Source organism: Peribacillus cavernae (assembly GCF_003989135.1).
Lineage (GTDB): Bacteria > Bacillota > Bacilli > Bacillales > DSM-1321 > Peribacillus > Peribacillus cavernae.
The window spans coordinates 1-57,671 of record NZ_RYZZ01000014.1 but is presented as its reverse complement, the minus strand read 5'-3'; the positions used below and the strand labels follow the sequence as shown (position 1 = coordinate 57,671).

Sequence of the window (57,671 nt, the reverse complement as noted above, 5' to 3'; positions counted from 1 at the left end):
AAAATCAAACTCTCTGTTCTCTGCCAGTTCAGCCATGTCCAGCTGCAAACCTTCCAGGAAATATTCCGTGACCGCGACATCTAAATCGGTTAAATAATGAGCATTAAAGACAATTTTTTGCCCATCAATTTCTGAATAACGCTTTAAGACGATGTGAAAATCGATAGCCTTCAACCATTTTTATGGCTCCTCCTTCCGCATCGAGTTAATAGCCACTTATATAGAAAAACAGATGACAAAATTAAAAGTGACAACAAAATGATAAAAGTGACGACAAAACTAGAAAAAGAAACGCCAAAACAGAAAAACAGACGACGAAACGACAAAAGTGACGACAAAACTTTAACCGAAATCGAAACCTGTTATTTCCACTTATATTGATCATATCTATAAATTAATCTCATATTCAGCTTTTTTGGCGATAGCTTAGTAACAGAAAAAAAGACCTTTTTTTTACTAGACTACTGACTTATAATCCAATTGTATTCCAGCATTTATAGAGTCCTTCATCACCTGTTGTAAAGTCCTTTCATATTATTGAGAAAACCAAAGAATACTCAATATTGTCCTTAAAATGGTTGATTTATAACGTTTATAACAATTTCTCACCAAACAGGGAGCCCATCAAAGCAACTGCTGCAAGAGCGGTTTTATTTCTCTCATCCAGGATTGGATTTACTTCAACGAATTCAGCTGAAGTAATCATTTTGGTTTCCGCGAGCATTTCCATGGCCAGGTGGCTTTCCCGGTAGCTGATGCCTCCCAAAACAGGTGTTCCGACTCCAGGCGCATCAGTAGGATCAAGACCGTCCAAATCTAAGGAAAGATGGACACTATCTGTTCTTGCTTTAAGGTATTCAATGGTTTCTTCTATCACTTTAGCCATGCCCAAACGATCAATTTCGTGCATTGTGTAGACTTTAATTCCTTTTTCTTTTATTAACTTTCTTTCTCCCACGTCCAGTGAACGGGCACCAATGATCACTAGATTTTCCGGTTTGATCTTTGGAGAATAGCCACCAATTTGGGTTAAAACAGGATGTCCTATTCCCAGGCTTGCAGCTAATGGCATTCCATGGATATTTCCTGATGGAGAAGTTTCCGCAGTGTTCAAGTCCCCGTGAGCGTCGTACCAGATCACTCCAAGATTCTCATAATGCCTGGCTACTCCGGCTAAAGTTCCGATAGCAATACTATGGTCTCCTCCAAACACTAAAGGAAAAGATTCATCTTCAATTACTTTATCGACTACCTTAGCAAGAATCTCGCTTTTCTCAGCTACTAATTCCAAATTGCGCATTTTTGTATCCGGGTCAATGACCACTTCAGGCCTGCCAATTTGGATATCCCCTCGATCATGTATCTCAAGATTCAGGCCTTGCAGTCTTTCCACAATTCCTGCATAGCGGATTGCACTGGGCCCCATATCGACGCCGCGCCGCATTTGGCCTAAGTCCATAGGCATTCCAATAATTGTAATACTTTTATTCATATTATGGTCCCTCTTTTCCTAATTGTGTAAAAAAAATTATATGAAACTAGTTCGGATTACACTCTTATCGAGTAATCCTTTTCTTTAGACAATCATTTGTTTTTCAGTCTTTAATTGGCCTTCAAGGTCATTGCTGACTCTTGTTTGTTGATTTTTTACCCTGAAATGAATGCGTTTTCATAATAGCTCTTAAATTTCTATTATCGCTCTCATTTCTTGAGAGTCGCTCTTAAATCTAGTTTAGGATAAACATCTACAATATTTGCTGTTAATTGGATCCTCTTTTATTTTAACAGCAGAAGATAACGATTTAAAAATGTTATTGTTTTCAGATAATTGGCGATAGTAAGTCAAGCAGGAATATATAACAATCCCTACTAATTTCCCTAATATTTAACAGTATAAACAGCCACCGAAGTGGAGTCTCCTTCCACTTCGGATCGTTTATTTATAGAAAATTAGTTAGATAACACTGTTTTAATTTTTGAAATGGCCCAGTCAAGATCTTCTTTTGAAATCACCAATGGCGGGGCAAAGCGTATGACAGTATCATGTGTTTCCTTGCATAGCAGACCTTCTTCTTTTAATCTTTCACAAAATGGGCGTGCCGCTTCCGTCAACTCAACCCCAATGAACAATCCTCTGCCGCGAACTTCTTTTATGATTGGATTGTCGATTTCCGCTAATTTTTCTTTAAAATAGTTTCCTAACTCTAACGAACGCTCCGCTAACTTTTCTTCTTCGAGAACTTCAAGTGATGCAATCGAAACAGCGCAAGCAAGTGGATTCCCGCCAAAGGTGGAGCCGTGAGATCCTGGATTAAATACGCCCAGGACCTCTTTATTGGCAGCCACACATGAGATCGGAAATACGCCTCCTCCAAGTGCCTTTCCTAAGATGTACATATCCGGTATTACTTCTTCCCAATCGCAAGCAAATGTTTTTCCGGAACGGCCGAGGCCTGCCTGTATTTCATCAGCGATAAATACTATGTTGTTTTCCTGGCACACTTCAGCCACTTGTTTTAAGAAACCTTCTGGCGGGATGACGATACCAGCTTCCCCTTGGATAGGTTCAACTAGGAATGCAGCCGTGTTAGGCGTGATCGCAGATTTTAAAGCATCAATGTCTCCGTATGGGATTAATTTGATCCCAGGGAGCATCGGACCAAATCCTCGTTTGTATTCTGTATCGGAAGAAAGGGAGACAGCAGTCATCGTACGGCCATGGAAATTTCCCTCACAAGCGATAATTTCAGCTTGATTATCAGCCACTCCTTTGACGTCATAAGCCCAGCGGCGCGCTGCTTTAATCGCTGTTTCTACGGCTTCAGCACCGGTGTTCATTGGCAAAATCATATCCTTCCCGGTCAACTTTGCAACCTTCTCATAAAACGGCGCAAGCTGATCGTTGTGGAAAGCACGTGATGTTAAGGTAATCTTGTCTGCTTGATCTTTTAAAGCCTGAATGATTTTTGGGTGTCTGTGGCCTTGGTTTAACGCCGAATAGGCACTTAGCATGTCCATATATTTATTGCCTTCCGGGTCCTGTACCCAGACTCCTTCTGCCTGCGAGATCACGATTGGCAGCGGATGATAGTTATTAGCACCAAATTGGGAAGTTTTTTCAATGATTTTATTAGACTTTGTCGAAGTCGCCATATTTATTTCCTCCTTGAAATAAAATTTATTCTGCTTCATTTAATCATCGAGCAATCTTTTTATTTTTATAAATTAAAGCATTTCAGAGGTTGTTTTTGCCTGCATGTGAAGGATTAGGTAATCAGGTCCGCCCGCTTTGGAATCTGTGCCTGACATATTAAAGCCTCCGAAAGGCTGATATCCGACGAGGGCACCTGTACAATCGCGGTTGAAACATGCTTGTTGATTCTCTTTCGTAGAAAAATCAGTAAATGGTTCATGTTTATATGGGAATGTCATAAGTAATCCACCTGATATGTTTTTATCTATCTATAAATCTTAAATGCAAGTTCTGTGCCAACATCAAAACAGGAGGTTATTAGGTTTCTAATAATGAAAAATGCCAACCTTTTTTGCACTTACACTATTTTTTTGCACCAGCTATGCAAAATTTTTTTGCTGCACAGGAAAATCCAAGATACAATTAGAATAGTCTAAACTATCCGGGGGTTTTGCGATGCAACAAGAAAACGATTATTTATGGGGAATTTTCATAAGGATCATAGATGAAATCGATGTCGGGCTTCATGCCGTCGACGAAAAAGGAAACACGATCATTTATAATAAGAAAATGATGCAAATTGAGTCTATGGATATTCAGGATGTGCTGGATAAAAATTTATTGGATGTGTTCATGTTTTCGAATGATCAAGACAGTACTCTTGTCCAAGCATTGCAAAAAGGGAAAGAAACCAAGAATGTCAAACAGACATATTTTAATAATAAAGGAATGGAAATTACCACGATTAATAATACATTCCCCATCATAGAAGACGGCCAGATCAAAGGCGCTGTTGAGATTGCGAAGGACGTGACAAAACTCGAAAGACTGATAAGGGATAATATCAATAGAAAAGGAAATACAAAATACACATTCGATAGCATTATCGGGGAGAGTCTGTCTATACAGGAAGTGATTGATAATTCCAAAAGAGCGACACGCACTTCCTCTTCTGTGCTAATTGTTGGGGAAACAGGCACTGGAAAAGAACTGTTTGCCCAAAGCATCCACAATGGCAGTAACCGTTCTGCGGCGCCTTTTATTTCGCAAAACTGTGCCGCGATACCTGATAATTTACTGGAAAGCCTTCTGTTTGGCACGAAAAAAGGAGCATTCACAGGTGCCACGGAACATCCGGGATTATTTGAGCAAGCAGAAGGCGGAACCTTATTACTGGATGAAATCAATTCCTTGAACCCTAACCTTCAGGCAAAACTTTTACGCGCATTACAGGAAAAAACGATCAGACGTATTGGGGATACAAAAGATACCCCGATTGATGTACGGATTATGGCGACGATAAACGAAGATCCGATTGATGCCATTGCTAATCAACGTTTACGAAAAGACTTATATTACAGATTGGGTGTCGTCATAATCTTCATACCTCCTTTAAGAGACAGAACAGAGGACATCCTGCCGCTTGTTCAAAATTTTATCGAAAAATACAATCAGTTGTTTCAAATGGATGTCAAAGAAGTGGATGGAGAAGTTCTTCAATCATTTCTTACGTATGGATGGCCGGGAAACGTCCGTGAATTGGAGCACATCATTGAAGGGGCAATGAATTTAATTGTAAATGATGGGGTTATCAGTTATTCGCATTTGCCCTTCCAATACCGAAACAAATCGCAATTTAAGGAGGCCATTCCTTCCATGCCTCCGGTTGAAGAGTTATTGCAAAAAAGTTCGCAAACAACCGTACAACTAAAGGATCATATGGAAGTTGTCGAAAAATACTATATCCAAAAAACATTAAACAGTAATAATCACAACATTTCACGCACAGCGAAACTACTAGGGCTGAGCCGCCAAAGCCTTCAATACCGCTTAAGGAAATTTAATATTATCGGCAAAGAGGAGTGATGATGGGACGTGAATCCTTCCATCCATCATACGCTGCTAGTTTAATTTTTTAGATTTATTGTATATTCCCGGTCGTCAATCCCTCCCTCCCCATAGACTCGTTCCTTGTAGTGAATTTCTTCATCTGTCATTAATAAAACAGTCGAGCTCCTCGTTCCATAGCTTTCGCTTTGGATAAACACCGGCGAAAGAACTCTTTCCCATTCTAAGGATACTCCTGTACTAGGAAGGATTTCATCCGAGGAGGGATCAGTATTTTGAAGAAGGTTCAAAAGCTGCTCCACGATAGACTCATCATTTTGGCTGATTATTTTTGATAAACCTGCTTTGCCTCGTTTGACCTTTGGCCAGTCGGTATTTAATAAATGATTGCTGACGCCATAAATACCCGGCGCTAACTTATGAAGCTTATTTTCAATATTCGAATAGTGGTAAAGCTCATTGGCATCACCTGCCAATAAGTTGTAGCCTGGATACAACTGACGGTTTGTCTCCACTTTTCGCATGCAATGCTCAAGGCTCTCATTGCCATTCAAAACATCCGCCACCAACTCTCCACGCGAATGCTTTCCCTCTGTTTTCTCGTCCGGGTTTCGATAGTTAGTTAACGCGGCAAAACGGCCTTCTTTTGTCACTCCCATCCACGTGCCCATTTTTTCTAAATCCCGGCCTGCGAGAATATGGGGGTGATCCTCCCAATAATGCGCCGGGGCCGTTGGTCTTCCGTAAAACTCATCACGATTGGCAGCAACGATAAGCTTGTATGTCGGATGTACTTGATAAGCAAATAGAATTAAACACACTTTCATCACAGCTTTCCTGAAAATTTGTCCTGCCACTTCATTTTAACCAACTTGATACCCAATAGTAACCCCGCCTGGAACTGCCCCTATTCCCTGTCCCACTCTAACAATTCCATGCGATTGCCAAAAGGGTCAAATATATAGATTCTTTTTGCCCCAGGGAGTTTACCGTCTTCGCTATACTCAACCTCCTTTATGGTCAAATGCTTCTTTAACTCCGCTAAATTCACCACTTCAAATGCGGGATGCGCCTTTTTGGCCGGAAAAAAAGGGTCTTCAATTCCTATATGTATTTGGAGATTTCCACATGCAAACCAAACTCCGCCGTTTTTCTTTAATTCCTCTGGTTTTTCTATTTCATCAAAACCCAAAATATTTATATAAAATCGTCTGGCCATGTCCTCGCTGCCTTTTGGAGCAGCCAGTTGAATATGATCGATTGCTTTGAAGATAAAAGACATTCAGATTCCTCCCCTGATCTTATACCCTAAGTCTACATAAGTTTGAAAGATAAGGAAATCTTAAAGTGGTTTACACTTGTGATAAGTCTGTCTTATCGAATTAGCGTTTGGCAGTCCATACAAAAATGCAGAAAAGACCTCCGGGCAGAAGATCTTGGCAATGCTCTTATCGAAGAACGAAGGTTTATCTTTCACAAGCAATCCAGTCTTTATCGCGATCGCTCTTTTTATTGGCGTCATAGAGAGCCTTTGAAACATATGGCTTATAGCGCGTTTTTCCACCTTTGTTTTTAACAGAGGAAGAACGGGCCACCCCGCCTTTGTAATCCCTATTTAGCTCCGTACAGTTTTTATACGTCTTGACCTTGGTCTTGGCTTCAGCGAAGTCGGTGGCACTCAAAGAAAAACTAAGAACTAGTCCTGATGAAAGCAAAATAGCCAATAACTGTTTCACAAAAAATTCTTACCTTCCAATAATTTACCTTTCAATTTCAATCATAATGAATCAATTATTGTTTTCAATATGATGTTGCAAGTAAGGCAAAACAGATGCTGCCACTAACCCTAATGCTCTCAGTATATCCTCTGTTAATAAGACAAAAGGATGCCGGATCTTTTACGATCGCGCATCCTTTTGTATCTCAGTTATCCTCTTGCACAAATACCAGGCCTCTTCATTTGAACGTCATGCTATAATCCCTGGCAAATTGCTCAAACGATGTTGGTTTCACCCCGGTAACCTGTTCAATATCGGAGGAAACATTTGCAGTATGCCCTGCCTTATTGATCCTGTAAAGTTCCAGCATGCGTTCGATGGACCAATCAGTCATTCCCCCTTCTCCCATTCCTTGTCTGGCCTGGTCTTCTGAAACGTCCACATAGCTAATTTTTCTCTCTAATACCGATGACAAAATATCTGCAATCTCATAGTTAGAAAGAGGTTCAGGACCAGTTAACGTATAGGTTTTCCCTTCATGGCCTTGCTCGGTAAAGGCTTTGACTGCTACAGAGGCAATATCCCTTGTATCAACAATGCTGACCTTTCCATCACCCATAGGTAAATAAAACGCGTCTTGCGTTTTAATCGCTTGACTCATGAAATTGGAGTAATTTTGCATGAATGACATCGGACGCAGGAGCGTGTAAGCAATTCCTGTTTCTTTCACCATTTCCTCCAAGCGATAATGCAATTTTCCGAATGTAATCCCTTCCTCACCCAACCCCGCTCCAGCTACCGAAAGTTTTACAATTTGTTTGACACTAGCATTTTTTATCTCTTCAATGACCCGTTTTTCGTTTTCGAACATCTCCGGTACAGCAGCGGTCACTAAAAATACCTTATCAACACCTTGAAGAGCATTCCGAATGGTAGATACATCATTATAGTCAAACCTTACATATTCAATATTACTGTTGTTCTTATACTTGTCGATTGAACGTGTAGCGGCTTGGACGGATATGCCTTCCATGCCAGATAGTTTCTCAACAAGCTGCTGACCCGTGGCTCCTGTGGCTCCTGTCACCAAAATTTTCGTCGCCATTCTTATAAACCTCCCTATGATTACGTTTGCTCTCACATTTATTATTAGAAATTTGAAAAATGATTCTCTTGCAAACGGTTTGATCTTCTATCTATTTGGCCCTTTAAGTTTGTTCTTTATTTACGCTTCAAAATCCTTAATTTTTGCATCGGGGCTTAATACTTTTTCAGGCACAAACTCGTCCAACGGCTCATCGTTTTTCACTTTGGTTACCCAATCGCCATTCGCAAGCGCGCCACGGCCGAGTGTAATTACATCCGCTTCCCCGTTTTCAATGATTTTTCTTGCACGGTCAGGATCATGAAGGTAGCCATTGGCAATGACAGGCACATTTCCATAATTTTTTGCCAATCCGGCAAGGGTGACACTAGCTCCCTCAAAAGCGGGCTGCCAAGCTTTATATTCTGTAACATGAATAAAATCAATCCCGGCATTTCCTAATTGTCCAAAGATAACTTCCGCTTCCTTTTCTTTTCCTGCCCATTTATGGGAGTGATCATTTACCTTTCCCTGCGAAACCCGAACTCCGATTGTAAATTCTTCACCAACTGCATTCCGAACAGCTTTCACTGTTTCCACTACTAATCGAACCCGATTTTCTGTAGAACCGCCATATTCATCATTACGTTTATTTATATAGTCTGTTAGGAATTGGTCAAGGATATATCCATTGGCACCATGAATTTCAACTCCGTCAAATCCCGCTTCCTTCGCCCGTATCGCGGCATCCACAAATCCTTTGGTTACATCTGTAATATCCTCTTTCGTCGCTTCTTTTGGCGCAGGAAAAGATCCTTCTCCACCGTACATCGCCAATTTCTCACCTTTTGGTTGAACCGTGGATGGGCCAAGAGCCTGCCTTTTAAAACGATTTCCTTGGGAAAGAGCACCAGCATGCATTAACTGAATGAAAATTTTACTGCCTTCTTGATGAACGGAATCTGTTACCTTTTTCCAGGCCTGTACCTGTTCATCGTTAACTATTCCAGGCTGGTTGAAGTACCCTTGGCTATACTTGTCATCAGGATAAACACCTTCCGTAATGATAAGTCCAAATCCACCCCGGGCAAACTTTGTATAGTAAGATATCATTTGATCTGTCACTAAACCTTCAGGTGTTGCACTTACGCGTGTCATCGGTGACACACCTACACGATTGTCTAAATCGATAGTGCCTATTTTAACAGTGTTGAATAAAGTTTTAGATTCAGTCATGTAAAAAGCTCCTCTCAATAATTCAAACTTATTTTTCTTGGTTCTTTCTAAATCAGCTTATTACCCCAAGTGAGCGCCGCCATTGATGGTAACCACTGTTCCTGTAGTGAATCCATTTTCCGCTAAATAGACATATGATTGAGCGATGTCTTCCGGTTTTCCGACTCGTCCAACGGGCAAATGCTGGGCTGCTTTAGAGAAGCTTTCCTGCCGCAGCTCTTCCGGCATTCCGGAAAAGAGTGGTGTGTCCACCATACCAGGTGAAACGACATTCACTCTCACAGGAGCCAGGTCAACGGCAAGTCCGCGTACTAATCCTTCAACTGCAGAATTGACAGCCTCTAAAGTAGTCGCACCCTTCGCATATCCGCCTGAGGTCATCGTAATAGAACTTGCATTATTTAAATATGGGACAGCAGCCCGAACTGTGATGTACTGCCCCCAGAATTTATTTTCAAAAGACTCTTTTGCATCAGAGATAGGCAGGTCGCTAAATCGGCCAGTAGTGATCTCTCCGGCTGTGATTACCAGGTGATCAAACTTTCCAATTTTGTTGAAAACATCTGCAACCATCTCTTCGTTACGGAAGTCAAGTTCAAATATATCTACTTGATCACCAAGTGCCTTTTTTGCAGCAGAAAGTTTTGCAGCAGAACGGCTGGCAATGATAACCTGAGCTGATTGATCAAGAAATGCCCTTGCAGTGGAAAGTCCAATGCCGGAAGTGCCTCCGATGATAACTACGCGTTTTCCTTTTAATGACAAAGTGATTGCCTCCTTAAGATTTTGTTTATTTTAACCAAGTTGATAACTGGAATACCTTATTCCTTAAATCATAGTACAAACAATAAACAAGACTTTTTAAAGTGTACCTATGTTACGTTTGGATATGCAACATATACGCCTGCTGGCTATTAAATAAGAATTTATAAGTACGTAATTCCCTTACTCGAATAGATGGATGGTTTAGGTTATCAGGGTATATATTAATCATGAAGGTTTTATTAAAATCATGATGATTGAATTGCATCATAAAACAATGTATCTTGAATTGGATAAAGGTTTAAAGGGAGGAATTTGATGTTTGTTAGAGTGGTTAATATCGATTGCAAAGTGGGAATGGAAAATCAACTACGGGAATTGGGAAGAAATGTACTTGTGCCTGTCAATAAAGATGCAGGCTGTGTTAGTGTATATTTTTTAGAGCCTAATATTGAAAATAATAATCCTCTTTTTGGCGTCGTAAGTGTTTGGAATGAAAAAGAAACGATGGATGCAATGACAAGCAGTGAAAAGTATGGAGCCTTGCTTCGGGATTTACGTCCGTTAGTTAATTCAGTGATTGATAAGTTATATCTAACTGAATAATTCCGCATTCATGTAAGACTATGAAAAAAGATCACCGCTCGAACACAGGTTAGCTCTCCAGAAGTCATGTTAACAGTATATAATATCCAGAATTACCAAGGGAGGGATACATAAATCTATTTAACGGAAGGCGGAACTTCCTTATATATTCCAAAGTCAAAAGATGAGTATCCGGAATGCGCATCGCCCCAACTTCAAGATACTGTTCATCCCTAAAATCGGATCTTACCGTATAGACCCGTCCCCCCACTCTTTCAGAAGCTTCAAGGATTGTAACATTGTGTCCAGCTTGCTTAAGCAATAAGGCCGAGACCAGTCCTGCCATACCTGCGCCAACAATGATGATTTTCTTGGGAATTTGAGTTTTTTGAAGTCCATTTCTGATGATCGAAATCATTTGATCAGTTGATAACTCCGGAGATACATAGTTTGACATACCTTTCCTCCTCTACGATGCTTATCAGACTGAAAGTGAGCTGTAAAAAGGTGGTCTATAGTCATCTTATTCATTTGGAAAGTAAAAATATGTAAAAGAAGGAACAACACACATGCCGTCGATCACTTGTAAAATACCAAGAAAGCTGTTTAAAAGAGGGTAAATTCCTGAATTTCAAGGGTTTTTACAGCCAATTTTAAACAACTTTATTTTTGAGTTTATATTTTTGTTATACTCCAAGTGACGCGGAATCTGAAAGAAACCCTTTTGTATGATAGGAGTGAGAAACCCTTAATATGGAATCGGAAATTGAATTAAAAAACGTCTGCAAAGCATTTATGCATGACCATGAAACTGTCTCTGTATTAAAAGGGATTAGCGCAAAAGTAACAAAAGGAACGATTGTAACGATTGTTGGACCATCAGGATCAGGAAAAAGCACCATTTTATCTTTATGCAATTTACTACAAACTCCTGATGAAGGAGAGATACATATTCATGGTAAGGAAGTTCGGGAGTGGAATATACAAGAGCTTAGGCGTCTAGTTGGTATTGCCTTCCAGGACGCACCCATGCTAAAAGGAACCTCATTAGATAATTTGAGCCTTCCTGCACGATTGCAAGGTAAGTCATTGGAAAATCCCAAAAAATACATGAAGTATGTTGGTCTCACAGAGGACCTTTTATCACGTCAGGCTAAAGAGCTTTCCGGCGGGCAGAAACAAAGATTAGCTTTTGCCAGAACACTTGTTAATGAGCCATCTGTTTTGCTGCTGGATGAAGTTACATCTGCACTAGATTCCTTAGCTTCACACGAGGTGGAAGAACTCGTTTTGCGGATCAACCGGGAACAGCATACGACTATCCTCTGGGTCACCCATGATCTATCTCAAGCCGAACGAGTCGGTGATCAAACATGGCTCGTCATGGATGGAAGCATTATTGAAGCGGCACCTACCAAACAATTTTTTACAGAACCTAAAGATGTACGGACGAAACAATTTTTAGACATGAAGAGGAATTATAAATGAGCTTATTTGCCATTCTATTAAGTTTTGGCTTTGTCATTCTTGCACTTTTTCTATCACAAGCATTCAAATTAGGACTCGGCCGCGATTTAATCATTACGAGTATTCGCGCCACCATACAATTATTTATTGTTGGGTATATTTTAAAAATGGTTTTCGGTTTCGATAACCCATTCGCAGTGATTCTAATGCTGCTGATAATGATTATAGTTGCAGCTGAAAATGCAGCAAAACGCGGCAAAGGGCTGCCCTATATTTTTTGGAAAATTTTCTTGACTATTTCTTTTGTTGAGATCATTACTCAAGGATTTCTATTAGGATTACAGATTGTACCGGCAACTCCACAATACATTATCTCGATCAGTGGTATGATAATCGGAAGTTCCATGGTGATCGCAAATCTCTTCTTAAATCGTTTAAAAGGGGAGTTAGAGATGAGAAAAGAAGAAGTTCTGCTCGTATTGTCACTGGGTGGCAGCATCAAACAGTCCATTTATCCAATCTTAAAACAATCAATCCGTTCAAGCCTTATCCCAACTATTGAAGGCCAAAAAACAATCGGTTTAGTCCAGCTTCCCGGAATGATGACGGGCCAAATTATTGCTGGAGCTGATCCTATACAAGCTGTCCGGTTTCAACTCTTAATTGTATTTATGATCTTATCTGCAGCCTCGCTAACAGCCATTATCCTGGGCTTTCTCATCTATCCGGGTTTATTTAATAGACATCAACAGCTGGATATTCAGGCATGGAAATAGGATTCGAATTTAAGTGGCTGCTTACACTCAGGCGGCATTGATGCTGTCATTCTGGGCGAAAAAAACGGATTAAACAGGTAGAAGGAAGTGAAAGCAAGGCGTTCGATACTTTCGAACGCCTTCTTTTCTTTAAAACACCACTCAGTAAATTTGAAGGGAGTAGTACCGCATTCTAATGACTGCGGTACTACTCCCTTCTGTAACAATCCTATTTCTTATAACCCGTATAAATGTGGATAGCGTCTCTCAGAAATTCTGCCGAACCCGGCTGCTTTTTATCATAGTACTCCTTAAAACGCTCGTCATCCACATACATTTGGGCAAGTCCCGCATGCGCTTCTTTACTGTACTCGCTCCAGTAATGAGTTAACCACTGCTTATGCACATCGGCTGCTTTTTGAGCAATGGCACTTGAAGGGTTGCCATTTTTAAAAGCTTCAGTTAAAGTGGCAGTCACTTCATTCGCCAGACGCGTTACTTCTTCATGCTCTTCTTGTGTCATGTTCTTTAGCTTTTCATTGGACTTATTAATGGTATCATCGCCATACTTTTCACGAATTTCCTTCCCATACTTTTTTTCGTTATCATCAATCATTTTTTGCTTAAAACCTTCAAACTTTTCTTTATCAGCCATAGTCATTCTCCCCTCGTTTGAGGCAATTGTTTTTTCCACATTGGCGATCAGCAAATCCAACTGCTTTCTTTTGTCAAGGAGTTGTTCACGATGTTCGATAAGGGCTTCAGCTCGGTTAAAGGAGGGGGCAGTCACAATTTCTTTAATATTGTCTAGACTGATCTCCAGTTCCCTATAGAACAGGATTTGCTGTAACCTATCAACTTCCTGCTGACCATAGATGCGGTATCCTGAAGAGTTGGTTCTTGCCGGCTTAAGAAGGCCAATCTCATCATAATACCGAAGCGTTCTGGTGCTGACCCCGGCCAACCTGCCTAGCTTCTGCACTGTATATTCCATGTGTTTCACCTCCTGACCATTTAACTGTAAACCTTTACGCAACGTCAAGGTCAACACCCTTTTGAAAAAAATTCCTGATAGCCCATTTTCTTGGCACTATATTGTCTTTTGTCTTCTTCTAAATCAGCATAAAAGCATAAATAAAAGAAGCTTCCTGCCGATATAAAGAATATAGCGCCAATAAACAGGCCGATAAATAAAATGATGTCTATCCCTTGTTTTGCGATAAGTAAATGATTTTATGGATGCAGTCATTTACCAATGCCTGAAAATCTATTGGCAGTCCAAATTGATTATGACATAATGATTTAAGTCACTTAACAAGGAGTATTCAAACCTATGAAAATAAAATGGATCGGAACAAGTGTTGCTTGCGGACTGCTGGCTGTGGGTCTGCAATTTCCTTTGAATGGGGAACCAGTTAAAGCTGAAAACGCGAATACCATTACACGTACCGCTGACATATACTCAGGAACCCGTTATTCAGAAGGCGGAAATACACCTTCGGAAGGGTTTGGCTCAGCGGGCTTCGTTCAATATGTGTTCAAAGAAGCCAATGGATTTGATTTGCCTTTGCGGTCAAGTGATCAATGGAGTTGGGGAGATGAAGTGTCAAAGGAAAACTTGAAGCCAGGAGATGTGCTGTTTTTTAAGGACCTTACGAGCGGCCGTCTTACAACAACAGCAATCTATAAGGGCGACGGCAAAATGATTTACAGCTCTGTCTCCAAAGGTGTAACGACGATTTCCTTTCAATCTTCGGTATACTGGAATAAGAGATTTTACGGAGCAAAACGAATTGCCGAACCATTAAAGGTGGATCTGTCAAATCCGCTTATCAATAAAGCTATTTCCTATTTAGGTGTCCCTTATCAAGAAGGCGGAAAAACACCTGCAGGCTTTGATTGTTCAGGATTTACTAAATACATATATGAACAGGTGCTAGGCATTTATCTTCCCGAAACCCCTGAACAGCAGTGGGATGTTGGCGAAGCTGTACAGCTGGGGAATTTGGCTGTAGGGGATCTTGTTTTCTTTAAGGATACACACAGGCCAGGGATCTCCCATGTAGGCATCTATGCAGGTGATAATCAGATCATTAATGCGACCCGCATCGGCGGAGCGAATCAAGTCACCGTCAGTTATCTTTCCAACAGCTACTTACAGGAAAAGTTTGCTGGAGCGAAAAGATTCACACATTTGAAGCTGGATATGGAGAATCCTGTTGTCGAGACAGCAGTGAAATTGATTGGAACTCCTTACAATAAAGGAGGTACCAATCCGACTGCAGGCTTTGATACAGGCGGTTTTGTACAATATGTATTGAAGCAGTCCTCAGGTATCAGTCTTCCAAGGTACGGAAGGGAGCAAATAAAGGTTGGAAAGGATATTAACGAATCCGACCTTCTACCCGGCGACCTGGTCTTCTTCCAAACAACCAGCATCGTACCCGCCATTTATGCAGGAAAAGGCCAGGTCTTACTTGTTTCTGGCAATGAAGGAGTAAGAGTCGTTCATTATAAGGTGAACCGCTACTGGGGAGAGAAATTCATAAAAGCGAGGAGAATACTGTAAAATCAAAGCATAATACCTATGGGCCTAAATCCATAGGTTGGATGGAAACTAGTAAAAAGTAAGGCTCTTGCAAATCCCTGCAAGAGCCTGTTTATTGCTGTCGTCTATTCTATTATTCACTCGCAAATTTGCGGCGTTTGCTTGAGCTCTTGCTTCGATGTCAGCTTGATCTGCCCATTCATGGAAAAACTCTAACAGGAACTATACTGATCATCTAATGAATCATCTGATTTAGTTTAGGGCTTTTGGTTGGCCTTCAACCACTCTTTGTGCTTTCGCCTTTGCTTGAGCTGCTGCCACTTTTTGTGCTCTTGCCTCTGCTACTTTTTGTAGTTCTTTTAGTTCGATTTTTGTCATTTCAGCTGAGATGGTTTTCTTCTCTGTTGCGTCAACCACTTCAATTTGCTTGTTCATAGAAATAAATGTCATTAACCCTGCAATCGCTAATACTGGTAGCACATTTTTAATTAACTTCATTATTTATTCCTCCCATTCCTTTAGTTAATAGAATTCCAAGTACCTGTTCTCCTAGGATCAGCTGCACCGTAAACTCGACCATTTTCCTTATCTTCAATGACAGCTGTAACTCCGCCATAAAAATAAGGCGATTCTTTAATCTCGACGTTATATCCTCTTTTATCCAATCTCTTTCTGACATTCTTAGGAAACCCATGTTCCATCGAAATGTCATTGTCTTCGACGTAAAACCTTCGTTGGTTGATCGCATCCTGCCATGATGCGCCGAAGTATTCATGCTGAGTCAGAATCTCTGCCAGGACAACTGGAATTCGTTTACCTCCGGGTGTTCCAATTCCGATCGTCTCATTTTTTCCGACAAGTATCGAAGGAGAAACAAAACTGCGAGGCGCTTTCCCGGGCTCGATTTTATTGGGTGATGACTCATCACTACTAAAATGGCTTAGTGCATTATTTAAGAAAACTCCATTCGTATTCTGACCAGAACCGAAAAAATTTCCGAGCGTGGTTGTTACCGATACAACCGTTCCCTCTGCATCTTTGATGACAAAATGTGTCGTGTTATCGTAATCTTTCTCATCGGCCTCAGAGTCATTAATGTCAATATCAAATGTGACACCTTCAAAGTCAATGTCTTTCGCTAAATCTTCAATGTGTTTATCTGACAGCATTTTCTTTACATTCACGTCTTCGAACTTGGGATCGGCAACCTCTTCTACTCGATCACCATAGGCTTGTTTTGATATTTCACCCATTAAATGAATGTAGTTGGTTACTTGGCCTCGTTCGAATTCATCTTTATAAAGTTCAACCATCTTCAGCATTTGAAGCAATGTCACTCCTCCCATTGGCGCTGGAGCTGTTATTACCTCATAGGGACCAAACTTTCCTGTAACAGGCTTACGTTTTTTTGTTTCATACTTAGATAGATCTTTCATACTGATATTACCTGACTTTTTAACGATAGCTTGAGCTGTTTCACCTGAATAGAAAGCTTGACTGCCGGACTTTTGAATTGCTTTTAACGTATCAGCAAGCTCCTTCTGCTGCAAAACTTCATTTGGTTGAATGGGCTTTCCTTCTGGATAAAAACTCTTTGGAACAGGATCAAGCTTTTCTTTTTCTGCCTCAAGCCTGTCAGTCAAGAACTGATCCACTTTAAAGCCTTTATCAGCATATTCAATGGCAGGATCAAGCAGCTTATCCATGGGTTTTCGGCCGAGGTCCTTGTGGGCTGTTTCTAATCCTTTCACCTGACCAGGCACCCCTACCTTGCTTGATGCTTTCATATTTGTTGGTGCAATATCTTTATAATCATAGACCCGCTTCACATTTTTTTCAGGATTATAAACAACCATGGCTCCACCGCCGCCTAGCCCTGATGCATAAGGCTCGACGACGCTGAGTGCATAAGAGACAGCAACAGCTGCATCCACTGCATTTCCGCCATTTTTAAGCACTTCCATTCCAGCTTTTACAGCGAGGGGGTGATTAGCGCTTACCGCCCCGCCTTGATGCTCCACCGAGTCTTTTTTTGTGTTATAAACGACAATTAGAACGATTGCCGTGATTCCCAGGACAATGATCAAACCAAATTTTTTTAACATATTACTCCTTTTTCAACTTATCAGAATAATCCAATTCAAAGCTGATTCCCCCATTTTCCTCTTTCCAATCGAGGTTACTTGAGTCCCCTGTTAACTGATTGATCATTTTTTTCTTTTTAAGATTGTTGATTTCACGAACTGGCGATGGTTGACCCTCTCTAATATCAATAAGGTTCATTTCAAAACGTGCAGTTCCATCTTTGAGCAGTCTCATTTGAGCCAAGGCACTTTCTCTCGTTCTAGACCAGCCCTGATCATGGACAAAGTTTCCTAAGCTGAAGAAGATCACACTATCCTTGTATACCTCAACAGGAGCCAGGACGTGTGGGTGATGTCCAATAATGACGTCAGCGCCAGCATCGACCATTGACTTTGCAAATTCTTCTTGTCTTGGATGTACTTCTGCATCATATTCCTGCCCCCAATGGGCATTTACAAATACAAAGTCAGCTTTATCCTTCGCTTCATTGATCATTGGAATAAAGTATTTTGGATGCATGGGAAGGACACCCGCTTTATACTTTGTGACATTGGAGCCTTCAGGATAAACATCTGTAAATCCAAGAGTAGCAACCGTAATTCCATTGAAGTTTTGATATGAAATCCGCTGTTTTGCATCATCAAAGTAGTTCCCTGCACCCACCACATCGATTCCTTGTTCTTGCATATTCGTAAACGTATCATTCAGACCTTGAACCCCATAATCCATCGCATGGGTGTTTGCAAGATTCACTGCTGTGAAGTTCATGTCCTTTAACGCAGCTGCTGCTTCCTCATTTGCTTGAAAATGAAGCCGTTTTGATTCATTTTTAGGATAATTCTCATTTGATGTGATCGGGCTTGCTAGATTTGCGGTAATATAGTCAGAGTTTTGCAGATAAGGCTTCACATGTTGAAAGAGATAATCTACTCCTTTGCGATCTGTGACCTTCTTCACATCTCGGCCCATCATGATATCTCCCATAAAAGAAGCGGTAAACACTTCATCTTTATATTGAGTCACCGCTTTTGCTTGCGGACGCTCCGCTAAAGAAAATCCGTACATCACTATTAACGAAATGAAGAGTCCGATCAACGAATATTTGCTTGTTCGCTTCTTATCTTTTTTGACAAATCGGAGTAGTTTCTCCTGAAACGTTAGTTTCTTTTCCGATGATTGACTCATGCTCTCCCTCCAAAAATTAGATAATATAGTATAAGTACATACATAAGAAGGTTCCGCCGCTTAAAAGCAATGTACTGCTTACTGTTAATGCCAGCCCTTGCTTTTGCATCGTATTTGCGATCAAGCCCGGGACGACAACTCCAATTCCTCTAAATTCTGCAATTTCAAATGGCATCACAGGATAAAGATAGTCAAAGGCTACTTTTAATAGGATTCCGGTTGTTAGCATGGCAGCAAACTTTCTCCGGCCATATAAAATCGTAAATTTCGCGATGAATTTGGTGACAATAAAATACGTGATGATACTAATTAAAAAGATAACAGCTAAGAATACGGGTTGATCAAACACTAATGCAAGGTAACCTGGAACCACCAGCCCAGCAGGCAGTATCCCTGTTTTTTCGGCAAATAATAAACTAAGTAAAACTCCTAATACGAGTGCGATGTATAAATCTGATCCGAACAAAATGGCTCCTCCTAACTAACAAGTTGCTTCACTTTAAATGTTTCGAGCCTTTCGATAAGCGGCCCAGCGGCACCATGGATATTTCCGACACCGTACACCACTCTTCCATGCAGTGTACTTTCCAGTTCATCTACTATTTCATCTGTTGTATAACCTTCAAGGTTATGAAGATTTTCAGAAGGAATCTTTCCTTCGTTATAAGCTCTCACGATTGGCTGCGTTGTTTCACCAATTAGAAATACGTCTTTCACTTTGATGTGCGGCAACACATCATTCGCAAACTGGATGGTCCGATCGACCCTGTCCGGACGGCAATTCATAATGATCGCTGCATCATCAGTTGGATAGCCGAGCTCTTCTACCCTCTTCCAAATATTAATCGTTGAAGAAGCATCGTTTGCAGCGAATCCATTTACAAAGTATCCTGGCTGACTCGTCGAGATCAGCGGCAGAATCTTCATTGCACCAGGATCAGGAGGAGCATTTAACATGCCGCGAAAGGCTGTTATTTCATCAATATCAAGGGCTTCTGCAACAGCTAATGCGAGTGAAGCATTGTCAGGAAAGACCATGTACTCGAAGCTTCGCAAAAACTCATCTGAAATGCGAGAGTTATCAGCAACAATTAACTTCGTATTACGCTTTTCCGCTTCTTTCCTAAAGAACTCTATATAACGACTCTCGTTCACAATAACATGCCCATTATGAGGAATCGTTGCCAGGAACGCTTCTGCGATATCATCTAATGTGGGACCCATAACATCCATATGGTCTTCTAACACATTCACGATAACTCCAATACTTGCTTGAAGCATATCCTCTTGAAAAATAATTTGATATTCCGGATTTACAGCCATACATTCACTTACCAGAGCATCTGCCTCTAAATCCGAGACTTCCTTGATCACTCGCCTTTGTTCCCCGATATTCGGTCCTTCGGGTCTACGTACGATCGGGCTTTCTTCCTTTGTATTCCAATAAATCATTCTGGCATCTGTCCCAGTTGTTTTCCCTACTGTCTTATAACCTGCCTCTATGAGGATGCCTGTAATGAGTCTTGTTACGGTTGACTTTCCGCGTATTCCATTGATGTTTACTCTCACAGGAATGGAATCTACGTTCTTTTGATGACGTCTTTTCTCAAGAACGCCAAGTAAGAAAATCAAAGCTGAGACCACAAAGATTATCCACAAGTATTCATCATCTCCCTTATCCATTTAGGTCAACTTGTTAACACATAAAAAAGCAATTTCGGGTAACACCTACTTAAATGTAAAGCTGATGAATGAACTATTCCAGATGACTATAGTGCCTATTTCAATCGCAAGAAAACATGGAAAAAAAAGCAAACACAAGTTAAAAGTAGGATGGCGAACAAATATTCTGATATTACTGAATATTCCACTATCCTCTCAGACTTGCACAAATGCTGATTTGACAGGCATTTTTTTTAATAAAAAAAAAGGATAACTATTGAAAGCGCTATCCTTAAAATGTAAAATTATAGTTTTTTTTTAGGAAAATCATCATTTAATAAGCTATGTTAAGAGATTGTAATGGGCCTTTTGTAGAAAAGCGAGGAAAGAAATGAGAGTACAGAGAATTCCTTCTTTATACATCCTTTTTAATTAGGTCTAATTATCTAAAATAATAGTTTTATTTTATCACTCAGAAAAAGCAAATGTATTTTTACTTAAATTATAAGAGATGAATTTCCTATTATCCCTTCAAATTATTTTACATATTTGTAATTGTAGCTTCAAATATACCTAAAGAAAAATTGCTAAAGTAGTGGGATTGATTAGCTGGGTATTCTATATATTTTGAACTTAACAATTACAGGTTCTTGAGAAGCCTCTACTTATGAAATTCGAACCTATAGGCTTATGAAGGACATTTCTAAGGCAAGCTGACTGTTTGTTGTCCTTCATTGTCCTTATGAAGGACATTTCACGGGCGAGCTGACTGGTTTTTGTCCTTCATTGTCCTTATGAAGGACATTTCACGGGCGAACTGACTCGTTTTTGTCCTTCACAGGGGTTATAAAGGCACTCTTATGCCTGGTGGAACGTCTTATACAACCTGCTGTGCAGAATGAAACCCTAAAACCAATTTGAAGCGTGTGAAAAATTTAAGTTCAACATATTTATATAGTATTTCTTTTTGACTTTCATTTAACTAATTCTTCGCTTTTATTCTAAATTCTTTGTTGAGAAACCTGGCAATAAGAAAAATTAAATGATCCTTCCTTCTTCTTTTCCGATGGATGATGGCAAGAAATTGACTGCTTCTATTGATGGCTGTATCGGTTAATTAAAATGAGCACCTTGATTAAAAATTTTGTTAATCAAACGTTTGATTAACAAAACTTTGCTCCAGGCTGTTTACAGAACTCCAAACGCTGTATGGTTTCCGGAGTGCAAACCGAATGGTATAACTAACATCATCGATCTTTTTCCGCATTCCGTCAATCCAACCGAAACAAAGCGATTCGTCCACCGCTTCCGGCCATGTGATGCTAGGTTTTCCTGAACCTTTTTTATAATTCGAATAAATCAAACTAAATTACGTTCACGGAAGACTAAATATGGTATAAACGAGTTTCATATAGAATAGGATTAAAAATAATCATCGCGTGTGTGCATTTCCTTGTTAGTGAGTGTTTCCATCTCATGTAATCAGGTACCATTACAGTCTAAACAGTACTCAGTAGCATTTAAATATGTTTCATTTCTTCTAATCCAAAAGATTTGACTAATAAAATAATGGCTCATGCCAAATAAATGGAGGTATTTTAGATTATGGAAAAGAAAGTCGTAGGAGTATTTCATAATGTGGATGAAGTAATACGCTCGATTAATTCTTTGAAAGATCAAGGATATACTTCAGATGATATTTCACTAATTACAAAGGAAAAAAAAGAGTTTAGAGATATTTCAGAGGAAACAGATACAAAAATAGAGAAAGCAGCTGTCACAGGAGCAGCTACCGGGGGATTTATGGGTGCGATTGCCGGACTGCTCGCTGGAATCGGTGCTCTTGCCATCCCTGGAGTAGGCCCAATTATAGCAGCCGGCCCAATTCTCGCTACCTTAGGGGGAGCAACTGCTGGAGCAGGGGCAGGACGTTTAGTTGGCGCACTGGTTGGAATGGGTATTTCTGAGCATGAAGCAAATGAGTATGTAAACTATATAAAACAGGGTGATATCCTTTTACTTGTCGATACAGATGCAGACAGGGAAAAAGGAATTCATGTAACATTACGCCCAAAAAACGCATTAAATTCCTCCTATCATAACAGTAGCAGTACTTAATAATGTAACAAACTCCGTCAAATTGCATGATATCCCGCCTTTTCCATTTTATTTACATCCTTTCATTTGTTGACACATAAAAAAGCCACACCTTAGATCCTTTTTGCAAAGTGTCTAAAATGTAGCTAATGTTCGTTACTCGCTCCAATAAAAATTATATGATAACTTTGGATACGAATCTAACTGAGGAACTAAGGTGAGAAACAACCGTTTGAGATTTCATACAGATCACACAGCAGCTTCTCCAGTCATCAATAATGTCTCAGGAGAAAGTAAGTCACCATCGTGTTTAAGAATGCGGGCTTTAGGACTTTTTGATTCTGCAAACGTAAAACTATATTGTACTTTGAAGAAATCGTTTTCACTAGGGGGCTCGAGCGGGAACGCTTCAAACAAGAGTTCATAAGATCCAGCCGGGATAACAAAATTGTACTCTTTTGAAAGGATACTTGATATCGTGATGCCGGTATCAGCGGTTGTAAACGGGACGACAATAGATCGAATCGCTTCTGCACTCGCAGTGATTTCACCACCAAGAATCACTTCGATTTTACAGAGCGAGTCTGAAAGTGTTCCAAAAGACACAGTGCCTTCTCTCCACACAAAGCCCTGATTAATATGTTTGTCTGTCCAATCAGAATAAGGATTTTCAAGACCTTTATTAAACACAGTAATTTGTGAATATGATATATGTAACTCTCCCTCAGGAAACTTTTTCATACTATCCATCCTCCCCAAATTAGAATTCCTCATTATTATAAAGCAAAAAGCCCAAATGGGCTTTTTGCGTTTCATTTAATATACGTAAAATTTAACACGTGTTCCGTCTGGATATTTAGAAAGTTGATTTCCAACCCATGCCCCAGAACCACGATTGTCAGAGGAAGGAACGTAACGAACATCTGCACCTGCTCCGCCTTCTTCACACATAGCCATTGGCCACTCATCACGATCGTATCCCGGTTTTGTAGGTATCCCGCGAAGTGATTCCTCTCGGTTTTGGTCAGCACCATCGCGGTCAATCGTACAAACGGAAGAGTGACCGGACGCTATAGCATCGCGAATATGATCGGCTGTGTAAGGATATTGGCTGCTCGGAAATGTCAATGTGGCATCATAAGAACTAGCTGCTTGGGCGGTTTCTTCGGAAGTATACATTTGCGGGAGAACAGTGGCTAACAACATTGACAGAACAAAAAATACCGAAAATAAGAACTTCTTTTCTTTCACATGGAACATTTTGTATTCCTCCATTCGATTTTTTTACTGTAGAAATAGTAATCTACGGATTTATTCTACATTTGGAACATGAAGGAAATATGTAGTCTTTTTGGTATTTCATTAATTAATTGTATATTTTTCATAAAGTGTGACTTTTCTTTAAAACCAGGCTATTGTTTACTAGAGTTTCAACGGTTTATCATCCATGAATTATTATCACCCCTTTTACCAATACACATAATATTTAGCTTGTAAGTAAGCAGATTTAAGTGAACGCAAATTGTAAATATTACTTACTGTTGGTGAGTGCCCCCGCTCTTTCCAAATCAAGCAGTTTCGTCTTCATTTCCAATCCTCCCCTGTATCCCGTAAGAGAACCATTTTTCCCTATAACCCGGTGACAAGGCACTGTAATTAGCACACGATTTGCCCCAATTGCCGTCCCTACCGCACGTACAGAGGCCGGTTTATTAATTCGGGTTGCAATGTCGGAATACGATTGAGTTTTTCCATATGGAATTTTACATAATGCTTCCCATACTGCCTGCTGGAATGGAGTACCTTTATAATCAAAAGGAATCGTGAAATCCTGGCGTCTTCCTTCTAAATATTCAATAAGTTGAATCGAATAGGGTTCTAGCTTGTCCTTATCTTCCACAAGCTCAAATCCTGGAAATTTCCTTGCCACCCAGTCAGATAGTTCTTCAAACGGCATAGTCTTCGAACCAACATAGCAAAGTCCTTTTTCTGTAGCAGCTATATACATATTCCAATCTTCATGCTTTAGCAACATCCAATATATGCTTTCATTCTTGTATTCCATGGCGTAATCCCTCCATTTTGTACTTCTTTTTATTTAACTTACGGTATTCGGCTGGTGTTACTCCAGTTTTCTTTTTGAACAATGTTATAAAGTATGAAGTATTGGGGATGCCTACAGCTAATGCAATCTCGGATACCCCTTTTTCTGTATCAATCAAAAACTTTATGGCTTCTTTTATTCTTACTTGCTGTATAAATTCAACAGGAGTAATGCCCTTTACTTTCTTGAAAATACGATGCATATGATAAGGGCTTCCATGACTAATTTCAGCTAATAGATCGAGGTTAAGCTTTTCCATGTAATTCTTGTCAATATACTGTGTAACATGAGCTATCCATTCACTATCCGGCAACTTTTCCCTTGTAGGCTTACAACGTTTGCAAGGACGATAATTCGCTGCAAGTGCCTGGTCTGCACACTTAAAGATTCGTACGTTCTCTCTTTTCGGAGCGCGGGATTTGCATGACGGCCTGCAAAAAATGCCTGTCGTTTTTACCGCATAGTAAAATTGTCCATTATAAGAGGCGTCATTATTTATAATCGCTTGCCACTTTTCGTCTGTTACAAAATCCTGCGTATACTCACGATCCATATCCATGCTCATCATCCCCTTCCACTGATAGTATACCGTCAATTAGCAGGAATGTACGGTTTAGATACTATAAAAGCAAGATAGTGAAATTATATACCGTTAGTTTATGTTACAAATAGTTGTCTTCTAGTATAAGAAACAATCTCGACATAAAAAAGCACTGAAGATCGACTCTTAAGATCATCAGTGCTCCCTTCTTATTCATTAGAATAAACAATCTTTTGATCGTTTCGATTGAAAGATAATATTCGTCAGCTAATTGACCTAATTATCGATCATTGAATGATTCTATTATAGATTGCCCTCGCTTTTGAAGGTTCATTGGTACCGTGGATGATAGCACGGCCATCTTTAAACAGGACAATTCGATACTCTTCAAAAGAGCACGAAAGCAAGTAAGGATTTAAAACAATATGACTTACTGACCCTTTTAAGTGTTCGGATAAACTCTCAAGCTGAATTAGGCGGGAAGTTCCCGGTCGAAGTTGAATGGCGTCTCTGCCGCATAAAACATCTGCTTTTGTTTGGTTTTCGAACGACAAATAAGGAAAAGTCGCTTGCTCGCCGCATGTCGGGCAATCATTATTCTTGAGTCCCTGTATATTTATTTCAGCCTTTTCGTTTTTCCAGATATCAAAGGATTGGATGATGGGCAAAAGCTCTTGCCCGGTCAGAAGCTGTAAGACGTTTGTGACCTGAAAAGCGGCAATAATCTGGACGATCGGACTTATCACACCGACCGTATCACAGGTCATCCCTTCGGCGGGCAAATGATTCAACAGGCAATGCAGACAGGGAGTTTTTTCGGGAATAATCGGAAAAGTCAGTCCGTAGCTTGCTACACACGCGCCAAAAATAAATGGGATGTTATGCTTTACTGCCGCATCATTGACTGCCAATCTAGTTTCAAAGTTATCAGTGGCATCGATGATTACCGATATATCTTTTAATAGTTCTTCAATATTCAGCCCATTGATATCAGCTATAATACTATTTATCTTTATCTCGCTATTTAATTGCTCGAGGCGTGTTTTAGCGGCAATTGCCTTAGGCAGTTTCTTTTTTGCATCTTCCTCTGAATATAGCTGCTGCCGTTGTAAATTGCTCCACTCCACATAATCGCGATCCACAATCGTGATATTGCCGACTCCTGCTCTTGCAAGCATCTCAGCACTTGCAGATCCAAGTGCCCCCGCACCGATAATAATCGCGTGGGCATGTTGCAATCTTGATTGCCCTTCTTTCCCTAAAAATAATTCCTGCTTTGCGTACCGGCCTTTCAAGAAGTCACCATCCCTGTTAACGGGCTGCTCGCTTCCGCATAATTTTTTTCAGTGATTCTTCCCGCTTCAAAACCAAGCTGCCCTGCTTCAACTGCAAGCTTCATGGCCAGAGCCATTTTTACTGGATCTTTTGCCCCGGAAACAGCGCTATTCAGTAAAACACTGTCAGCTCCAAGCTCCATCGCATAAGCTGCATCCTTGGGAGAACCAATGCCGGCATCAACAATAACTGGGACGGATGCTTGTTCGATAATCAGCTTTAGGTTTAAGGGGTTTACGATTCCTTTTCCGGAACCAATCGGCGAGGCACCCGGCATAATCGCGTGTACGCCGAGCTGTTCCAGACGTTTTGCCAGGACGACATCATCGGACGTATATGGCAATACGATAAATCCTTCCTTCAATAACATTTCAGAGGCTTTCAACGTTTCAATTGGATCAGGCAAGAGCGATTTGTCGCAGCCGATTACCTCGACTTTAATCATGTCGCATAAGCCTGAAGCTTTAGCCAGCTTAGCAATTCTCACCGCTTCTTCAGCCGTTTTGGCTCCGGCAGTATTAGGCAGTAATGTATATTTGGACAAATCCAGTTGCTCCAGAAAGTTCGGCTGCGATGGTTCGAAAATGTTCATTCTCCTAACCGCAAAGGTCAGGATTTCAGCTCCTGATCCTTCAACCGCTTGCTTCTGAATTTCAAATGATGAATATTTGCCTGTTCCAAGCAAAAGCCTGGAGTTAAACGTTTGATTGGCTATTGTTAGCATGGTCATCCTCCTCCTACAAAATGAACGATTTCAACCATATCTCCATCTGATAAAAGCTGTGTAGAATATTGTTCTTTATACGCAATCTCCTTGTTCAATTCCACCACAAGAATCTGATTTTCCAACTTGTAAAACGCAAGTAACTCCCTGATCGAGGATATTTCTCCCGGCAGGTTTACTTTTTTTCCGTTTAATTGAATGGTCACTTGGTTATCACCTCCCTATACAAGTGCATGCATGCCTCGGTCAACCTTGAATGCCTCCACCCATTCTTTTTTTACTTCCTTTTTTAGAATAAGATCCCGAATCATTTGCCCGGTCGCTGGAGCAAGCAGAATTCCGTTCCGAAAATGTCCGGTTGCAAATAAAATTCCCTCCTGGTCAGGGTGATGCCCGATAAAAGGGTTCTGGTCTAATGTCTGCGGGCGAAGACCTGCCCAGAAAGATTCGACCTTCATCCCGGTAACAGCAGGTAGCATGGTCTTCGCCTTTGCAATCAGTGATTCTATCCCTGCCAGAGTTGGATTTTCACTCCAGTCATCTTCAACCATGGTCGCCCCGATGACGAGCCTGCCATCATTTCTTGTAACGATGTAGCAATGATCATGGAATAACGTATGTTTCAGTGTGATCCTTTCATCATAAACGGACAGGCACTCCCCTTTGACAGGAACAAGCTGGTGTTGTAAACCAAGCTGGGTGAAAAAAGAGCTGCTCCACACACCATTTGCCACTACGACTAATTGTGATTCCAAGTTTCCTGAGGTTGTTTTTGTTACATAAGTGCTGTCTTTCTTCTGGATATCCAATACATGCGTATATTCCAGAATGGTTGCACCCAGCGTTTGAGCGCTTTTACTAAAGCCGCGGCATACAGAAGCAGGCAATACGTGTACATCGTCCCGAATATATGCAGCCCCGATAATATCTGGGGATACAGTCGCTTCCTGTTTTCTTACCTCTTCAGCCTCGTACCATTCAACAGTAGGCAAGGAAAGAGCTGACTTTAGCTGATTTTTTTCAGATTCGGAATAGACGAGCTTAAAAATGCCGCCCTGTTGCATTTCGATGTCGATTCCACTAAGCTCCTTGATTTCTTCCTGAAGCCTGGGATATTCCAGTTGACTGCTCCTTGCAAAAGGATAAAATATTTCATGGTCATTATCGGTTTCTGAATGGGCACCAAGCATTCCGGCAGCGGCACTGGTTGCCCTGCTTCCAATTTGCCGGCTTTCCAATACGGCAACGTCTATCTTTTCTTTGGCTAAATAATAGGCAATTGAGCATCCAATAATGCCACCGCCAATGACTACTACATCAAATTTGGTTTTTTTCATCGTTTACCTCCTTACAAGTTTCATAGTATAGCCGTGCTGAAACTAATGGATTTTTTGAAGAAAAAATTCCCGACATCACAGCAATTCCATCTGCATTGGTTTGTTGCAACGTTTTTACCCGCTCTGTTGTTATCCCTCCGATTGCATAAACCGGAATTCTAAGGTCCCTTTTTAAATCTATAATTTTATTCAATCCATTGGCAGGCTTGCCCTTTTTGCTGTTCGTCTCAAAACAGTGGCCATATAATACATAATTCGCTCCATCGCTTTCGGCCTGCCTGGCTTCCTCGACGGAGTGGACAGAACGTCCAATCTTCAAATAAGGAAAACACTCTCTTACATCTTTGACAGGAAAGCCGTGTGCAGGCAAGTGAATATGGGGGATATTCATGAGCAATGCTGCATCCAACCGATCGTTTATGACGATTTTTTCTTTTTGGACACCTCCTTCTTCTAAAAGCTGAATCAGTGAAAGCAATTGCCGGCCACTTTTTGTTTTCTCGCGAATATGTACGTAATCGACACTATTTCTGATTGAAATAATCATCGAAGCCAGATCTTGAACAGAATGCGAATCATCGGTGATCGCAATTAATTTCATTGGCCGCCTCCTCTTCCTGAAAATGAAAAGTCCAAAAGAAAAACCACTCTCCGAAACTGGAAAGTGGTTTGTAATTTGTACGAAAAGTAAGCACAAATAAACAATGTGAGCCACTTCCCTCCGCAGGTTCGAACCTGTTCAGGTTATAAGGGTTTAAAAGTCACTACTTTATTCTCAGCCCATAATAACATGGGATCCCCTAGTGATAATTGAATTATGAAATAAAGTTAACACAAGATTCCAAATTATTCAATCACTTTAATTAAATTAGCTATTCCTTTTTTACCCGAAGTTCATATATAATGTAAATATAATTGAATAGAAATAACTAGGGGTGTCCAATCAGTTGGGCTGAGAGAGAAACACGTTGAAGTTTCTTGACCCTCGGGACCTGATCTGGTTCATACCAGCGTGGGGAAGTTAGAACAATCATCAATGCAATACTACTTCTGCATACCAATTAGCCGGGTCCAACCATTCATGGGCCCGGCTTTTCATGTACTTCTATATGCTTTCCCACTTGTTATGTACTGAATCTCGTCCTTACCATTCAAAAGAGGAGAGATGTATTATGTCAACGTCTTCATTAAACGAACAAAACATTTCCATCATGTCCAGTCTTCCTGGTAGTAAAAAAATCTATGTAACAGGTTCAAGACCCGATATCAAAGTTCCAATGCGTGAAATCGGGCTAAGTCCGACAAGCGGGACTTTTGGAGAAGAAGAAAATCCTCCCGTACGGGTCTATGATACAAGCGGCCCTTATACGGACCCTGATTACTCTGTTGATATTACCAAAGGCCTTCCTGCCCTTCGCAGTTCATGGATTCATGAAAGAGCCGATGTGGAAAAATATGCAGGCCGGGAAATCTTGCCTGAAGATAATGGGTATCGCAATGAAATAGATCCCCGTGCCAATCATAACCTGTTTCCTGGTTTAAAGCGGAAATTATTACGTGCCAAAAAAGGGAGAAATGTTACACAGCTTCATTATGCAAAAAAAGGAATCATCACGCCTGAAATGGAATTTATTGCACTAAGAGAAAATTTGAAACCTGAATTTGTCCGTGATGAAGTAGCAAAAGGCCGGGCGATTATTCCCTCTAATATTAACCACCCGGAAACAGAGCCGATGATTATTGGAAGAAATTTTCACGTCAAAATTAATGCGAATATTGGCAACTCTGCTGTTTCATCTTCCATCGAAGAAGAGGTTGAAAAAATGACATGGGCGACCCGCTGGGGTGCTGATACGATCATGGATTTATCAACTGGTAAAAACATTCATACAACCCGGGAATGGATTATCCGAAATTCATCAGTTCCTGTTGGCACAGTTCCCATCTATCAAGCACTTGAAAAAGTAAATGGTATTGCTGAAGATCTAACATGGGAGGTTTACCGGGATACGTTAATTGAACAAGCCGAGCAAGGTGTTGATTACTTCACGATTCATGCCGGTGTCCTTTTGCGATATGTTCCATTAACAGCAAAACGATTAACCGGGATTGTCTCACGAGGCGGTTCGATCATGGCCCAGTGGTGCTTATTTCACCATAAAGAAAGCTTTTTATATACTCATTTTGAAGAAATCTGTGAAATTATGAAATCGTATGATATCTCATTCTCTTTAGGGGACGGTTTACGTCCTGGGTCCATTGCGGATGCGAATGATGAAGCCCAATTTGCAGAATTGGAAACCCTTGGCGAACTCACAAAAATTGCTTGGGAGCATGATGTGCAGGTCATGGTGGAAGGACCAGGGCATGTGCCAATGCACCTCATTAAAGAAAACATGGACAAACAACTGGAGGTTTGCAAAGAAGCCCCATTTTATACACTCGGACCGCTTACAACAGATATTGCTCCCGGTTACGATCACATTACTTCGGCCATAGGTGCCGCGATGATTGGCTGGTATGGCACGGCGATGCTTTGTTACGTAACGCCAAAAGAACATTTAGGTTTACCAAATCGAGATGATGTTCGTGAAGGAGTGATTACGTATAAAATCGCTGCACATGCTGCTGATCTGGCAAAAGGACATCCAGAGGCGCAAAAACGGGATGATGCCTTATCTAAAGCCCGGTTTGAATTCCGGTGGAGAGACCAGTTCCATCTAGCTTTGGATCCTGAACGCGCATTGGAATATCATGATGAAACGTTACCCGCTGAAGGCGCCAAAACAGCCCACTTCTGTTCCATGTGCGGGCCGAAATTTTGCAGTATGAGAATCTCACATGATATCCGTACTTATGCTAAAGAAAACAAACTTGATACGGAAGCTGCGATTGAACAAGGGATGCAGGAAAAAGCGGAGCAGTTTAAGGAATCAGGCGGGAACATATATCAGTAACTTTCCAGGGAGGTCCGACTCAATTGAAAGAAATACAAAACCATCTTCCAGCAGCATGACTGATTTCTAAATTGATAAAAGTTCCATATATCCCCTACCTTCATTACCCTTAGAGGTAGGGGCCCTGCTGTATAGAAATAATAAAGTCGTTTAATTTTGTTCTTGAAAACATAAAGAATGAAAGTTTTCGGGTATCAAAAGAAAGCACCTTTGGAGGCGCTTTCCGATTTACTCCGTAATAGTGACTATTGAGCCGGCAGTCAATCTGTGAAAACAACCAAGTGATAGGCTTACATTTTGACGGAGGGATGGCTGAATATGTGAAAACCAAGGCAGTTTTTGTAAGGGAAATCCCCGATGATTTACCCCTTAAAATTGCCGCTTTAAGTGAACCTATGTCCATTGCTGTTCACGCAGTTGAAAGAGCTGGAGAAAATCGATAATCGACGCTTGCGATAGCCGTAGTTGTAAGCGCCACCGGTAATTTCTTCTAGTAAAAACTCTTTGAGGTCTCGTAAGATCGCAATAACAAGGTCTTTTTGCCTAGTATTATTTTTAAGCTTTTCATTTTCTTTTGATATTTGTTTGGGATCAAGATCAGGCTCGTCTCCATATTTGCCATTTTTATATTCACTACACCAACGGACCCGCCATATTAGGATTCAGTTCATATCTACGTGCCACTAATCTCTTATTTCCAGTCTCTCTGGCTTCTTTAACGACTTGTAGTTTGAATTCTTTTGAATGCTTTGTTTCATGATATCAGCCCTCCTTGGTACATTGAGCAGTATAGTACATATTACTCTTACTTTCCTAGATCAGATTAGGGCTTATGAGGGGTTTCCAAACTTTTGTTAATACTAGATTATTATAAAGTATCATTTTTACTGTATATATGTGTCGAAGTCTAATACTAGGAGGTTGAAAAATGAGACATATAAAACAAATTTTATTTCTATCCGTGTTACTTGTCGGATGCCTATTAAGCGGTACTTTTGCACATGCTGCTGGTTCAAATTCTGAATCTGATACTCTATTACCAGGAGTTGAAGAGTACAAGGTAGACGGGACAACCTATTACATGTACAAACCCGAAAACGTGAACGCGAATACCCCAATTTTGGTATCTGTGCACGGCATCAGCAGAAATGCAGATGAGCATGTTAACTTTTACGTACCTTACGCAAAAAAGATGGGATTTATCGTTGTATCCCCGCTTTTAGACGAATCTACATATCCTGACTATCAAACTCTGGAACAAGGTTCTGATAAAAAGCTAATAAGTATTATTGATGATGCGAAGGCTCAAACAGGTTCTAAGGTCAGCAAAATCAACTTGTCTGGTTCGTCTGGCGGGGCGCAGTTTGCCCATAGATTCATGATGCGTTATCCAGAAAAAGTTGAACGTCTTGCGGTTAGTGCAGCAGGATGGTACACGTTCCCTGACGCCAACAGGAATTATTGGCAAGGATTGAAATATTCATCCGAAGTAGGCACTATGAACCCTGCTGAATTTCTGAAAGTACCTTCTTTCGTAACCGTCGGTGAATTGGACAACGAAAATGAGCCAACGTATAACGACGATCGAGATATTACCGAACAACAAGGAGCAGGTCGTTATGAACGCGGGAAGAATTGGATTAAAGCCATGCAAACGGAATCTAAAAAGTACGGTTACAATACACCGTACCAGTTTGTAGGACTGCCGGGTGTTGGCCATGATTTCGGTGCAAAAAATATGATTGAACAAATTGTGAATTTTCACTTTCCACAAACAAAAACGGACGTTCCAAACACAACGGATGATTCAAGTGTAACGGACAGTCCAAAAGTAACGTACGGTTCAAACATCTTGAAAAATGGAAGTTTTGAAACAAACAGTATGACGAATTGGAAAGAATGGGTTCCAGAAGAACAATCAAGCAAGCTGAGAATTGAAAATTATAGCCCTTTCGAGGGGAAATATTACGCTGATATTTACTCAAGCAAACCTTATCAACAAAACATCCATCAAGACCTTACGAATGTAGAGAATGGCCGCTATGAGGTATCAGCATGGGTACGACAGAAGCAATCCACCCCTGTATCTTCTCGTATGGAGGTTTACGGTTACGGTGGAGAGCATGTGAACGTAAACATTGACCACCTTGACTTGTACACAAAAATATCAACAGAGGTCGATGTGAAAAACAACAAACTCGGTGTAGGCTTTTATGTTGATTCAAAGGGCGGCACCCGGTTAAAAATCGACAAAGTGGAAGTTAAAAAGATCCTTAAGCAATAGGATTATATATACATAGGAAGTAAAAATACCAGGATGATATCCTGGTATTTTTTTATTTATAAAATCAAAATTATAGGATTCGACATATAAACTCAATTGACAAATCATTATATATAGTTTATCGTGACATTAATTAAAAACGGAAGGGTGAACCAGTTACATGAAGTACTAATCCTATTTTCGAAAGCAATCAATTGAAGGCATTTTTGTATGGCAGATAAATATCCTGCTTTTTAGCAATGCCTTCAATCGGGGTTTTCAGAATAGGATTGGTTTTCTTTCGGGAAACCCAAAAGGATGCAGCCTATTTTTGGTGTGCATCTATGTCTCCTATTCTGAATGTAGATAGGAGGCATTTTTTTGTCTCCAGAATACTTGAAAAATGGGGATGATTACATGATGTTATTAGAAGCCAACAACTTAAAACTTTATGTAAAAGACCGATTATTAATAAATGTGACCAAATTACAAATCCAGAAACATGACCGGATCGGCTTAGTCGGTAGAAATGGAAGCGGAAAAACCACTTTATTAAAGGTTTTGGCTGGAAAGAAATTTCCTGAAGATGGAACCGTTACCACACTTGCAAAATGTGAACTCTTACCCCAGCTAAAACGAACTGATACAACAAAAAGCGGTGGAGAAGTGACACAGGAATACATTAATGAAGCAATTGCCAAGAATCCTGAAATCTTTTTTGCAGATGAACCAACAACAAATCTGGATACGGATCACATTGAATGGCTGGAAAAGAAACTGATGAAATGGCAGGGAGCGTTCATCATTGTCTCCCATGACCGAGCTTTACTGGATTCGCTTTGCGCGAAGATATGGGAAATCAGTGAAGGACATGTGAAAGAATATAAAGGCAACTATTCCGATTATGCAGCACAAAAAGAATTAGAGCATCATCAGCATGAAATGGTTTATGAAAATTATGAGAAAAAGAAAAAACAGCTAGAAGAAGCACTGATATTAAAAACAAAGAAAGCGGAAAGAGCGGCAAAGGCACCTAAAAAAACGAGTAATTCAGAAGCAAAAATAACTGGTGCCAAACCATATTTTGCAAAAAAGCAAAAGAAGCTTCAACAATCCGCTAAAGCTATTGAAACAAGATTAGGAAAACTGGAAAAAGTGGAAAAACCCAAAGAAGATACACCGATCAAGATGAATTTTCCGAATGAAGAAACCTTTAAGGGACGCTTTGTTCTTCGTGTAAAAGAAGTACCGGGAATGATTGGCAAGCGTGTTCTCTGGAGAAAAGCAAGTTTTAGTGTCCGCGGTGGTGACAAACTGGCTATTATCGGTCCAAATGGAAGCGGAAAAACCACTCTCGTGAAGAAAATCATTCAACCAGATGAGGGTATAGCCATTTCCCTATCCATGAAGATCGGCTATTTTAGCCAAAGTTTAAATATACTAAATACCGAAAAGTCAATTTTAGATAATGTCCGATCCACATCTATACAAAATGAAACATTCATTCGAACCATACTTGCAAGGCTGCACTTTTTTAGAGAGGATGTTTACAAGTCAATCGAAGTTTTGAGTGGCGGCGAGCGAGTAAAAGTAGCCCTGGCAAAATTAATGGTAAGCGACATTAATACGCTCATTTTAGATGAACCGACAACCTTTCTGGATACAGAAGCCGTTGAAGCATTGGAATCCCTTTTAAAACAATATGAGGGAACGGTCATCTTTGTCTCTCATGACCGGCGCTTGATCGAAAATATTGCAACCCGGATTTTAGCGATTAATCATAAGGAAATTGAACTGTTTGAAGGAACATATGATGAATATAAACATCACGAACCACAAGAAAAGCGAAATTTCAAGGAAGATAAACGGCTTATCTTAGAAACGAAAATATCCGAAATACTGAGCCGCCTTAGTATCGAGTCATCAGATGAACTAGAAATGGAGTTTCAGAAACTGTTAGCAGAAAAACGGAAATTAGATAATCATTAATAAAGTAAGCGGCAGAATCAATCTGCCGTTTCTTAATGTGGTGTATAAACTTTCTGTTTTCATCCCATTTATAAATAAAATACTTGATACGCCTGGAAAATGATTTGCCACCAGTCTGCGCCACTTGCCTTTAACGCCTCAATCACTCCTTCATCCATCTCCTCGAAGGATTCGGAGTATGCCTTGATTAGATCGTTAACAGTATCAGGGTGACGATTGTAAATTGCTTGATCACAGACGCTTTATTTAAGGCTTTCACTTTTATGGATTTTGTACCGTTCAAATGGATTTCATTCTACGGGTCAGCAGAAACCGTTTTCGTCATAAATCGTCTTCATATAACCGTTCTCAATTAGCGCATGGATAATATGCTGCTTATAAACCCTGTACCTCCTTCGGCAAACTTCATTACCTGTTCCCAGCTAATGTTGTAGCCCGCTGCAATCAGTTTATTCACCATGATGATTAGATGCTTGATGGCGTTTTTTAAAAGAGGATTGTAAAGCCTCTCAATTGCCGGGTGGGAGGGTTTGTGTCGGTTGTTAAACACAAAGAGGCCAGCTTAGCTGGCCTTTTGACTATTTCTGTTATTAGACTCCCATTTTTCTGCGGGTATTACTCGGTTTCTTCGTCATCTGGCTCTTTAGTGTCTTAGTATTCTTTACAAGGCCGTTTTCCTGTTTACCTTGTGCCTGCTCCTGCTTTTGGGCCAATTTTTGTTTGACCGCATCAGCCAGGCTTAATTTCTTATTTTCTGACATATGAATTCCTCCTTTCGCAGAAAAAATTATAAAAAAGCAAATATACTCTAATAAGATTTCTGTATTTCATCAGACAGTTTAGGAAGGGAAACGTCAAGCAAGCGGGGCTATTATCTAAGCTCATGTACTTGTTGTTCCAAATAAATGCTCGATACAGGTGCCCCAATACTGTTAGAGAGATGTTCCTACCCAAGATCTCCCTTGATTGCACTAGCCATCTGTCAGCATGACTACCTTTTTTTCATTATGCATGTGAATCATGCCAAAATCAATATAACCGATGATCCCTGCACTTCCCCCAGACATATCTTAACCAATGTGGTATACCATAAATCATCACAGATTTTTATGCCACTTTTGAAATCCTCATCGCATCACATTAAAGTAAGTTGACCATAACTTTGATTATTGAACCTACTTGTATACTATTATAACAAATTTTCTTCTCCCTATCCAAATCAAAATGAAATATCGATTCCTCCCCGTAATCACCCTCAAGTCTCAGTCCTTTATCAATAAATCCAGCCTTAATATACAAATTCATCGCTGGGATATTTGTATGATGAACCGTTAATATAATCTCATCTTTATCAGGGAAATTTAGTTTTATTATTTCAGGCAATAATCTTAAGGTTTTAAGCGCATGCCCCTTTTTTTTGATAGCGAGAATCAATCGAGAACGATTTAAGAAGTATAGCATGCTCGTTACTTGTGCAATTATTACCCTTTTTATAAATATATAAGGCAAAGCAGCCTATCAAATTATCACCAAAATATATTACAAAGGGCTGGTTATATCTATCCTTCTTAAATGCTTCAATAATATTTACAGGTAAAGAAGTATAAATAGCTTGTTGTTCAGTTAAACAGTATGTGCTGATTGCTGAATAATCGTTTTCTTATGCTTTTTTATAGATTAGCCCTCCTAATGATTTTACACCTAGCATACCTCCACTTGCCCAATAAAAACTTATTAGCGCAAAAAGAAAACACCAAATGGATCCGGCATAGACATAAAGCTTTTTGCTTTGAATCATTTTTATCACTACCTTACTTATTATTGGGCAAATATGAAACTCTGACCTAATGTGATTTAATCTTTAGTATTGATTATTGCTAGTACCTGATGATCTTCCCATTTTCCGTTTATCATAACTTTTTTTTAGCTATTCCTTCTTTATGAAAACTTGATTTTTCTAACACGTTACTCTATCATTTGATTCTTCGATATAACCCTTCAATTCCAGAAGGAATTGTCTAGCCTTTACCAGAGTGATGTAACCATTCTCCATTTAAACAGTAACATTTCGCACAACTAAAGCACTCGTTAGTTGACAAATACACACTTTCTCTTCTTTTGCATTATTCGTGTACTTCGAAATAAACAAAAACACGAGCGAAAGTAGTCGCTCGTGTTTGTAATTCAAGATGGATAATTAATTTTACCCGTTTCAACTAACTGTTTTAACCCTTCAAACATATAACCCCAACCTTGTTCGGTTTGACTATTATATTCATCACGTGCTTTTTCAATGTCTTCCTCAGTCCAACCTTCTTCGTAAGGAACGACAATCACTTGTGTGAAGGTCATCTCGCAGCCATTTTCAAAAGGTTTAATATCAACCGTAATTCTGTCCTCCGTATCACTGAATTGAGGCATTTTAAATGTGAAAACTATTTTACGCGGTGGGTCAACTTCCATGTACTTACCAACTGCCCTGTAATCTTTCTCTTCTCTATGGTCGACAATTTCCCAAGTGCCACCGACGTGAGGATCATTTTTTGCCACTTTATTTGTTGATTCCATTGTAAAAAACCACTTTCTCATCATTTCTGGGTTTAGCCAAGCTTCAAATACTCTTTCCGCAGTGACATCAAAACGACGAGTCATAGTAAGAGTTGTTGTTGATGTGTTAATCATTTTTTATCATCCTTTACTAAATATTTTAATTATAAAATTGTTACTAATAATCTAATGTTCCTCCTTTTTTGCTCTATTTAACTCACGTTCAAGAACGTCAAATTGTCTGTTCCAAAAACGTTCATAAAAACGAAGCCATTCTGTAGCAGCTGATAACGATTCAGGATTAAGACGACATATATGCGTTCGCCCTTTCATAGTCTTTTCAAGTAATCCTGCCCGTTCTAAAACTTTGATATGTTTAGAAATAGCTGCTTTTTCTTAACATTATTGTTTTGTGTCATAATGCATTCTCCCTTCTTTTTAAATGATTATCGCCTTCGGAATAGATAGTATGTGTGCCGAATTAAACGGATTGTTAATTCTTAAATTCTCCAACCTTATACTTATCTCCTTCTTGGGGTACATTTAGCCCACATTCGGCAGGTCCCAAGTCAGAAAATTTGAATTTCTATGAAGGGTTTTTTCCTTTTCTCTCGAAACCATTCTTAACGAATGAAAGGTGAGGAGAAATCCGATGAAACAACCTGATCAGATCTTAACACTTTCTGCTGGACCGTCGCAGTTGATTTCGGCTATTTGTGACGAAATCGGCTTTGAAGAAACCATCAATGGGCAGCTTGACTGGGACAAAGAACGATGTCATTTATCACCAGGCGCTCGAATAAAAGCCTTAGTCATTAACATTCTTTGTGATCGGGAACCCCTTTACCATATTCATCACTTTTTTAAAGAACAAGATGTGGAGATGTTGTTTGGTTCTGATGTGAAAGCGGATGATTTAAACGAATATTCCATCGGGCGTGCACTCGATGCCCTGCATCGGGCCCATCCATGGAAAGTATATTCGACGTTATCCATCTCGACTTGCCGTAAACTTGGGTTACCGCTAGGCAGGCGTCTATGGGGAGTACGAGAAAACAAACGAGACCTCAGAAAAAACAACGAGGACCTTGACATCACCTACGGATACAGTAAACAACACCGCCCCGATTTAAAACAGATTGTACTTGGCATGAGTGTTACACCCGAACGTATTCCGGTCTTAGCGAATGTAGAAAACGGAAATATGGATGACAAAGCTGGAATCTCACATTCATTCAAAAACTTCGCGAGATTCTTTCTAAAGAAGAATGGGATCATCTCATTTATCAAGCAGATTCAGCCCTGATTACGACGGAGAACTTGCGTAAAATACGGGGGATCTCCCCTTTATTTCTCGTCTTCCCAAAACCTTCAAAATAAGTCATGCATTAAAAGAAGAAGCTTGGAAGAATGGCGAGTGGCAAGAAGTCGGGCAGTTGAAGCCGCAAAAAAAAGGCAGCTTCCTATAAGATCCAGTCCTTTACAGAAGAACTGGATGAGTATCCATATCGTTTCGTTATGGTCTATTCCGACAAGTTGAATGAACAAAAAGATCAAACATTCCAGCGTAACTTGGAAAAAGAACGAATCACACTCGAAAAAGCGATGAAGAAATTTGAAAACACGGTCTACCACTGTGAAGCCGATGCCCAAGAAGCATGGGGAACGTTTCAAAAAGCCTATACCAGCCATTATTTTCGCTATTCATTCCACATTCTACCTGAAAAGCAAATCGAAAAACGAACAAATAGAGGGCGGCCAAAAAAAGAGGATCCTTGGACTGGCGGGCTATGATCTTTCCATCTATGTGTCGAAACAGGAAGAAAAAACAGCGAATTAACCCCAAAACGGGAGAGGTATCAATAGGTAATGTCGAAAAAAAGAGAACTTTTAAGAAGAAAGTCGATAATAAAAGAAAAAGGAACAAGAATTAATTTTCAAAAAAAATGCACCTAGGGAAATTGGCAGAAGTTTGCCTCCTAGGTGCGGAATGTGGGATTTAGGAATATGAGGATTTACAACGTTAAGGAAATCACAATATTAAAATCCCAATTCCTCAGCATTAAAATTGAGAAATTGGGATTTTTTCGTTGCTCCATAAAAACGTCCGTTTATTGAAGAAGAATGTTAAACGACTTTATTGTCACTCAATATAAGACACTCTAACGCCACCTAATCGTTAGCTTTATTGTTTTTCCCCCTCATAATTTCTCTTATGAAAAGAATTAAAAATACAATATATGAACAAGTGGTAATAGTACTTAGCCAAGATAAATTTAGTAAAAAGTTATTTATGAGATCTAATACTATTAAAATAATGAATGCATTTATTAATTTTTTTTGAGTCTTGCTTTGACTGCTGGATTTTTCAAAAAATAAGCCCATTGTACAACCTCGATTTCCCTCTAAAAAAATCCCCTGCTTACTCCGCAAACGTGTCCTTAACTGAAAATAGACGGATTCCCTTGTTAACGATGTTGATTCTATTTCTTTGAGCAAATAAAATAACTAATATAACAATTAAACTAATTATAAAAGTAATAAAAACAAATCTCAAAAATCGGTTTGAAGTCTCTTTGTTATGCTTACATTTATTATAGCATGACTACTCCCACTATTTTAACCGAAAGTGTTGACTTATATAGCTGGTATAATGGAATAAGATGCCTGGCGTTTCCACCTTTTAATTTACATTGCTTGAATTTTTCAGGAAAATAAAGGTACAATTAATACTTATATAGTTTATTGATGATAAAAGATAATGAGGTAGGAAAAAATGATTGCAAAAACAGAAGAAGATTTGATTGGTTTGAAGGAAATTGGCAAAATTGTTGCCTCCATTAGAGATGAATTGGTACAAAGAACAATTCCTGGCATAACGACCAAAGAACTTGATGATATAGCCGGAGAGCTTTTAGAGAAAGCAGGTGCAGTTTCAGCTCCAAAAGGTGAATATGATTTTCCTGGCTATACTTGCATTAGTGTTAATGAAGAAGTGGCACATGGTATTCCGGGTCATCGGGTTATTCATGAAGGGGATCTAGTAAATATAGATGTTTCTGGTTCCAAGAACGGTTATTTCGCAGATACAGGAATCTCGTTTGTAGTAGGCGAAGGAGAAGAAGTATTAACGAAAATATGCGACGTTGCTAAAAAGGCATTTGAAGCAGGTCTTAAGAAAGCAAAACCCGGTTCAAAAAAAAGTGGAATTGGAAAAGTAGTATCCCAAACAGCGAGACAGCATGGATTAACAGTTATCAAAAACCTTACAGGACATGGCATTGGACGTACAATACACGAAGCACCTGACCATATTTATAATTATAATGATAGATGGGATGATGAATTATTAAAGGAAGGGATGGTTATTGCATTCGAACCATTTATCTCAACCTTTGAAGAAGAAGTATTCCAAAAAGAAGACAGTTGGACCTATGCTACAGAAAAAAGCTATGTAGCTCAATTGGAACATACGATTATCCTTACTAAAAATGGTCCGATTATTGTCACACTTTAATTCATGCATACACGAAAAAGACTCGTATAAATATAAGTAGTTTTGAATTAGGTTAGCATACGAAATTTCCATTTTGCTGGTAGGACCCCAATTTCGAAAAAAGCGTCCCTACTTTCTTGTAGGAACGCCCCCGTTAATCTAAAAATTTGAAACGGTCAACTAAAATTTATTTATTTGAAGAAGCAATTTGCTGTAGCTTTGTAAAAAAGTTTGATCAAAAGTTTTCCTCAAACACTTAATAGTTGGCATGGAAAAATAACCTATTTCGAAAAAAGATTGATCCAAATAGGTTGTTCTTGTGTTCCAGCATTTTCATTTTTTATAAAAAAGTTTGATCTTTTTTGGGGTTTTTTGTTGATACGACAACTAACACATCCGGTATTTGAACATCAGAGATATGTTTTTATGTGTTTATAACTAACTAATTCACCACTTGCCCTTACAACTACCTCATCTATTCCATAACTATTATGTGCACCATAATATGGATGTACCCTTAAGGTTAATTGATACCCTCCTCCTATCCCATTTGACCTCTTAATCTTAAGTTTGTCACAATGAATAACCCTATTATAAATTTTCTCATTATAATCACCGTTTGTTATCATCCATATCTCTAACAGATTTTATTTATAAACTGCCCCGTTAAAACAAGAAAAGACTGCCCTAGTTGAGCCAATCGCACCGATTAGCTTTAATGTGCTTTGTACACTACGGTGCAAATTCAATTTGACCAGTTAACAATAAGACAATCGTGATAAGCCAAAATATAAAGAACGACGAAGATAGGACTAAAGAAATAATAGGAATTACATTTTTTTCCGTTTTATTCACTAAACCTGTTACAGATAGTATGATACCGACACCTGTGAGTGCAAAGGTTATATAGTCTCCAACCAAATTACCAATATTTGCAATCCTTGTCGGCGTTACAAAAACAACAAAAAAACAAGTAATTCCGATTATAAAAGAAATAAAACTAATTATACCGTGTTTCTTCTGAGTAAGCGCTTTGTTTTTCAAAAATAGCATCTTCGTTTATACATTTTATCCCCTCCGTATTATCAATAATCCACTTTACAAACTAATTGTTTTCCGAATCAAAAGTACCTTTAAAAATATTAATAGTGAGAATCTTTTTTAGCTTAGTAAGCCTTATTCCACTATTTGGCCCGATTCAAAAAGGACGCCTCTTTATTCAAGAAGTGCGCCCGATAGCTTAAGATCGATTCACATACATAAGCCTAACTTATATTCCAGAAAAGCCCCGATATTGAGGCACTTCTTGTGCCTACAGAGAGTCGAATCCGAGATAGAAACAGGGAATGAATTGTTGCTTTAGTTGAAATGGAACTGATACTAATGTGGTTTTACTATATTATTCGCTTGGCAACGTAGATATATATTCTTTAACTACTTCATAAACATATTCTTGATTTGCTGCTGCAGTGTTTGGGTTGTATTTACCACCATTCACTTTATTATTAGATAGTATTCTAATTCCCAAGAATGCTACATCATAAGCTTCGGAAATTTGTGCTGCTGAGGCACCTTCCATTTCTTCTACAGAGGTACCATACTTATTATGGAACCATTTAATTCTGTCAACTTCATTATTCCATACATCTGCAGAACCTATAGTACCCTCGACAATCTTACCCTTCGTGTATTTATCTTTTACTGCATTAGCAGCTGCGAGTAAATCCTTACCTCCCTGATAGTAACGGATTTTTTCAGCATTAGGATCTTCTCCTGCACTTCCTTCAGAAGCCATTAAGTCCATGGGTTTCCATTCAGTTGGATCAATCCCTTGGTTTTCATCCTTATCTGCTGATTTTAATGAGCCTATGTTTACAGTTCTTTTTCCTAAAACAATATCAAATACGTTTAAATTTGGATCATGGCCACCCGAAGTTCCTTGATTGATTATTGCTATAGGGTTATATCTTTCAATAGCCACTGCTGTAGCAGCTGCTGTATTTTCCATTCCCTTACCTGTTTTTGCAACTATTACAGGATAATCGTTTACAGTGCCTATATAAAATTCAAAGGTTCCTGATTTTTCTTTTTTAACATTTTCTAACCTTTGTGCAAACTCTTCAGCTTCTATAGGCATTGGACCTTGAACTATAATAGGCCTTTGAGAACTTTCTTGTACAGTTTCAGACTGTGAAGGAGAACTACATCCTACAACTACCGATAATAACAGTACAGTAATAAATGCTAATGAAGCGTAGCTTTTTACCATTTTACTTTTCATATATACTCTCTCCTTTTGTTGTTTGATATACTCGTAGTTTCGTCAAAAGAAAAAGGTCCAGAAAATGTAGAATGATTTCTACCTTCCAGACCTACGAAAGTCAAAGTATAGATAATTAAGCTAAATTGAAGCTAATGCTAAATCATAAAAATGGTAGCGGCTAAAAAAGCCGAGCAGCCAAAGACTTTAACTCGTAGTCCGGTTCTTTCAAGGGAACCAGGCTGAGACACTCAGACCATATTATCGAGGATATACGAGTAATAATATTTAAGATTATTACTTTGCTAATATAGCAAATTTACCATAGATGATCAATAAAAAGTTGAACATTAATTTCAAAAATAAATTTAATGTTCGTGTTTTGATTGTAGCCTACTATATTTTATTAAATCTCAGATGTTGTGAACAGTTCTTTTGATTGCCCTTAAGGATAGAGTGTACGTTGGCATAAAAGTAAAAAGTAAGTTACTCCAATTATATGATATTCTGTGGGACAAGACTGGCAATCATTTTATCCTGTTGGGACAGTCTAAGCTCTTGGTCTTTCGCTAATTTTAGATAAAGTTTTAGTACATTTGGAATTAGTGCTTCTATTCGATCCGTATAAATGCGAATTGACTCCGGTACAAAACCACGTACTACTTCTGTTGCTTGCTCCAGTGAAAGATTATTATATACCCCATTACGAATAGCTGACTCAGGTAGTAGCGTACCAAATACACGTAATAGAACACTCATCAATGTACGTTTTATAATAGCAAAACTCCCCTGACAGATCTTGTCAGAGGAGTTTTGTAGGTGATCTTGATTAGTTCACAATATTCAATGTGTCATTAGTACAAACATAAAGTCTAACCTTCTTTCACTAACGGCCCTTTAGTTCAATATGTCTTATTTGCACAATCTGGCCCTTAAGCGGAACTAGGCGCATTCCTTATTAAAGTTAGGCGCCCGATCGCGGAAGATCAACTAATTATATAGTTGAATAAGCATACAATCATTTACACATGGAAAATACGAGAACGCCTTGCTGCTTAGACCAGAAAAAATCTCTTATAATTGCATAAGAAATAACACTTAAAAATTTACTGATTACCTGAAGTAAGGCTAGCCTCAAACATATCAATGATAGACAAAAAACGTTCGGCTTCACGAAAGGTGTGATCAGCAAGCAGTGGATGAATGTTACTCTTTATTTTACATGCTTCGATTAGCTCTCTTGCAGTCTTCTTAAAATCGCGTAAAGCAACTACTGATACACGGTTTTGATCAAGAAATTGATCTAAAATGGGTTCAGTTTCAGATTGAGGACGCATGGAATCTAAATCGATTGCTTGAAAAACAAGTTGATCAAAGTCATGACTAAATTCTCTTGCTTGTTCAACTAATTTCCTTTCGGAAGGATCAAGAAGATGACCAATAAATTTGGAATGGTCTGCCATAATTTTTAGAAAAAAGACATTTTCCTTTATAATTGCTTCAGGTAAAGGTATCATCCTGCCCTCATTTAGTTCTTTTAAGCGATTAGCAAAATAAGCAGCTTCTCTGCTTATATGATCAACCAGCAATGCATAATTATTTGAGCGAATCTCACAACGCAATACTAATCCCAGAACTTTTCGCTTATAAACCCAGATTGAAGCAGCAGCCTGATAAACTTGATTGTTAAAATTTCTAATTTCTTCTGGATCGGCGTTGGGAGATAGGCGACTAAGTTGTTCTTCAATTCGTTCAAATAAAGTAATAAATTGCTGTGCTTCTTGGATTAGTTTCGAATCATTATAGCTGAATCCAAGACTTAAAAAAAAGGCATGCTCCTTCATAATCCTAGACCAAAAACGAATTTCATCCAGCGAACGTAATACAAATGCATTAGCCATATAATCACCCCTAATAAAGTTTTCACCAATTAGATTATATTCGCCTGGTGCATCCTTTATGTAAAAGCTAATATTCGACAGAATTACAGTTTGTATTATTAGCGTTACTATTTAAGTTTATCATTCTTGGGAGTCGGGTAGCGCTTGGGCAGCTTGAGACCAAGCTGATCGATGACCTCCCGCAGCCGGTCAGGGTAATCGGTGATGATCCCGTCGACGCCGTCGTCGATAAGCTTGTCCATGGTGGGCGCGTCGTTGACCGTCCACGGGATGACCTTCATTCCGGCCTTGTGTGCTTCTTGCACCATGAGCTTCGTCACGTAAGGCTCGTAGTTCTCGTCGGTGATTTTGCCGTTCTGCGGGAAACCATGCACGGGGGAAATAGCGTCCGCGCCGAACGAGTGGGCCGCCGCCACGAGATCGCCCCCGAAGTCGTCGATATCGATTCCGCCCAACCACGGTGAGGCCCCCGGATGGCCGGGTTGCAGGAACTGCGGACCGTTGGTCAGTGCGATAAGGGGCAAGCGTGGTTCTACCTCGTGCATGCGCATGAGCGAGCCCCAGTCGAAGCTTTCGATCGACACCCGGTCGATCATCCCGGCCTTGCGAATCTGGTGGGCGACGATCTGCACGAACTCTTCACGGGGAGCGGTCTCCTCCGGTGCACCGGCCTCCACCTTCGTTTCGATGTTCATCCACACCTTTTTGGCATGGTAGCGCTTGACGATGTCGAACACTTCGCTCAGCAACGGCATCCGAGCATCGGGGCTCGGGTTCTGCTCTGGGAACTGCGGTAACGTTTGCGAGCCGCAGTCCATCGTGCGCACCTGGGCGAGGGTAAGATCCTTGACGTACTTGCCAACGTATGGGTACTCGGGGTCTCCAGCGAATGCCGGGCCCGTGTCCTCGCACTTGGCCCCCGAGATTTTGCGGTCGTGCGTGACGACAGCCTGGTGATCCTCGGTGATCTGCACGTCGAGCTCGAGTGTGCTCACACCGACTTCGAGAGCACGGGAGAATGACGCGGTCGTGGATTCGACAGTGAGCCCGATTCCGCCGCGGTGCGCCTGAAGGTCGAAACCTTTAGGGCCGTAACCCCTGTCGTCTGACTGGGACGGGTGCTCAGCAGCCGAGGCGGGTTGTGCTGAACACACCATAAGGGCAGCAGCAATCGTTGCTAATATAACCTTTTTCCTATTCATTTGCTCCACTCCTTATAAAATGATTACTTTTATAAGTTTAGATGGAGGTTGTATATCCCCGTTTACACATATGTTAAGAAATAATTAAGAAAATTAAGGAGATAACAAAAAACAACGGACGAGTTTAATGCAGAGCAACGAAAAGCAAAGGATATTTTGAACGGTGTAGGCCTCACTCCTCATATTACTCCTTGGAACACAGGAATGTACGTTGGTATGAGAACCACATACATGGGAGCCTCTTAAAGGAAAAGCTATTAACTCATAGACCTATAATGGCCAAGTTCCGGGTCCTATCTATCATCTGTGTAAAAGACTGTTTAATGGTCGATAACAAATCATCAAAATTATAAACATAATAATAAAATCTACTAGAACGTTTCCAACAATAGGAGTACTAACAAAGTTTATAGCAATCGCTATTGTAATAATTGTTAACAACATACGTAAATCTCTTTCATCTCTTTTTAAAAAACCAGTTATACGTACGAGTAAACAACTTCATACATCTCACCCTCTTTATTTCCTCGTTAACATAAATTTAATCATCTTATTCCTGTGGAATAAAAAGACTATCTTAATAGTTAAAAAAGAGGAAAAATAAAAATCCCGTATTAGACTATAAATACAGGATTTTTGACCAATCTTTTTTACAAACGATCAGAATTTTTATAAACGATCAAACTTTATTTCAAACCCACAAAAGATTGTTGGTTTGGAATAAAGTTTGATCAAAAGAGTGCTGTGAACGTTGATTGTATAATATTTCACTTTTGTAAAAAAGTTCGATCAAAATACGAGTCACTTATATTATTTACAAATATCTTTTTATAAAAAAGTTTGATTAAAATTAATTGAACCCTTAATATCCGACTTTTTTATTTCCGCCAAAAAGTTGAACAGTCTGCCTTATCCAAAATATTAAACTCGATCATTTTCTCAAGCAATGAGAAATCAACCGGACTATCCCACTGGATACGTACCAACTGCTTGGTGTGATCATTGCCAGCCTGCACAATTTCATCAGAAAAATGATTAATCCCTGCACTTTCAGGGGGCAACAGCCAAATGATGTTTGGCTACGCTAAAGCCAATAATAAATGTGCCATGATCGGTAAACATAGGCTGATTCCATGCAATTTTCGGCTTTAAATTTGCAAATTTCCTAGTTACCCAAGCCAAAACTTCTTCCGTTCGGTCCCGATGTTGTGGGTTATCAATATGCGCTAAATATTCTGCAAAAACTTCCATGTCGTTCTCTCCTAAAATAAAAAATTATTTTTGAACGATGTAATTTTTATGCCAATATGCCAATACTCCATGACATCAATTACACCATTCGCAACCTCATCCGTATCTTTGACAGGATACTTAGACACCTCAAAAATCGCCTTTTGTTCAGCCCTAGTTTTTTTACTTCTTCTTCAATTTCGACAAAGTCCGCAGACTCTTTTTTAGGTTTAACTTTTTCTATATGCACAATCGGTTTGTAATCTAACCTCATTGTTTGTATAGATAATAAAGTTGTTCAATTTTGCTCTTAAAAATGCAGCAATTACCTAACGATAGATTTGATAGGTGGTATTAAACGACTTTATTGTAAATCAAACAACTTTATTGTCACTGCACACCAATTCCTATTCCTAGGCCTTCTTTAATCCACTTATCAACTTTAGATGTTCTCATTCTTTTAGACATAAAAAAACACCCCTTTAGATAATCATATCCAACGGGGTGAAACGGTGCAACTTTTTTACAAACGGTATAACTTTATTCAAAACGGTACATCTTTTTTATAAACGGTACGACTTTATTTAAAAGCTACAAAGATTTGTATAATAACCAATCCCCTACTCCACAGTCACCGACTTCGCCAAATTCCGCGGTTTATCGACGTCACACTCGCGATGCAGCGCTGCATAGTAAGCAATTAACTGGAACGGTATCACAGAGACAAGAGGTGTTAATAGTTCATGCACTTCCGGAATCACAAAGCGGTCTTCGTCGGTTTCGAGACCTTTCATTGAGATAATGCATGGGTAGGCTCCGCGGGCTGCTACTTCTTTTACGTTGCCGCGAATGCTTAGGTTTACATCTGCCTGACTCGCAAGCGCAATCACTGGTGTTCCTTCTTCGATCAGGGCGATAGTGCCGTGTTTTAATTCCCCACCTGCAAACCCTTCCGCTTGAATATAGGATATTTCTTTCAGCTTCAGCGCGCCTTCAAGGCCTACAAAGTAGTCCATGGAGCGTCCGATAAAGAAGGCGTTTCGTGTTACAGATAAATAATCACGGGCGATGTCTTCCATTTGGTCTTTGGAATCACATAGTGCTTCCATAGCAGTTGCTACAATTCCCAACTCTTTGACAAGATTAAAGTCCATTTCTTGTTCGCGATATTTGGCCGTTACATTAGCCAAAATCGAAAGTACAGCAATCTGAGCTGTATAAGCTTTGGTTGAAGCAACGGCAATTTCAGGACCGGCATGGAGCAGCAAGGTGTAATCCGCTTCACGGGAAAGCGTAGACCCAGGGGCGTTTGTGATCGTCAACGCTTTATATCCAAGTTCCTTGATTGCTACAAGTACCGCACGGCTGTCTGCTGTTTCACCGCTTTGTGAAATAAAGATAAACAATGGGTTTTCGGAAAGCAATGGCATATTGTAGACAAATTCTGAGGCCACATGGACTTCTACTGGAATTTTCGCCATTTTTTCAATCAACTGCTTACCGACCAGACCTGCGTGGTAGCTGGTTCCACAGGCAATGATATAAACACGGTCTGCCTCGTTCATTGCTTCTGCGACGTTATAATCGATGGCAAGCTTACCTGTCTCATCCTGGTAGGCTTGAATGATCTTACGCATTACAGCAGGCTGCTCATCAATCTCTTTCAGCATATAGTGCGGATAGGTGCCCTTTTCAATATCGCTTGCATCAAGCTCAGCTGTGAATGGTTCACGGCTAACTACCTCACCGTCAAGACTTTGGATCGTAACCTTTTCTTTGGTGACGATAACCATTTCCTTATCCATTAACTCAAGGAATTGATCGGTCACCTGCAGCATCGCCATGGCATCAGAAGCAACTACGTTGAATCCTTCTCCCACGCCAACAAGCAGCGGGCTTTTGTTTTTTGCAACAAAAATTGTTTCATCATTCCGGTTATCTAACAAAGCAAATGCATATGACCCTTTTAACAGTGTCAATGTTTTACGGAATGCTTCTTCAACTTCTAATCCGTCATAAACGAATTTTTCGATAAGCTGAACAACAACCTCTGTATCCGTATCACTTTGAAAGCTAACATCCTCTAAATATTCACGCTTCAAAAGGTCATAGTTTTCGATAACCCCGTTATGAACGAGAGTTAGACGGCCTGTAGTACTTTGGTGCGGGTGTGCATTATACTTGCTTGGAACGCCATGAGTTGCCCAGCGGGTATGTCCGATGCCTGTTTGCGCGAAAACCGTTTCGTCCACAATCGCGCGAAGATCAGCGATACGCCCTTTTTCCTTGAATATCTGGACTCCTTCATCGTTTTTCACTGCAATCCCTGCAGAGTCGTATCCCCTATACTCAAGCTTTTCTAATCCTTTTAGTAAAATTTCTTTTGAATCATTATTTCCAATATAACCGACAATACCACACATAAATTATGTTCCTCCTATACCGATTCGGGGAACAAGAATGCACGAGGGCATTCCTGCCCCCTTATCTCTGTATGTTAATTATGTGCGCATTTCCTATTCTTTGTGCAGCAGGTTGCCCCGCTGTTTTAAAACAGGAATTTTTGCGGCTGTGCACTTGCAGCCGGGAGGCATCCGCCGAACACTCGATAAACCTCCTCCTCGTCAACTAAGCAGTTTTCGTCCGTGCTCAGTCCTGGCGCTTTTAAAGTGAATCCACCTTTTCTCCTTTCTTATAGGGTCTCATTCGTTTTTGCAAATGAAGCTACAAAAACAGGATAATCATACCTTAACCATCTGCTTCCGTCAAGAAATATGATATTCTACCTGGTAAAAGAGCAAAACATCGCTCTATATAGAAATATGCATAAGAGAAAAAGAAGTTCCTCATATGCATATCCATTCCTTAATCATTCAGGATCCCATTTCCTCTTTGACCACAGCTGCGATTCGGTCTACGTATTGCCTGCACTGATCCTCTGTCGAAGCCTCTGCCATGACACGCACGAGCGGTTCCGTGCCTGATGGCCTGACTAATATTCTACCGTTTCCGTTCATTTCAGCCTCTACCTGGCTGATGACTTCCTGGACCTTTGGATTATCCGTAACTCCGTATTTATCAGTAACCCTGATATTCACAAGCTTCTGCGGGAATTTCCTCATCTCTGCCGCGAGCTCCGAAAGCGGTTTTTTCGTTACGTTCATGATGTTGACCAGCTGCAGTCCTGTCAGCAAGCCGTCGCCTGTTGTATTGTGATCAAGGAAAATAATATGTCCGGATTGTTCACCGCCAAGGTTATAACCGCCCTTTTTCATTTCTTCCACTACATAGCGGTCGCCAACAGCCGCCTGCACACTCTCAATGCCATGCGCCTCTAAGCCCTTGTAGAAGCCAAGATTGCTCATTACAGTCGATACAATGGTTGAATGTTTTAAATGGTTATTTTCCTTCATGAATTTCGCACAAATATACATGATTTGATCGCCGTCAACAACTTTCCCAGTTTCATCAATGGCAATCAAGCGATCACCATCCCCGTCAAAAGCCAACCCAACATCCGCGCCTTTATCTTTAAGGAATTTGGCCAGCGCTTCCGGATGGGTAGACCCGACACCTTCATTGATGTTCAGGCCATTCGGCGTAGAGCCCATCGTAGATATATCAGCGTCTAAATCTGCGAATAGATAAGTCGCTAAAGAAGATGTAGCTCCGTGCGCGCAGTCAAGGGCTATATGAATGCCTGTAAAATCTTCATCCACAGTCTGCTTTAAATATTGAATGTACTTTTGGCCGCCCTCAAAATAGTCGTTCATATGGCCAAGATCACCGCCAACAGGGCGGGGAAGCCCGTCCGTTTCGAGATCCATCAGCCGTTCGATTTCTTCTTCCTGCTCATCGGATAGCTTGAAACCATCCGGCCCGAAAAATTTAATCCCATTATCGGCAACCGGATTATGTGATGCTGAAATCATGACTCCGGCTTCTGCGCTTAAGGCCTTTGTCAAGTAAGCTACTCCAGGAGTTGAAATGACCCCAAGACGCATTACTTCCCCCCCAATAGACAACAATCCTGCAACAAGCGCCCCTTCAAGCATATGGCCTGATATCCGTGTATCACGTCCGATCAATACCTTCGGACGGTTTGTATCTTTCGTAAGCACGTATCCGCCGAAGCGGCCAAGTTTAAAAGCAAGCTCAGGGGTTAATTCACTGTTTGCAACACCTCTGACTCCGTCTGTACCAAAATATTTACCCATCAATATCGCTCCCTCTTCAAATTGTTCTTTGAACTGATTGTATTAAGCGTATTATGTTTCTTCATTTCTTTTGGTTATGGAGACCGTTGCATTCTGCGACGGCAGCTCCCACTTTACGTTGTTCGGCACATTTACCTGGATGGCGACATCATGTTTTCCCTCTTCCAGGTTACTCACATCAACGGAAAGCTGAATATTGGACTCGGTAATTTTATTCAGTTCCTCTGGATCTCCTGTAAGGGTAATCTCTGTTTGTCCGCTGTCAGGAGAGATAAATTCAAGCTCCATATCATCTGTGATTCCGACTGGCTGTATCTCTAGATTATTTATTGTTTTAGACTGGGCAAGTACTTCCTCGTCTGCCTGTTGTTCCTGATTTTGCTGTTGTTCCTGATTTTGCAGTTGTTCCTGATTTTGCAGTTGTTCCTGATTTTGCTGCTTTTCCTGTTCTTTCGCTTGTGGTTTTTCTTCTTGCTTAGTCTCAGGTTCTACTTTCTCTGTCTCAATTTTAACCGTAGCTGTTCCCCTGGACATTTTCTGAACATTGTCAGGCAGGTCGATCGGCACGTCAAACTCGTCATCTTCCTTTATTTCATCAACCGCTACAGGAAGCCGAACCTCATTGATCGAACCGAGGACCGACTCTGGACCATACAATGTCACTTCCTTAGGTTCAACATTTATATCTGTGATCGTAACTCCCTGATCCGGGGTCCCTGTTTGAATCGGTACAATTGGTACCTTTTTCGCAGGAATACTGACACGGATGGAAACATCTACAACTTCAGGTGCTATCAGCACGTCAAGCTTATTTAAATCACGGTCAAGAGCCTGGACTCTGGCCTGACGGTTTATGGTTTCATTTACGTCTCGATTAAGTTCAATGATTGTTTTTACATATGAAATTCTATCAATTGTGTCTTTGGCGCCGGTTATTTTAACTGTTTCCGGATTCACAACAGGGCTTTCCGCTGTATATCCCTCTTCCAGTATAGAACTGTTAAACTCCGGATCTACCGTAAATTCTTTCGTCACTCTTTCCTGGACAGTGACTGTGGCGTACTCGGGACTGATAGCGGCTGTTAACCTTTCGTTCAAATCCCGTACCTTAAATTGCACCTTTTTCTGGCCTAAGGATATTTCCGGATCGGATAAATCAATATATACTCTGAAATCGCCTTGATTTTTCGCAGAAACCACCAGGGCTTTCGCTCCTTTTAAGGTAACATCCACGGTCCTGGGGGCTCCGGTTACCACCAGGTTATCCTGATCATAGTCAATCTCGACGGGCACATTCTCAATGGTTTCGGTAACTTCCTTTCCCGGTGTATTAAAACCAAGAGATCTCTTGCTGGAGGACTCAGGCTCCAGATTAACGGATGTAAATAAAAGACCAGCCAAGGCTAAGGCGACAACCCGGATGAACCATGGATTGTTCATGAATTTATCCATCTTTCTTCCCCCTCCAATTCCAGCGTACTGAAGAAGTTGCTCTATTTTCTAAGACAAGATCATCCATTAATATCGCTCTAAATGTATCCTGGTCTAGCTCACGGTGCAGCTCCCCATTTTTCGTAAGGGAGATCCCGCCTGTTTCTTCTGATACGACCACAGTGATACAATCGGTGACCTCACTGACACCAATTGCGGCTCGGTGCCTTGTCCCAAGCTCCTTTGAAATGAAGGGACTTTCCGAAAGCGGCAAATAACAGGCTGCTGCAGCCACCTGATTATTTTGGAGAATGACGGCTCCATCATGCAGCGGTGTATTCGGGATAAAAATATTGATAAGTAATTCACTTGAAATATGGGATCCCAGCGGAATCCCTGTTTCAATATAATCACTCAGGCCTGTTTCCCGTTCAATTGAAATCAGCGCCCCAATCCGCCTTTTCGCCATGTATGAAGCAGCTTTAATAATTTCCTCTACCAATCGGTCCTGTTCTTCTTCTTCCTGTCCGGCACCCCGGGTAAACAACTTTCCCCTTCCCAGTTGTTCAAGGGCCCGGCGCAGCTCCGGCTGAAAAATGATAATGATTGCAAGGAATCCCCATGTCATCGCTTGTTGCATTAACCATCCAAGTGTATTTAGACCAATCAGACTGCTCAGGCTATGTACAACAACAATTACAAATATTCCCCGCAGCAGCTGAACGGCTTTCGTGCCTCGAATGACCATCAATAGTCTATATATCACAAACCAAACAACGAGAATATCGATGAAATTCACTATATAATCCAGGAAAGTAAAGTTGGATAATGACATGTTACTTCCTCCAGTCGGCAATGCTCCTTAAGTAAATGTTTCGTAATGTAACTTTACTAGTATAACATAGCTTATTTTATCACTTCTAAACATTATAGTGTCATCGGTATAGTATGTCCAAAAAAAGCCACCCCTTAAAAGCAGCAGCTTCAAACATGCGGGGATTCGTTCCTCACTTAGCCTGAAGAGCGTTATCGCTTCTAGGGGACAGCCTGTTTATCTTGGTTCTATTTATCTTCATTCATTTGAAAAATCGCTTTGGCGGTATTTTTCATTTTAAACCAAAGCCATTCGAAAATTTGATCTACCTCTTCCATATCACCGGTAACACTTCCGGCCGATGCCAGATAATTATGTCCGTTAATAACGGTCACATCTCCCTGGACGTCACCCTCTATCCGAATGTCCCCGTTTTGGACGACAACATCTCCTTTTACGGTTTTTCCTTTAGGAACAATTACCGTCTCATTTTCAACCACCAGATTCACCTGCTTCGAAACAGAAAAATTCTGGTCCTGGTTATACGTTCCAAACATTGCGCCTGCCATCAGTACGAAAAATAAAGAGACAGCTGTCAAAAATGGATGTTTCTTTAACCAGCGCTCGGCACCTGCCTTTCTCTTTTCCTTCGGCAGGTTTGCCGTTACTCGCTGGGTAAACCCGGCTGGAGCTGCCATACTTGAAGTACTCTGAACGAGTGCAACCGCCTTTTTCAATTCATGAAAATGAACCTGGCAATCTTGACAGCTCCGTAAATGCTCCCGTAAGCTAATTTCGTCTTCTGTCTTTATATCTTCATCTAAATATTGATGCATAAGATCGATGATTTCATCAGGGCATTGCAAAATTCTCACCTTCTTCTTATAAATGGCGCAGCTGGTTCCTTAACGCTTCTCGGCCACGGTGTATTCTTGTTTTAACGGTGCCTACAGGTAAGTCCAATATTTCGCTGATTTCCTTAAGCGATAGCTCCTCGATATATTTTAATACGATGGGCGATCTGTATTTTTCCGGCAGTTTAAGAATTTCCGCTTGAATCGTTTCCTGCAGCTCCAAGGATTCTAATTCATCCTCGGGGAGAACCGTATCGGCGGCTACCTGTGAATACATATTCAAGCCTTCTGTCCCGGCCACCTCGGCATCCAGATAAAAATCTGGTTTCTTTTTCCGGATCCGATCAATGCACAAGTTCGTGGCAATCCGATACAACCACGTGGAAAACTTCATGTTTATATGAAAGCTTTGAATGTTAACGTATGCCCGCACAAATGCTTCCTGTGCCATATCTTCCGCTTCATGCCTATTACCAAGCATTCGAAAACAGACCTGGAAGACTTTGTCTTTATACAGCTCGACAATCTCCCCAAACGCGTTTTGATCTCCCTTTAAGACCTGTTTAATTCTCTTTTTTATGATTTCTTCCATTCAGTACTTTACCTCCGCTCATGCGGCTATACGATATTTACGAATCGCAAGCTAAAAAGGTTTCAAAAAACACATCATATTTATATTAACAAAGTTTTACAAAAAATGTTTAAAAAATAAGAAAATGGTTATATAAAAAAGACATAGAATGGAAAGAGAGGATTACCTTCGATGACTACGGAACAACTTTTGCGAAATATAGAAGAATGCCGGGAAAGGATGATTCATTTAGCCAGTTACTCCACAATGGACAATCATCGAGTAGTAGAAGCCAGTACAGAATTGGACCAGCTTATTAATCAATACTTGCACTTAACGAAAAAACAGTAACCCCGTGGTTACTGTTTCAATTTCTCCGAAACAGCGACCCCAAAGCGACAGCTTCGGTTGCCGTCTTAATACAAAATCCAAGTGAAACCTAAAATAAAAAAGTCTTAAACTCGAGAGTTTAAGACGAAAGTTTGGTGTTATGTAGTTAGATGGTGGAGCCTAGCGGGATCGAACCGCTGACCTCCTGCGTGCAAGGCAGGCGCTCTCCCAGCTGAGCTAAGGCCCCATTTATCGAAGCTAGACCATGGAGGGGAAGACGGGATTCAAACCTGCGGCCCCGACCTTGGCAAGGTTGGTATTCTATCACTGGACTACTTCCGCAAAGAAAAGTGAAAGCGCCCTGTTCAGCCGCGACAGACATAAGACACACCATGCAGGAAATCTTGATCTCTGAGACGAGGTGGCTTATAGCTCCGAACGGCTGGGCGCTGCAACTAGACCTAACTATCAAATTTATATTTCTTATTTACATTATGAGCCATGAAGGACTCGAACCTTCGACCCTCTGATTAAAAGTCAGATGCTCTACCAACTGAGCTAATGGCTCTATGGCTGGGCTAGCTGGATTCGAACCAACGCATGACGGAGTCAAAGTCCGTTGCCTTACCGCTTGGCTATAGCCCAATAAAAAATTAGCTTTATAAAAAAATAGGTGGTAATCATATAATTCCCTTTTATAGAGAATATATAACTTGTCCACAAGAGCTTTTATAAAATGGTGGAGGGGGACGGATTCGAACCGCCGAACCCGTAGGGAGCGGATTTACAGTCCGCCGCGTTTAGCCACTTCGCTACCCCTCCACATATAAAAAGAATGGTGCCGGCAAGAGGACTTGAACCCCCAACCTACTGATTACAAGTCAGTTGCTCTACCAATTGAGCTACACCGGCTAATAAATATGGTGGAGGATGACGGGATCGAACCGCCGACCCTCTGCTTGTAAGGCAGATGCTCTCCCAGCTGAGCTAATCCTCCAATATGTATAAATGGTGACCCCTACGGGATTCGAACCCGTGTTACCGCCGTGAAAGGGCGGTGTCTTAACCGCTTGACCAAGGGGCCGATTTGGTTTTTCGAAAACTATTGAAAGCTCCCAAGCGGGCTCGAACCGCTGACCTCTTCCTTACCATGGAAGTGCTCTACCTGCTGAGCTATGGAAGCATGGCTCCGCAGGTAGGACTCGAACCTACGACCGTTCGGTTAACAGCCGAATGCTCTACCACTGAGCTACTGCGGAATGATATAATGTTTTCTAAAACTAGCTTCTACAAATGTCTTGAATAATATAGCTTGGCGACGTCCTACTCTCACAGGGGGAGAT

The 57,671-nt window shown here is 40.4% G+C and carries 52 protein-coding genes, 9 tRNA genes, 5 pseudogenes and 3 riboswitches (1 of these 69 running past the window's edge); of the genes and pseudogenes, 14 read left to right on the top strand and 52 right to left on the bottom strand.

Annotation, left to right across the window (positions count from 1 at the left end; genetic code table 11):
* The 4 genes and pseudogenes from ELQ35_RS11325 to ELQ35_RS11310 form a co-directional block, all read right to left on the bottom strand.
* A protein-coding gene (locus ELQ35_RS11325; RefSeq protein WP_126864936.1) for an acyl-CoA thioesterase crosses the window boundary here: on the bottom strand, positions 1-174 show its beginning. It extends 174 nt beyond the left edge of the window; the window shows 174 of its 348 coding nt (coding positions 1-174); the start codon lies at positions 172-174; its stop codon lies off the left edge, out of view.
* 418 nt (positions 175-592) lie between these two features.
* Positions 593-1,492, bottom strand: a complete 900-nt coding sequence (gene rocF / locus ELQ35_RS11320) for an arginase (protein WP_126864935.1) — start codon at positions 1,490-1,492, stop codon at positions 593-595.
* A gap of 458 nt (positions 1,493-1,950) precedes the next feature.
* Entirely contained in the window at positions 1,951-3,153 is a 1,203-nt protein-coding gene (locus ELQ35_RS11315; protein ID WP_126864934.1) for an ornithine--oxo-acid transaminase, read from the bottom strand.
* Positions 3,154-3,225: 72 nt separating this feature from the next.
* A pseudogene (locus ELQ35_RS11310) lies at positions 3,226-3,366 on the bottom strand (hypothetical protein); the annotation flags it as partial.
* A gap of 283 nt (positions 3,367-3,649) precedes the next feature.
* Between ELQ35_RS11310 and ELQ35_RS11305 the strand changes: the two are divergent.
* Positions 3,650-5,059, top strand: coding sequence for a sigma-54 interaction domain-containing protein (locus ELQ35_RS11305; RefSeq protein WP_126864933.1), 1,410 nt, complete (start codon positions 3,650-3,652; stop codon positions 5,057-5,059).
* A gap of 41 nt (positions 5,060-5,100) precedes the next feature.
* Here ELQ35_RS11305 and ELQ35_RS11300 read toward each other — a convergent pair whose 3' ends face one another.
* The 6 genes from ELQ35_RS11300 to ELQ35_RS11275 all read right to left on the bottom strand — a co-directional run bounded on the left by ELQ35_RS11300 (position 5,101) and on the right by ELQ35_RS11275 (position 9,844).
* The gene (locus ELQ35_RS11300) at positions 5,101-5,868 is read right to left on the bottom strand and encodes an NRDE family protein (RefSeq protein WP_307366000.1); all 768 of its coding nucleotides are present in this window, start codon (positions 5,866-5,868) and stop codon (positions 5,101-5,103) included.
* Positions 5,869-5,948: 80 nt separating this feature from the next.
* A complete protein-coding gene (locus tag ELQ35_RS11295; RefSeq protein WP_126864932.1) occupies positions 5,949-6,323 on the bottom strand; it encodes a VOC family protein in 375 nt (124 codons plus the stop codon).
* A 184-nt stretch (positions 6,324-6,507) separates the two neighbouring features.
* On the bottom strand, positions 6,508-6,777 hold the full coding sequence (locus ELQ35_RS11290; protein WP_126864931.1) for an excalibur calcium-binding domain-containing protein: 270 nt from the start codon (positions 6,775-6,777) through the stop codon (positions 6,508-6,510).
* A 220-nt stretch (positions 6,778-6,997) separates the two neighbouring features.
* Positions 6,998-7,864 (bottom strand): SDR family oxidoreductase, encoded by an 867-nt coding sequence (locus tag ELQ35_RS11285; RefSeq protein ID WP_126864930.1) that lies wholly within the window; start codon positions 7,862-7,864, stop codon positions 6,998-7,000.
* A gap of 120 nt (positions 7,865-7,984) precedes the next feature.
* Positions 7,985-9,079 carry an NADH:flavin oxidoreductase gene (locus tag ELQ35_RS11280; RefSeq protein ID WP_126864929.1) on the bottom strand — a complete coding sequence of 365 codons (1,095 nt, stop codon included), beginning with the start codon at positions 9,077-9,079 and terminating at the stop codon, positions 7,985-7,987.
* Positions 9,080-9,139: 60 nt separating this feature from the next.
* Positions 9,140-9,844 carry an SDR family oxidoreductase gene (locus tag ELQ35_RS11275; RefSeq protein ID WP_126864928.1) on the bottom strand — a complete coding sequence of 235 codons (705 nt, stop codon included), beginning with the start codon at positions 9,842-9,844 and terminating at the stop codon, positions 9,140-9,142.
* A 315-nt stretch (positions 9,845-10,159) separates the two neighbouring features.
* Between ELQ35_RS11275 and ELQ35_RS11270 the strand changes: the two genes are divergently transcribed.
* A complete protein-coding gene (locus ELQ35_RS11270) occupies positions 10,160-10,447 on the top strand; it encodes a hypothetical protein (protein ID WP_246026046.1) in 288 nt (95 codons plus the stop codon).
* Positions 10,448-10,556: 109 nt separating this feature from the next.
* Here the strand turns inward: ELQ35_RS11270 and ELQ35_RS11265 are convergent.
* Positions 10,557-10,883, bottom strand: a pseudogene (locus ELQ35_RS11265) (flavin monoamine oxidase family protein); the annotation flags it as partial.
* A gap of 296 nt (positions 10,884-11,179) precedes the next feature.
* Between ELQ35_RS11265 and ELQ35_RS11260 the strand changes: the two are divergent.
* Together ELQ35_RS11260 and ELQ35_RS11255 are read left to right on the top strand one after the other, a co-directional pair.
* Positions 11,180-11,914 carry an ABC transporter ATP-binding protein gene (locus tag ELQ35_RS11260; protein ID WP_126864927.1) on the top strand — a complete coding sequence of 245 codons (735 nt, stop codon included), beginning with the start codon at positions 11,180-11,182 and terminating at the stop codon, positions 11,912-11,914.
* Positions 11,911-12,669, top strand: coding sequence for an ABC transporter permease (locus tag ELQ35_RS11255; protein ID WP_126864926.1), 759 nt, complete (start codon positions 11,911-11,913; stop codon positions 12,667-12,669). Before ELQ35_RS11260 ends, ELQ35_RS11255 begins: the two co-directional genes overlap by 4 nt.
* A gap of 208 nt (positions 12,670-12,877) precedes the next feature.
* On the opposite strand, the gene ELQ35_RS11250 is transcribed toward ELQ35_RS11255, so the two are convergent.
* Positions 12,878-13,642, bottom strand: a complete 765-nt coding sequence (locus ELQ35_RS11250) for a MerR family transcriptional regulator (RefSeq protein ID WP_126864925.1) — start codon at positions 13,640-13,642, stop codon at positions 12,878-12,880.
* Positions 13,643-13,981: 339 nt separating this feature from the next.
* Between ELQ35_RS11250 and ELQ35_RS11245 the strand changes: the two genes are divergently transcribed.
* A complete protein-coding gene (locus ELQ35_RS11245; RefSeq protein ID WP_126864924.1) occupies positions 13,982-15,217 on the top strand; it encodes a C40 family peptidase in 1,236 nt (411 codons plus the stop codon).
* A 231-nt stretch (positions 15,218-15,448) separates the two neighbouring features.
* Here the strand turns inward: ELQ35_RS11245 and ELQ35_RS11240 are convergent, their stop codons facing one another.
* From ELQ35_RS11240 to pgsB, 5 genes are read right to left on the bottom strand one after another with little or no spacing between them, the layout of a single operon-like run.
* Complete coding sequence (locus tag ELQ35_RS11240; protein ID WP_126864923.1) at positions 15,449-15,694, bottom strand: hypothetical protein; 246 nt, start codon at positions 15,692-15,694, stop codon at positions 15,449-15,451.
* A 20-nt stretch (positions 15,695-15,714) separates the two neighbouring features.
* Positions 15,715-17,301, bottom strand: coding sequence for a gamma-glutamyltransferase (gene ggt, locus ELQ35_RS11235; protein WP_126864922.1), 1,587 nt, complete (start codon positions 17,299-17,301; stop codon positions 15,715-15,717).
* A 1-nt stretch (position 17,302) separates the two neighbouring features.
* Positions 17,303-18,466: a CapA family protein gene (locus ELQ35_RS11230; RefSeq protein ID WP_126864921.1), complete on the bottom strand. Its 1,164-nt coding sequence runs from the start codon at positions 18,464-18,466 to the stop codon at positions 17,303-17,305.
* 16 nt (positions 18,467-18,482) lie between these two features.
* Complete coding sequence (pgsC, locus tag ELQ35_RS11225; RefSeq protein ID WP_126864920.1) at positions 18,483-18,932, bottom strand: poly-gamma-glutamate biosynthesis protein PgsC; 450 nt, start codon at positions 18,930-18,932, stop codon at positions 18,483-18,485.
* Between the two features lie 11 nt (positions 18,933-18,943).
* Complete coding sequence (gene pgsB, locus ELQ35_RS11220) at positions 18,944-20,125, bottom strand: poly-gamma-glutamate synthase PgsB (RefSeq protein ID WP_246026045.1); 1,182 nt, start codon at positions 20,123-20,125, stop codon at positions 18,944-18,946.
* A gap of 1,608 nt (positions 20,126-21,733) precedes the next feature.
* On the opposite strand from pgsB, the gene ELQ35_RS11210 reads away from it, so the two are divergent.
* A complete protein-coding gene (locus tag ELQ35_RS11210) occupies positions 21,734-22,246 on the top strand; it encodes a YflT domain-containing protein (protein WP_185861737.1) in 513 nt (170 codons plus the stop codon).
* Between the two features lie 228 nt (positions 22,247-22,474).
* On the opposite strand, the gene comJ is transcribed toward ELQ35_RS11210, so the two are convergent.
* The 9 genes from comJ to tenI form a co-directional block, all read right to left on the bottom strand.
* On the bottom strand, positions 22,475-22,966 hold the full coding sequence (comJ, locus tag ELQ35_RS11205; protein WP_185861736.1) for a competence protein ComJ: 492 nt from the start codon (positions 22,964-22,966) through the stop codon (positions 22,475-22,477).
* Between the two features lie 75 nt (positions 22,967-23,041).
* Positions 23,042-23,431: a NucA/NucB deoxyribonuclease domain-containing protein gene (locus tag ELQ35_RS11200; protein ID WP_246026047.1), complete on the bottom strand. Its 390-nt coding sequence runs from the start codon at positions 23,429-23,431 to the stop codon at positions 23,042-23,044.
* 325 nt (positions 23,432-23,756) lie between these two features.
* Positions 23,757-24,290 carry a methylated-DNA--[protein]-cysteine S-methyltransferase gene (locus tag ELQ35_RS11195; protein WP_126864915.1) on the bottom strand — a complete coding sequence of 178 codons (534 nt, stop codon included), beginning with the start codon at positions 24,288-24,290 and terminating at the stop codon, positions 23,757-23,759.
* Positions 24,274-24,894: a bifunctional transcriptional activator/DNA repair enzyme AdaA gene (locus ELQ35_RS11190; RefSeq protein ID WP_370873494.1), complete on the bottom strand. Its 621-nt coding sequence runs from the start codon at positions 24,892-24,894 to the stop codon at positions 24,274-24,276. Before ELQ35_RS11190 ends, ELQ35_RS11195 begins: the two co-directional genes overlap by 17 nt.
* A 263-nt stretch (positions 24,895-25,157) precedes the next feature.
* Positions 25,158-26,165, bottom strand: coding sequence for a ThiF family adenylyltransferase (locus tag ELQ35_RS11185; protein WP_126864914.1), 1,008 nt, complete (start codon positions 26,163-26,165; stop codon positions 25,158-25,160).
* Positions 26,162-26,929 (bottom strand): thiazole synthase, encoded by a 768-nt coding sequence (locus tag ELQ35_RS11180; RefSeq protein ID WP_126864913.1) that lies wholly within the window; start codon positions 26,927-26,929, stop codon positions 26,162-26,164. The genes ELQ35_RS11185 and ELQ35_RS11180 overlap by 4 nt, the downstream gene beginning before the upstream one ends.
* A gap of 2 nt (positions 26,930-26,931) precedes the next feature.
* Positions 26,932-27,135, bottom strand: a complete 204-nt coding sequence (gene thiS / locus ELQ35_RS11175) for a sulfur carrier protein ThiS (RefSeq protein WP_126864912.1) — start codon at positions 27,133-27,135, stop codon at positions 26,932-26,934.
* 15 nt (positions 27,136-27,150) lie between these two features.
* On the bottom strand, positions 27,151-28,266 hold the full coding sequence (gene thiO, locus ELQ35_RS11170) for a glycine oxidase ThiO (RefSeq protein WP_126864911.1): 1,116 nt from the start codon (positions 28,264-28,266) through the stop codon (positions 27,151-27,153).
* On the bottom strand, positions 28,247-28,867 hold the full coding sequence (gene tenI, locus ELQ35_RS11165; RefSeq protein WP_126864910.1) for a thiazole tautomerase TenI: 621 nt from the start codon (positions 28,865-28,867) through the stop codon (positions 28,247-28,249). Before tenI ends, thiO begins: the two co-directional genes overlap by 20 nt.
* Positions 28,868-28,965: 98 nt before the next feature.
* Positions 28,966-29,078: riboswitch (TPP riboswitch) on the bottom strand.
* A gap of 109 nt (positions 29,079-29,187) precedes the next feature.
* Positions 29,188-29,302, top strand: a riboswitch (TPP riboswitch).
* Between the two features lie 136 nt (positions 29,303-29,438).
* Between tenI and thiC the strand changes: the two genes are divergently transcribed.
* From thiC to ELQ35_RS11145, 4 genes are all read left to right on the top strand, one after another.
* Positions 29,439-31,223, top strand: coding sequence for a phosphomethylpyrimidine synthase ThiC (gene thiC, locus ELQ35_RS11160; RefSeq protein ID WP_126864909.1), 1,785 nt, complete (start codon positions 29,439-29,441; stop codon positions 31,221-31,223).
* Between the two features lie 308 nt (positions 31,224-31,531).
* The gene (locus tag ELQ35_RS23450) at positions 31,532-31,666 is read left to right on the top strand and encodes a hypothetical protein (RefSeq protein ID WP_281278122.1); all 135 of its coding nucleotides are present in this window, start codon (positions 31,532-31,534) and stop codon (positions 31,664-31,666) included.
* Positions 31,667-32,151: 485 nt separating this feature from the next.
* Positions 32,152-33,507, top strand: coding sequence for a carbohydrate binding domain-containing protein (locus ELQ35_RS11150; protein ID WP_126864908.1), 1,356 nt, complete (start codon positions 32,152-32,154; stop codon positions 33,505-33,507).
* 396 nt (positions 33,508-33,903) lie between these two features.
* Positions 33,904-35,475, top strand: a complete 1,572-nt coding sequence (locus ELQ35_RS11145) for a Vga family ABC-F type ribosomal protection protein (protein WP_126864959.1) — start codon at positions 33,904-33,906, stop codon at positions 35,473-35,475.
* Between the two features lie 89 nt (positions 35,476-35,564).
* On the opposite strand, the pseudogene ELQ35_RS23100 reads toward ELQ35_RS11145, so the two are convergent.
* From ELQ35_RS23100 to ELQ35_RS11120, 5 genes and pseudogenes are all read right to left on the bottom strand, one after another.
* Positions 35,565-35,678, bottom strand: a pseudogene (locus ELQ35_RS23100) (phosphonate ABC transporter permease); the annotation flags it as partial.
* Between the two features lie 149 nt (positions 35,679-35,827).
* Complete coding sequence (locus ELQ35_RS11135) at positions 35,828-36,025, bottom strand: hypothetical protein (protein WP_126864907.1); 198 nt, start codon at positions 36,023-36,025, stop codon at positions 35,828-35,830.
* A gap of 40 nt (positions 36,026-36,065) precedes the next feature.
* Positions 36,066-36,236 (bottom strand): hypothetical protein, encoded by a 171-nt coding sequence (locus tag ELQ35_RS22600; protein ID WP_185861733.1) that lies wholly within the window; start codon positions 36,234-36,236, stop codon positions 36,066-36,068.
* A 1,093-nt stretch (positions 36,237-37,329) separates the two neighbouring features.
* A pseudogene (locus tag ELQ35_RS23095) lies at positions 37,330-37,439 on the bottom strand (GNAT family N-acetyltransferase); the annotation flags it as partial.
* Positions 37,440-37,659: 220 nt separating this feature from the next.
* Entirely contained in the window at positions 37,660-38,157 is a 498-nt protein-coding gene (locus ELQ35_RS11120) for an SRPBCC family protein (protein ID WP_126864906.1), read from the bottom strand.
* Positions 38,158-38,674: 517 nt separating this feature from the next.
* Here ELQ35_RS11120 and ELQ35_RS11110 point away from each other — a divergent pair.
* The 3 genes from ELQ35_RS11110 to map all read left to right on the top strand — a co-directional run bounded on the left by ELQ35_RS11110 (position 38,675) and on the right by map (position 41,539).
* Complete coding sequence (locus ELQ35_RS11110) at positions 38,675-39,328, top strand: DUF4277 domain-containing protein (RefSeq protein ID WP_126864905.1); 654 nt, start codon at positions 38,675-38,677, stop codon at positions 39,326-39,328.
* Between the two features lie 230 nt (positions 39,329-39,558).
* Positions 39,559-39,816, top strand: a complete 258-nt coding sequence (locus tag ELQ35_RS11105; RefSeq protein WP_126864904.1) for a hypothetical protein — start codon at positions 39,559-39,561, stop codon at positions 39,814-39,816.
* 982 nt (positions 39,817-40,798) lie between these two features.
* Positions 40,799-41,539 carry a type I methionyl aminopeptidase gene (map, locus tag ELQ35_RS11100; protein ID WP_126864903.1) on the top strand — a complete coding sequence of 247 codons (741 nt, stop codon included), beginning with the start codon at positions 40,799-40,801 and terminating at the stop codon, positions 41,537-41,539.
* Positions 41,540-41,928: 389 nt separating this feature from the next.
* Here map and ELQ35_RS11095 read toward each other — a convergent pair whose 3' ends face one another.
* From ELQ35_RS11095 to sigW, 12 genes and pseudogenes are all read right to left on the bottom strand, one after another.
* Positions 41,929-42,147, bottom strand: a complete 219-nt coding sequence (locus ELQ35_RS11095; RefSeq protein ID WP_126864902.1) for a DUF3888 domain-containing protein — start codon at positions 42,145-42,147, stop codon at positions 41,929-41,931.
* 103 nt (positions 42,148-42,250) lie between these two features.
* Entirely contained in the window at positions 42,251-42,562 is a 312-nt protein-coding gene (locus ELQ35_RS11090; RefSeq protein WP_126864901.1) for a hypothetical protein, read from the bottom strand.
* A 355-nt stretch (positions 42,563-42,917) separates the two neighbouring features.
* Positions 42,918-43,799, bottom strand: coding sequence for a 5'-methylthioadenosine/S-adenosylhomocysteine nucleosidase (locus ELQ35_RS11085; protein ID WP_126864900.1), 882 nt, complete (start codon positions 43,797-43,799; stop codon positions 42,918-42,920).
* 174 nt (positions 43,800-43,973) lie between these two features.
* A riboswitch (purine riboswitch) is annotated at positions 43,974-44,076 on the bottom strand.
* An 808-nt stretch (positions 44,077-44,884) separates the two neighbouring features.
* On the bottom strand, positions 44,885-45,679 hold the full coding sequence (locus ELQ35_RS11080) for a DUF2935 domain-containing protein (protein WP_126864899.1): 795 nt from the start codon (positions 45,677-45,679) through the stop codon (positions 44,885-44,887).
* 107 nt (positions 45,680-45,786) lie between these two features.
* Positions 45,787-46,881, bottom strand: a complete 1,095-nt coding sequence (locus tag ELQ35_RS11075) for a glycerophosphodiester phosphodiesterase family protein (protein ID WP_126864898.1) — start codon at positions 46,879-46,881, stop codon at positions 45,787-45,789.
* Positions 46,882-47,759: 878 nt separating this feature from the next.
* Positions 47,760-48,132 (bottom strand): annotated as a pseudogene (locus tag ELQ35_RS11070) (iron chaperone).
* A gap of 599 nt (positions 48,133-48,731) precedes the next feature.
* The gene (gene glmS / locus ELQ35_RS11065) at positions 48,732-50,534 is read right to left on the bottom strand and encodes a glutamine--fructose-6-phosphate transaminase (isomerizing) (protein ID WP_126864897.1); all 1,803 of its coding nucleotides are present in this window, start codon (positions 50,532-50,534) and stop codon (positions 48,732-48,734) included.
* A 450-nt stretch (positions 50,535-50,984) separates the two neighbouring features.
* Complete coding sequence (glmM, locus tag ELQ35_RS11060; RefSeq protein WP_126864896.1) at positions 50,985-52,328, bottom strand: phosphoglucosamine mutase; 1,344 nt, start codon at positions 52,326-52,328, stop codon at positions 50,985-50,987.
* A 51-nt stretch (positions 52,329-52,379) separates the two neighbouring features.
* The gene (locus ELQ35_RS11055) at positions 52,380-53,780 is read right to left on the bottom strand and encodes a CdaR family protein (RefSeq protein ID WP_126864895.1); all 1,401 of its coding nucleotides are present in this window, start codon (positions 53,778-53,780) and stop codon (positions 52,380-52,382) included.
* Positions 53,773-54,594, bottom strand: coding sequence for a diadenylate cyclase CdaA (gene cdaA, locus ELQ35_RS11050; RefSeq protein WP_126864894.1), 822 nt, complete (start codon positions 54,592-54,594; stop codon positions 53,773-53,775). Before cdaA ends, ELQ35_RS11055 begins: the two co-directional genes overlap by 8 nt.
* Before the next feature lie 227 nt (positions 54,595-54,821).
* The gene (locus ELQ35_RS11045) at positions 54,822-55,448 is read right to left on the bottom strand and encodes an anti-sigma factor family protein (RefSeq protein ID WP_370873493.1); all 627 of its coding nucleotides are present in this window, start codon (positions 55,446-55,448) and stop codon (positions 54,822-54,824) included.
* A gap of 7 nt (positions 55,449-55,455) precedes the next feature.
* Entirely contained in the window at positions 55,456-56,019 is a 564-nt protein-coding gene (gene sigW / locus ELQ35_RS11040; RefSeq protein ID WP_126864892.1) for an RNA polymerase sigma factor SigW, read from the bottom strand.
* A gap of 171 nt (positions 56,020-56,190) precedes the next feature.
* Between sigW and ELQ35_RS11035 the strand changes: the two genes are divergently transcribed.
* Complete coding sequence (locus ELQ35_RS11035) at positions 56,191-56,349, top strand: aspartyl-phosphate phosphatase Spo0E family protein (protein WP_126864891.1); 159 nt, start codon at positions 56,191-56,193, stop codon at positions 56,347-56,349.
* A 150-nt stretch (positions 56,350-56,499) separates the two neighbouring features.
* Here the strand turns inward: ELQ35_RS11035 and ELQ35_RS11030 are convergent.
* From ELQ35_RS11030 to ELQ35_RS10990, 9 genes are all read right to left on the bottom strand, one after another.
* A tRNA-Ala gene (locus tag ELQ35_RS11030) sits at positions 56,500-56,575 on the bottom strand.
* A gap of 248 nt (positions 56,576-56,823) precedes the next feature.
* Positions 56,824-56,896: transfer RNA gene (locus ELQ35_RS11025), tRNA-Lys, on the bottom strand.
* A 2-nt stretch (positions 56,897-56,898) separates the two neighbouring features.
* A tRNA-Gln gene (locus ELQ35_RS11020) sits at positions 56,899-56,973 on the bottom strand.
* Between the two features lie 92 nt (positions 56,974-57,065).
* A tRNA-Tyr gene (locus tag ELQ35_RS11015) sits at positions 57,066-57,150 on the bottom strand.
* Positions 57,151-57,164: 14 nt separating this feature from the next.
* A tRNA-Thr gene (locus tag ELQ35_RS11010) sits at positions 57,165-57,240 on the bottom strand.
* Between the two features lie 9 nt (positions 57,241-57,249).
* Positions 57,250-57,325: transfer RNA gene (locus ELQ35_RS11005), tRNA-Val, on the bottom strand.
* 12 nt (positions 57,326-57,337) lie between these two features.
* Positions 57,338-57,412: transfer RNA gene (locus ELQ35_RS11000), tRNA-Glu, on the bottom strand.
* A gap of 26 nt (positions 57,413-57,438) precedes the next feature.
* Positions 57,439-57,511: transfer RNA gene (locus ELQ35_RS10995), tRNA-Thr, on the bottom strand.
* A 1-nt stretch (position 57,512) separates the two neighbouring features.
* Positions 57,513-57,587: transfer RNA gene (locus ELQ35_RS10990), tRNA-Asn, on the bottom strand.
* Positions 57,588-57,671: the final 84 nt, after the last annotated feature.

Coding starts and splice junctions, on each gene's coding strand:
- rocF (WP_126864935.1), bottom strand. CDS start 1,492: ATGAATAAAAGTATTACAATTATTGGAATGCCTATGGACTTAGGCCAA.
- ELQ35_RS11315 (WP_126864934.1), bottom strand. CDS start 3,153: ATGGCGACTTCGACAAAGTCTAATAAAATCATTGAAAAAACTTCCCAA.
- ELQ35_RS11305 (WP_126864933.1), top strand. CDS start 3,650: ATGCAACAAGAAAACGATTATTTATGGGGAATTTTCATAAGGATCATA.
- ELQ35_RS11300 (WP_307366000.1), bottom strand. CDS start 5,868: ATGAAAGTGTGTTTAATTCTATTTGCTTATCAAGTACATCCGACATAC.
- ELQ35_RS11295 (WP_126864932.1), bottom strand. CDS start 6,323: ATGTCTTTTATCTTCAAAGCAATCGATCATATTCAACTGGCTGCTCCA.
- ELQ35_RS11285 (WP_126864930.1), bottom strand. CDS start 7,864: ATGGCGACGAAAATTTTGGTGACAGGAGCCACAGGAGCCACGGGTCAG.
- ELQ35_RS11280 (WP_126864929.1), bottom strand. CDS start 9,079: ATGACTGAATCTAAAACTTTATTCAACACTGTTAAAATAGGCACTATC.
- ELQ35_RS11270 (WP_246026046.1), top strand. CDS start 10,160: ATGTTTGTTAGAGTGGTTAATATCGATTGCAAAGTGGGAATGGAAAAT.
- ELQ35_RS11260 (WP_126864927.1), top strand. CDS start 11,180: ATGGAATCGGAAATTGAATTAAAAAACGTCTGCAAAGCATTTATGCAT.
- ELQ35_RS11255 (WP_126864926.1), top strand. CDS start 11,911: ATGAGCTTATTTGCCATTCTATTAAGTTTTGGCTTTGTCATTCTTGCA.
- ELQ35_RS11250 (WP_126864925.1), bottom strand. CDS start 13,642: ATGGAATATACAGTGCAGAAGCTAGGCAGGTTGGCCGGGGTCAGCACC.
- ELQ35_RS11245 (WP_126864924.1), top strand. CDS start 13,982: ATGAAAATAAAATGGATCGGAACAAGTGTTGCTTGCGGACTGCTGGCT.
- ELQ35_RS11240 (WP_126864923.1), bottom strand. CDS start 15,694: ATGAAGTTAATTAAAAATGTGCTACCAGTATTAGCGATTGCAGGGTTA.
- ggt (WP_126864922.1), bottom strand. CDS start 17,301: ATGTTAAAAAAATTTGGTTTGATCATTGTCCTGGGAATCACGGCAATC.
- ELQ35_RS11230 (WP_126864921.1), bottom strand. CDS start 18,466: ATGAGTCAATCATCGGAAAAGAAACTAACGTTTCAGGAGAAACTACTC.
- ELQ35_RS11210 (WP_185861737.1), top strand. CDS start 21,734: ATGGAAAAGAAAGTCGTAGGAGTATTTCATAATGTGGATGAAGTAATA.
- comJ (WP_185861736.1), bottom strand. CDS start 22,966: ATGAAAAAGTTTCCTGAGGGAGAGTTACATATATCATATTCACAAATT.
- ELQ35_RS11200 (WP_246026047.1), bottom strand. CDS start 23,431: ATGTTGTTAGCCACTGTTCTCCCGCAAATGTATACTTCCGAAGAAACC.
- ELQ35_RS11195 (WP_126864915.1), bottom strand. CDS start 24,290: ATGGAATACAAGAATGAAAGCATATATTGGATGTTGCTAAAGCATGAA.
- ELQ35_RS11190 (WP_370873494.1), bottom strand. CDS start 24,894: ATGAGCATGGATATGGATCGTGAGTATACGCAGGATTTTGTAACAGAC.
- ELQ35_RS11180 (WP_126864913.1), bottom strand. CDS start 26,929: ATGCTAACAATAGCCAATCAAACGTTTAACTCCAGGCTTTTGCTTGGA.
- thiO (WP_126864911.1), bottom strand. CDS start 28,266: ATGAAAAAAACCAAATTTGATGTAGTAGTCATTGGCGGTGGCATTATT.
- tenI (WP_126864910.1), bottom strand. CDS start 28,867: ATGAAATTAATTGCGATCACCGATGATTCGCATTCTGTTCAAGATCTG.
- thiC (WP_126864909.1), top strand. CDS start 29,439: ATGTCAACGTCTTCATTAAACGAACAAAACATTTCCATCATGTCCAGT.
- ELQ35_RS23450 (WP_281278122.1), top strand. CDS start 31,532: ATGGCTGAATATGTGAAAACCAAGGCAGTTTTTGTAAGGGAAATCCCC.
- ELQ35_RS11150 (WP_126864908.1), top strand. CDS start 32,152: ATGAGACATATAAAACAAATTTTATTTCTATCCGTGTTACTTGTCGGA.
- ELQ35_RS11145 (WP_126864959.1), top strand. CDS start 33,904: ATGATGTTATTAGAAGCCAACAACTTAAAACTTTATGTAAAAGACCGA.
- ELQ35_RS22600 (WP_185861733.1), bottom strand. CDS start 36,236: ATGTCAGAAAATAAGAAATTAAGCCTGGCTGATGCGGTCAAACAAAAA.
- ELQ35_RS11120 (WP_126864906.1), bottom strand. CDS start 38,157: ATGATTAACACATCAACAACAACTCTTACTATGACTCGTCGTTTTGAT.
- ELQ35_RS11110 (WP_126864905.1), top strand. CDS start 38,675: ATGAAACAACCTGATCAGATCTTAACACTTTCTGCTGGACCGTCGCAG.
- map (WP_126864903.1), top strand. CDS start 40,799: ATGATTGCAAAAACAGAAGAAGATTTGATTGGTTTGAAGGAAATTGGC.
- ELQ35_RS11095 (WP_126864902.1), bottom strand. CDS start 42,147: ATGATAACAAACGGTGATTATAATGAGAAAATTTATAATAGGGTTATT.
- ELQ35_RS11085 (WP_126864900.1), bottom strand. CDS start 43,799: ATGAAAAGTAAAATGGTAAAAAGCTACGCTTCATTAGCATTTATTACT.
- ELQ35_RS11080 (WP_126864899.1), bottom strand. CDS start 45,679: ATGGCTAATGCATTTGTATTACGTTCGCTGGATGAAATTCGTTTTTGG.
- ELQ35_RS11075 (WP_126864898.1), bottom strand. CDS start 46,881: ATGAATAGGAAAAAGGTTATATTAGCAACGATTGCTGCTGCCCTTATG.
- glmS (WP_126864897.1), bottom strand. CDS start 50,534: ATGTGTGGTATTGTCGGTTATATTGGAAATAATGATTCAAAAGAAATT.
- glmM (WP_126864896.1), bottom strand. CDS start 52,328: ATGGGTAAATATTTTGGTACAGACGGAGTCAGAGGTGTTGCAAACAGT.
- ELQ35_RS11055 (WP_126864895.1), bottom strand. CDS start 53,780: ATGGATAAATTCATGAACAATCCATGGTTCATCCGGGTTGTCGCCTTA.
- cdaA (WP_126864894.1), bottom strand. CDS start 54,594: ATGTCATTATCCAACTTTACTTTCCTGGATTATATAGTGAATTTCATC.
- sigW (WP_126864892.1), bottom strand. CDS start 56,019: ATGGAAGAAATCATAAAAAAGAGAATTAAACAGGTCTTAAAGGGAGAT.
- ELQ35_RS11035 (WP_126864891.1), top strand. CDS start 56,191: ATGACTACGGAACAACTTTTGCGAAATATAGAAGAATGCCGGGAAAGG.